The sequence below is a fragment of the Viridibacillus arvi genome, from assembly GCF_001274945.1.
In the GTDB taxonomy this organism is placed as follows: Bacteria; Bacillota; Bacilli; order Bacillales_A; family Planococcaceae; genus Viridibacillus; species Viridibacillus arvi.
In genome coordinates, this window is the sequence record NZ_LILB01000001.1 from 511,648 (window position 1) to 568,738 (window position 57,091).

General features: G+C 33.4%; 62 protein-coding genes, 1 pseudogene and 1 other annotated feature (1 of these 64 cut by a window edge). Of the genes and pseudogenes, 14 read left to right on the forward strand and 49 right to left on the reverse strand.

The window, feature by feature from the left end; translation table 11 throughout:
• Nucleotides 1–1,356 carry the 5' portion of a spore germination protein gene (locus AMD00_RS02420; protein ID WP_245639418.1) on the reverse strand. It extends 99 nt beyond the left edge of the window, so 1,356 of the gene's 1,455 nt are visible here — the first part of the coding sequence; it begins with the start codon at nucleotides 1,354–1,356; the stop codon falls past the left edge of the window.
• Nucleotides 1,357–1,526: 170 nt separating this feature from the next.
• Here AMD00_RS02420 and AMD00_RS02425 point away from each other — a divergent pair, with 170 nt between their 5' ends.
• On the forward strand, nucleotides 1,527–1,751 hold the full coding sequence (locus AMD00_RS02425) for a hypothetical protein (protein ID WP_053415503.1): 225 nt from the start codon (nucleotides 1,527–1,529) through the stop codon (nucleotides 1,749–1,751).
• 140 nt (nucleotides 1,752–1,891) lie between these two features.
• Here AMD00_RS02425 and argH read toward each other — a convergent pair whose 3' ends face one another.
• From argH to AMD00_RS02445, 4 genes are all read right to left on the reverse strand, one after another.
• Complete coding sequence (gene argH, locus AMD00_RS02430) at nucleotides 1,892–3,265, reverse strand: argininosuccinate lyase (protein ID WP_053415504.1); 1,374 nt, start codon at nucleotides 3,263–3,265, stop codon at nucleotides 1,892–1,894.
• Nucleotides 3,262–4,470, reverse strand: a complete 1,209-nt coding sequence (locus AMD00_RS02435) for an argininosuccinate synthase (RefSeq protein ID WP_038182061.1) — start codon at nucleotides 4,468–4,470, stop codon at nucleotides 3,262–3,264. The genes argH and AMD00_RS02435 overlap by 4 nt, the downstream gene beginning before the upstream one ends.
• Before the next feature lie 336 nt (nucleotides 4,471–4,806).
• Nucleotides 4,807–5,559, reverse strand: coding sequence for an SDR family NAD(P)-dependent oxidoreductase (locus tag AMD00_RS02440; protein ID WP_053415505.1), 753 nt, complete (start codon nucleotides 5,557–5,559; stop codon nucleotides 4,807–4,809).
• Nucleotides 5,546–6,490 (reverse strand): MBL fold metallo-hydrolase, encoded by a 945-nt coding sequence (locus AMD00_RS02445; RefSeq protein ID WP_053415506.1) that lies wholly within the window; start codon nucleotides 6,488–6,490, stop codon nucleotides 5,546–5,548. Before AMD00_RS02445 ends, AMD00_RS02440 begins: the two co-directional genes overlap by 14 nt.
• A 119-nt stretch (nucleotides 6,491–6,609) precedes the next feature.
• Nucleotides 6,610–6,825: a binding site (T-box leader), on the forward strand.
• Between the two features lie 51 nt (nucleotides 6,826–6,876).
• Here AMD00_RS02445 and proC point away from each other — a divergent pair.
• From proC to AMD00_RS02465, 4 genes are all read left to right on the forward strand, one after another.
• A complete protein-coding gene (gene proC / locus AMD00_RS02450) occupies nucleotides 6,877–7,686 on the forward strand; it encodes a pyrroline-5-carboxylate reductase (RefSeq protein ID WP_053415507.1) in 810 nt (269 codons plus the stop codon).
• A gap of 225 nt (nucleotides 7,687–7,911) precedes the next feature.
• Complete coding sequence (locus AMD00_RS02455; protein ID WP_053415508.1) at nucleotides 7,912–8,511, forward strand: glycosyltransferase family 2 protein; 600 nt, start codon at nucleotides 7,912–7,914, stop codon at nucleotides 8,509–8,511.
• A gap of 56 nt (nucleotides 8,512–8,567) precedes the next feature.
• Nucleotides 8,568–9,596 carry a polysaccharide biosynthesis protein gene (locus AMD00_RS02460; RefSeq protein WP_053415509.1) on the forward strand — a complete coding sequence of 343 codons (1,029 nt, stop codon included), beginning with the start codon at nucleotides 8,568–8,570 and terminating at the stop codon, nucleotides 9,594–9,596.
• A complete protein-coding gene (locus tag AMD00_RS02465; protein ID WP_053415510.1) occupies nucleotides 9,593–10,447 on the forward strand; it encodes an SDR family oxidoreductase in 855 nt (284 codons plus the stop codon). The genes AMD00_RS02460 and AMD00_RS02465 overlap by 4 nt, the downstream gene beginning before the upstream one ends.
• A gap of 256 nt (nucleotides 10,448–10,703) precedes the next feature.
• Here AMD00_RS02465 and AMD00_RS02470 read toward each other — a convergent pair whose 3' ends face one another.
• The 4 genes from AMD00_RS02470 to AMD00_RS23650 form a co-directional block, all read right to left on the reverse strand.
• Nucleotides 10,704–11,099, reverse strand: a complete 396-nt coding sequence (locus AMD00_RS02470) for a hypothetical protein (RefSeq protein WP_245639419.1) — start codon at nucleotides 11,097–11,099, stop codon at nucleotides 10,704–10,706.
• 110 nt (nucleotides 11,100–11,209) lie between these two features.
• The gene (locus AMD00_RS02475; RefSeq protein ID WP_053415511.1) at nucleotides 11,210–11,695 is read right to left on the reverse strand and encodes a GNAT family N-acetyltransferase; all 486 of its coding nucleotides are present in this window, start codon (nucleotides 11,693–11,695) and stop codon (nucleotides 11,210–11,212) included.
• Between the two features lie 248 nt (nucleotides 11,696–11,943).
• Nucleotides 11,944–12,777, reverse strand: coding sequence for an alpha/beta fold hydrolase (locus AMD00_RS02480; protein WP_053416760.1), 834 nt, complete (start codon nucleotides 12,775–12,777; stop codon nucleotides 11,944–11,946).
• Nucleotides 12,778–13,434: 657 nt separating this feature from the next.
• Entirely contained in the window at nucleotides 13,435–13,602 is a 168-nt protein-coding gene (locus AMD00_RS23650) for a GNAT family N-acetyltransferase (protein WP_211258599.1), read from the reverse strand.
• Between the two features lie 356 nt (nucleotides 13,603–13,958).
• Between AMD00_RS23650 and AMD00_RS02485 the strand changes: the two genes are divergently transcribed.
• Entirely contained in the window at nucleotides 13,959–14,585 is a 627-nt protein-coding gene (locus AMD00_RS02485; protein ID WP_053415512.1) for a hypothetical protein, read from the forward strand.
• Nucleotides 14,586–14,881: 296 nt separating this feature from the next.
• On the opposite strand, the gene AMD00_RS02490 is transcribed toward AMD00_RS02485, so the two are convergent.
• The 5 genes from AMD00_RS02490 to AMD00_RS02510 all read right to left on the reverse strand — a co-directional run bounded on the left by AMD00_RS02490 (nucleotide 14,882) and on the right by AMD00_RS02510 (nucleotide 18,804).
• A complete protein-coding gene (locus tag AMD00_RS02490; RefSeq protein ID WP_083446075.1) occupies nucleotides 14,882–16,015 on the reverse strand; it encodes a M56 family metallopeptidase in 1,134 nt (377 codons plus the stop codon).
• Between the two features lie 11 nt (nucleotides 16,016–16,026).
• On the reverse strand, nucleotides 16,027–16,386 hold the full coding sequence (locus tag AMD00_RS02495) for a BlaI/MecI/CopY family transcriptional regulator (RefSeq protein ID WP_053415514.1): 360 nt from the start codon (nucleotides 16,384–16,386) through the stop codon (nucleotides 16,027–16,029).
• A gap of 397 nt (nucleotides 16,387–16,783) precedes the next feature.
• A complete protein-coding gene (locus AMD00_RS02500; protein ID WP_053415515.1) occupies nucleotides 16,784–17,254 on the reverse strand; it encodes a peptide-methionine (S)-S-oxide reductase in 471 nt (156 codons plus the stop codon).
• A gap of 497 nt (nucleotides 17,255–17,751) precedes the next feature.
• Nucleotides 17,752–18,333, reverse strand: a complete 582-nt coding sequence (locus AMD00_RS02505; RefSeq protein ID WP_053415516.1) for a TetR/AcrR family transcriptional regulator — start codon at nucleotides 18,331–18,333, stop codon at nucleotides 17,752–17,754.
• Between the two features lie 48 nt (nucleotides 18,334–18,381).
• Entirely contained in the window at nucleotides 18,382–18,804 is a 423-nt protein-coding gene (locus tag AMD00_RS02510) for an ester cyclase (protein ID WP_053416761.1), read from the reverse strand.
• A 397-nt stretch (nucleotides 18,805–19,201) separates the two neighbouring features.
• Between AMD00_RS02510 and AMD00_RS02515 the strand changes: the two genes are divergently transcribed.
• Nucleotides 19,202–20,458: an MFS transporter gene (locus AMD00_RS02515; protein WP_245639420.1), complete on the forward strand. Its 1,257-nt coding sequence runs from the start codon at nucleotides 19,202–19,204 to the stop codon at nucleotides 20,456–20,458.
• Nucleotides 20,459–20,756: 298 nt separating this feature from the next.
• Complete coding sequence (locus tag AMD00_RS02520) at nucleotides 20,757–21,185, forward strand: hypothetical protein (protein ID WP_053415517.1); 429 nt, start codon at nucleotides 20,757–20,759, stop codon at nucleotides 21,183–21,185.
• Between the two features lie 188 nt (nucleotides 21,186–21,373).
• Here the strand turns inward: AMD00_RS02520 and AMD00_RS02525 are convergent, their stop codons facing one another.
• The 4 genes from AMD00_RS02525 to AMD00_RS02540 all read right to left on the reverse strand — a co-directional run bounded on the left by AMD00_RS02525 (nucleotide 21,374) and on the right by AMD00_RS02540 (nucleotide 24,460).
• Entirely contained in the window at nucleotides 21,374–21,847 is a 474-nt protein-coding gene (locus tag AMD00_RS02525) for an 8-oxo-dGTP diphosphatase (protein ID WP_053415518.1), read from the reverse strand.
• A 94-nt stretch (nucleotides 21,848–21,941) separates the two neighbouring features.
• Nucleotides 21,942–22,304 (reverse strand): hypothetical protein, encoded by a 363-nt coding sequence (locus tag AMD00_RS02530; protein WP_053415519.1) that lies wholly within the window; start codon nucleotides 22,302–22,304, stop codon nucleotides 21,942–21,944.
• A gap of 558 nt (nucleotides 22,305–22,862) precedes the next feature.
• Nucleotides 22,863–23,327 (reverse strand): GNAT family N-acetyltransferase, encoded by a 465-nt coding sequence (locus AMD00_RS02535; protein WP_053415520.1) that lies wholly within the window; start codon nucleotides 23,325–23,327, stop codon nucleotides 22,863–22,865.
• 515 nt (nucleotides 23,328–23,842) lie between these two features.
• On the reverse strand, nucleotides 23,843–24,460 hold the full coding sequence (locus tag AMD00_RS02540; protein ID WP_053415521.1) for an HAD family hydrolase: 618 nt from the start codon (nucleotides 24,458–24,460) through the stop codon (nucleotides 23,843–23,845).
• A 284-nt stretch (nucleotides 24,461–24,744) separates the two neighbouring features.
• Between AMD00_RS02540 and AMD00_RS22690 the strand changes: the two genes are divergently transcribed.
• From AMD00_RS22690 to AMD00_RS02555, 3 genes are all read left to right on the forward strand, one after another.
• Entirely contained in the window at nucleotides 24,745–25,116 is a 372-nt protein-coding gene (locus AMD00_RS22690) for a hypothetical protein (protein WP_083446078.1), read from the forward strand.
• A gap of 281 nt (nucleotides 25,117–25,397) precedes the next feature.
• Complete coding sequence (locus tag AMD00_RS02550; RefSeq protein ID WP_053415522.1) at nucleotides 25,398–27,212, forward strand: terpene cyclase/mutase family protein; 1,815 nt, start codon at nucleotides 25,398–25,400, stop codon at nucleotides 27,210–27,212.
• Between the two features lie 128 nt (nucleotides 27,213–27,340).
• Nucleotides 27,341–27,628 carry a hypothetical protein gene (locus tag AMD00_RS02555; protein WP_053415523.1) on the forward strand — a complete coding sequence of 96 codons (288 nt, stop codon included), beginning with the start codon at nucleotides 27,341–27,343 and terminating at the stop codon, nucleotides 27,626–27,628.
• A 719-nt stretch (nucleotides 27,629–28,347) separates the two neighbouring features.
• Here the strand turns inward: AMD00_RS02555 and AMD00_RS02560 are convergent.
• On the reverse strand, nucleotides 28,348–28,803 hold the full coding sequence (locus AMD00_RS02560) for a GNAT family N-acetyltransferase (RefSeq protein WP_053415524.1): 456 nt from the start codon (nucleotides 28,801–28,803) through the stop codon (nucleotides 28,348–28,350).
• 307 nt (nucleotides 28,804–29,110) lie between these two features.
• Between AMD00_RS02560 and AMD00_RS02565 the strand changes: the two genes are divergently transcribed.
• Nucleotides 29,111–29,890 (forward strand): hypothetical protein, encoded by a 780-nt coding sequence (locus tag AMD00_RS02565; RefSeq protein WP_245639421.1) that lies wholly within the window; start codon nucleotides 29,111–29,113, stop codon nucleotides 29,888–29,890.
• A gap of 115 nt (nucleotides 29,891–30,005) precedes the next feature.
• Here AMD00_RS02565 and AMD00_RS02570 read toward each other — a convergent pair.
• The 17 genes and pseudogenes from AMD00_RS02570 to AMD00_RS23090 form a co-directional block, all read right to left on the reverse strand.
• A pseudogene (locus tag AMD00_RS02570) lies at nucleotides 30,006–30,259 on the reverse strand (HIT domain-containing protein).
• 209 nt (nucleotides 30,260–30,468) lie between these two features.
• A complete protein-coding gene (locus AMD00_RS02575) occupies nucleotides 30,469–30,801 on the reverse strand; it encodes a hypothetical protein (RefSeq protein WP_053415525.1) in 333 nt (110 codons plus the stop codon).
• Nucleotides 30,802–31,127: 326 nt separating this feature from the next.
• The gene (locus AMD00_RS02580; RefSeq protein ID WP_053415526.1) at nucleotides 31,128–31,751 is read right to left on the reverse strand and encodes a hypothetical protein; all 624 of its coding nucleotides are present in this window, start codon (nucleotides 31,749–31,751) and stop codon (nucleotides 31,128–31,130) included.
• A 267-nt stretch (nucleotides 31,752–32,018) separates the two neighbouring features.
• Nucleotides 32,019–32,561, reverse strand: coding sequence for a metalloprotease family protein (locus AMD00_RS02585; RefSeq protein WP_083446079.1), 543 nt, complete (start codon nucleotides 32,559–32,561; stop codon nucleotides 32,019–32,021).
• 352 nt (nucleotides 32,562–32,913) lie between these two features.
• Nucleotides 32,914–33,435: a GNAT family N-acetyltransferase gene (locus tag AMD00_RS02590; protein WP_053415528.1), complete on the reverse strand. Its 522-nt coding sequence runs from the start codon at nucleotides 33,433–33,435 to the stop codon at nucleotides 32,914–32,916.
• 544 nt (nucleotides 33,436–33,979) lie between these two features.
• Nucleotides 33,980–34,516 (reverse strand): AAA family ATPase, encoded by a 537-nt coding sequence (locus tag AMD00_RS02595; RefSeq protein WP_053415529.1) that lies wholly within the window; start codon nucleotides 34,514–34,516, stop codon nucleotides 33,980–33,982.
• Nucleotides 34,517–34,890: 374 nt separating this feature from the next.
• Complete coding sequence (locus AMD00_RS02600) at nucleotides 34,891–36,789, reverse strand: endonuclease MutS2 (RefSeq protein WP_053415530.1); 1,899 nt, start codon at nucleotides 36,787–36,789, stop codon at nucleotides 34,891–34,893.
• A gap of 733 nt (nucleotides 36,790–37,522) precedes the next feature.
• Entirely contained in the window at nucleotides 37,523–37,873 is a 351-nt protein-coding gene (locus tag AMD00_RS02605) for a hypothetical protein (protein WP_157059156.1), read from the reverse strand.
• Nucleotides 37,874–37,996: 123 nt separating this feature from the next.
• Nucleotides 37,997–39,082 (reverse strand): DUF418 domain-containing protein, encoded by a 1,086-nt coding sequence (locus tag AMD00_RS02610; RefSeq protein ID WP_281173024.1) that lies wholly within the window; start codon nucleotides 39,080–39,082, stop codon nucleotides 37,997–37,999.
• Nucleotides 39,075–39,662: a TetR/AcrR family transcriptional regulator gene (locus AMD00_RS02615; protein ID WP_053415532.1), complete on the reverse strand. Its 588-nt coding sequence runs from the start codon at nucleotides 39,660–39,662 to the stop codon at nucleotides 39,075–39,077. The genes AMD00_RS02610 and AMD00_RS02615 overlap by 8 nt, the downstream gene beginning before the upstream one ends.
• A 407-nt stretch (nucleotides 39,663–40,069) precedes the next feature.
• On the reverse strand, nucleotides 40,070–40,459 hold the full coding sequence (locus AMD00_RS02620) for an NUDIX hydrolase (protein ID WP_053415533.1): 390 nt from the start codon (nucleotides 40,457–40,459) through the stop codon (nucleotides 40,070–40,072).
• Between the two features lie 255 nt (nucleotides 40,460–40,714).
• Complete coding sequence (locus tag AMD00_RS02625) at nucleotides 40,715–40,912, reverse strand: hypothetical protein (RefSeq protein ID WP_053415534.1); 198 nt, start codon at nucleotides 40,910–40,912, stop codon at nucleotides 40,715–40,717.
• 67 nt (nucleotides 40,913–40,979) lie between these two features.
• Entirely contained in the window at nucleotides 40,980–41,288 is a 309-nt protein-coding gene (locus AMD00_RS02630) for a hypothetical protein (RefSeq protein WP_053415535.1), read from the reverse strand.
• A 64-nt stretch (nucleotides 41,289–41,352) separates the two neighbouring features.
• Nucleotides 41,353–42,303, reverse strand: coding sequence for a HEAT repeat domain-containing protein (locus AMD00_RS02635; protein WP_053415536.1), 951 nt, complete (start codon nucleotides 42,301–42,303; stop codon nucleotides 41,353–41,355).
• 439 nt (nucleotides 42,304–42,742) lie between these two features.
• Nucleotides 42,743–43,126: a VOC family protein gene (locus tag AMD00_RS02640; RefSeq protein ID WP_053415537.1), complete on the reverse strand. Its 384-nt coding sequence runs from the start codon at nucleotides 43,124–43,126 to the stop codon at nucleotides 42,743–42,745.
• Nucleotides 43,127–43,258: 132 nt separating this feature from the next.
• Nucleotides 43,259–44,332 (reverse strand): phosphotransferase enzyme family protein, encoded by a 1,074-nt coding sequence (locus AMD00_RS02645; RefSeq protein WP_211258600.1) that lies wholly within the window; start codon nucleotides 44,330–44,332, stop codon nucleotides 43,259–43,261.
• Nucleotides 44,322–44,477, reverse strand: coding sequence for a hypothetical protein (locus AMD00_RS23090; RefSeq protein WP_245639422.1), 156 nt, complete (start codon nucleotides 44,475–44,477; stop codon nucleotides 44,322–44,324). Before AMD00_RS23090 ends, AMD00_RS02645 begins: the two co-directional genes overlap by 11 nt.
• Before the next feature lie 856 nt (nucleotides 44,478–45,333).
• On the opposite strand from AMD00_RS23090, the gene AMD00_RS02650 reads away from it, so the two are divergent.
• The gene (locus AMD00_RS02650; protein WP_245639423.1) at nucleotides 45,334–45,786 is read left to right on the forward strand and encodes a BclA C-terminal domain-containing protein; all 453 of its coding nucleotides are present in this window, start codon (nucleotides 45,334–45,336) and stop codon (nucleotides 45,784–45,786) included.
• A 312-nt stretch (nucleotides 45,787–46,098) separates the two neighbouring features.
• On the opposite strand, the gene AMD00_RS02655 is transcribed toward AMD00_RS02650, so the two are convergent.
• Both AMD00_RS02655 and AMD00_RS02660 read right to left on the reverse strand, forming a co-directional pair.
• Nucleotides 46,099–46,842: a metallophosphoesterase family protein gene (locus AMD00_RS02655; protein WP_053415539.1), complete on the reverse strand. Its 744-nt coding sequence runs from the start codon at nucleotides 46,840–46,842 to the stop codon at nucleotides 46,099–46,101.
• 342 nt (nucleotides 46,843–47,184) lie between these two features.
• Nucleotides 47,185–48,072, reverse strand: a complete 888-nt coding sequence (locus AMD00_RS02660; RefSeq protein ID WP_053415540.1) for a LysR family transcriptional regulator — start codon at nucleotides 48,070–48,072, stop codon at nucleotides 47,185–47,187.
• A gap of 142 nt (nucleotides 48,073–48,214) precedes the next feature.
• On the opposite strand from AMD00_RS02660, the gene AMD00_RS02665 reads away from it, so the two are divergent.
• Nucleotides 48,215–48,973: an NAD-dependent epimerase/dehydratase family protein gene (locus AMD00_RS02665; protein WP_053415541.1), complete on the forward strand. Its 759-nt coding sequence runs from the start codon at nucleotides 48,215–48,217 to the stop codon at nucleotides 48,971–48,973.
• 621 nt (nucleotides 48,974–49,594) lie between these two features.
• Here AMD00_RS02665 and tsaA read toward each other — a convergent pair.
• The 11 genes from tsaA to AMD00_RS23655 all read right to left on the reverse strand — a co-directional run.
• Nucleotides 49,595–50,059: a tRNA (N6-threonylcarbamoyladenosine(37)-N6)-methyltransferase TrmO gene (gene tsaA, locus AMD00_RS02670; RefSeq protein WP_053415542.1), complete on the reverse strand. Its 465-nt coding sequence runs from the start codon at nucleotides 50,057–50,059 to the stop codon at nucleotides 49,595–49,597.
• A 134-nt stretch (nucleotides 50,060–50,193) separates the two neighbouring features.
• Nucleotides 50,194–51,135: a S66 family peptidase gene (locus AMD00_RS02675; protein WP_245639424.1), complete on the reverse strand. Its 942-nt coding sequence runs from the start codon at nucleotides 51,133–51,135 to the stop codon at nucleotides 50,194–50,196.
• Between the two features lie 303 nt (nucleotides 51,136–51,438).
• On the reverse strand, nucleotides 51,439–52,365 hold the full coding sequence (locus AMD00_RS02680) for an alpha/beta hydrolase fold domain-containing protein (RefSeq protein WP_053415543.1): 927 nt from the start codon (nucleotides 52,363–52,365) through the stop codon (nucleotides 51,439–51,441).
• 470 nt (nucleotides 52,366–52,835) lie between these two features.
• Entirely contained in the window at nucleotides 52,836–53,237 is a 402-nt protein-coding gene (locus AMD00_RS02685; RefSeq protein WP_053415544.1) for a group-specific protein, read from the reverse strand.
• Nucleotides 53,238–53,500: 263 nt separating this feature from the next.
• Nucleotides 53,501–53,860, reverse strand: a complete 360-nt coding sequence (locus tag AMD00_RS02690; RefSeq protein ID WP_053415545.1) for a hypothetical protein — start codon at nucleotides 53,858–53,860, stop codon at nucleotides 53,501–53,503.
• A 229-nt stretch (nucleotides 53,861–54,089) separates the two neighbouring features.
• Nucleotides 54,090–54,371 carry a DUF4190 domain-containing protein gene (locus tag AMD00_RS02695; RefSeq protein WP_053415546.1) on the reverse strand — a complete coding sequence of 94 codons (282 nt, stop codon included), beginning with the start codon at nucleotides 54,369–54,371 and terminating at the stop codon, nucleotides 54,090–54,092.
• Nucleotides 54,372–54,623: 252 nt separating this feature from the next.
• Nucleotides 54,624–54,824, reverse strand: coding sequence for a hypothetical protein (locus AMD00_RS02700; protein ID WP_053415547.1), 201 nt, complete (start codon nucleotides 54,822–54,824; stop codon nucleotides 54,624–54,626).
• 446 nt (nucleotides 54,825–55,270) lie between these two features.
• Entirely contained in the window at nucleotides 55,271–55,441 is a 171-nt protein-coding gene (locus AMD00_RS23410) for a hypothetical protein (protein ID WP_169786299.1), read from the reverse strand.
• 359 nt (nucleotides 55,442–55,800) lie between these two features.
• Entirely contained in the window at nucleotides 55,801–56,346 is a 546-nt protein-coding gene (locus AMD00_RS02705) for a GNAT family N-acetyltransferase (protein WP_053415548.1), read from the reverse strand.
• A gap of 174 nt (nucleotides 56,347–56,520) precedes the next feature.
• Nucleotides 56,521–56,763, reverse strand: coding sequence for a hypothetical protein (locus AMD00_RS02710; RefSeq protein WP_053415549.1), 243 nt, complete (start codon nucleotides 56,761–56,763; stop codon nucleotides 56,521–56,523).
• Nucleotides 56,764–56,855: 92 nt separating this feature from the next.
• A partial coding sequence (locus AMD00_RS23655) for a hypothetical protein (protein WP_053415550.1) occupies nucleotides 56,856–57,091 on the reverse strand: 236 nt, incomplete at its 5' end.

The window sequence follows — 57,091 nt, forward strand, 5'->3', positions numbered from 1 at the left end:
AAAGGGTGCCAAATATGGCGTTCCCAAAGATTTTAACCCTTCTAAATGTGTTATTAGCCAAGCAAATGCCAACATTTGTCCAAACAAACCAAACAAACCTGCAGATAAAATAAAAAAGTATCGAATAAATCTACTTGTATTACTCATTAAAAAAATTGGAGGAAGAAATGAAAGTAATGCAGAAGTTGCAACCAATACTACAAGTATATTACTTATTAATCCGGCTTCTACCGCTGCAGTTCCAATTACAATACCTCCTACGATACCGATTGTTTGACCTACTTTTGCAGGCATTCGTGATCCGGCTTCCCTTAAAACTTCTATGATCAATTCAATAAACAATACTTCAAAAAGTGGTGGAAAAGGAACTTTACTTCTTGATTCTTGAAGATTCAGAAGAAGTTCATATGGCAGTATCTCCGGATGAAAAGTTAATGCAGAAATATACATTGGCGTTATCATGATGGTTAAGAAAAACCCAAAAAATCGCAGCATTCGAAGTAAAGACGCCGTTGTCCAACGATTGTAATAATCTTCAACAGAGATAAACATTTCAAAAAATGATGTAGGACAAACGACTGCAGCTTGACTATTATCCATGAAAATAACAATTCTACCATCAATAAGATATCGACTAATACTATCCGGTCGTACACTCATGTAATACTGTGGAAATGGTGATAAAGGATTATCTTCAATTAATTGCTTTAACACGGAAATATCCGTAAATGAAGGATAATCAATTTTATTGATTCGCTTTTTTAAAGTATCTAAACTCTCCTTATTTACAGTATCATCCATGTACATTATTGAAATTCTTATGTTCGCTTCTGTTCCAATGGTTTGATCTTCATTTTTCAACTTCGGATTTTGAATACGTCTTCTAACTAAAGATATATTTGTCTCTAATGATTCTGAAAACGCATCTTGTGGTCCAATAACCGTTGACTCTGTCATCGTACTCGTTATAGCACGTGTTGGCGCACTATATGTATCAATAGTTAATATTGTATTTGTTTGATGAAAATACAGTAGCGTTTGTCCAGAGTCTAGCTTTGCTGTAACGTCTTTAAGATCAGATGGGTCGATTACTTCAGCTACTTGGTGAATTTGATTTATGTGATTAGCTAAAGGAATAAAAACCATCGATTGCAGAGTCATTTTCTCTACAAGTGATGAGGAATAAATGACAGTAACAATGCCTTCATCTGTAGGAATTTTTTTGAATAAAACATCATCTATATTGCGTGTATTTTTCTTTAAAGTCTCAATAGTTTGCTCAGCCTGATTTTTCGTGTTGTTAGGCTTTTTAATAAGCTGATCAACTTTCGTGGTACGTACCAATTTAAATTTCAAAAGTACCACACGCCTTTCTTAAATATTTACTTAGTTTGCCCATTTTTTTGAAAATGTATGCCATAAGTTTTTTAGGAAATGAAGATAGACGACGATACAACCTTAGAAGGAATAAGGACAAATTGATCGTTCTATTAATAAAGACATCTATAAACTAGAAGTTAATTGTTATGCTCATTATCATCATGTATGGCGAAGAAATGTGGCGTCTTTTTTTCGTTTTGGAACATGAAGAAATGGATGATGATGCTTTCACCGAGCTGGAACAAGAATTTTATACCGTAATTAACAAAGCAGATGATGAGTATTTCAACCTCAGTAATCAATTAGAAAAATTATTAGAGTCGTATTTCGTAAAGATACATACGGATCTGCTTGAAGTAGTTGAAAACTAGTAGATATGAATGATAAAACTTTCATCAGCAAATACAAAAAACCAACTTCCCTCTGGAAGTTGGCTTTGCTGGAACATATATGTATGCCCATAACTTATGGAATCGGTTCCCCTCTGTGAACATTCATCCAATCTATTTTTTTATAAACATTCTTTAGCTTTAGCAATTTGAATTTTCACTTGCTCAAAACCAGTACCACCTAATGAGTGACGACGTTGCACAGCTGCTTCTGGTGCTAACACATCGTACACATCTACCTCGATTAATGAGCTTGCTTCTTGCAAGTCCTCGATTGATAAGTCTAACAAGTAGATACCACGTTGGATGCAAAGGAATACAAGTTTCCCTGTAACCTCATGCGCTTCACGGAAAGGCATACCTTTTGTTGCTAAATAATCAGCAAGTTCTGTTGCGTTAGAAAAATCTTGATGAACTGCTTTATGCAAAGTTTCTTTTGCAACGGTCATTGTACGAACCATACCTTCGAAGATTTTCAGTGAGCCGACAATTGTATGCAATGTATCGAACATACCTTCTTTATCTTCTTGCATGTCTTTGTTATAAGCTAATGGAATTCCTTTTAAGACAGTTAGTAAACCCATTAAATTACCGTAAACACGACCTGCTTTACCACGGATTAACTCCGCCATATCGGGATTTTTCTTTTGTGGCATAATACTTGATCCTGTAGAGAACACATCATCTAACTCGATGAATTTGAACTCCTCACTTGACCACAGAATGATTTCTTCAGCAAAGCGTGATAAGTGCGCCATTAAAAGTGAACCATTACTTAAAAACTCAACGATGAAATCACGATCACTTACTGCATCCATACTGTTTTGATAAACAGCGGAGAAACCAAGTAGCTCAGCACTCATTTCACGATCAATCGGGAAAGTCGTACCAGCAAGAGCACCTGCTCCAAGTGGCGAAATATCAGTTCGTTTCAATGAATCTTGGAAACGTTGTTTATCACGTTCCAGCATCCAGAAATAAGTCATCAAATGATGTGCAAATGAGATTGGCTGCGCACGCTGTAAATGCGTGTAACCAGGTGCAAGTGTATCAATGTTATCTTCCGCTTGCGTAACAATCGCTTTTTGGAAAGCTTCTATTAAAGAAATAACCTCTTGCACACGCTTTTTAAGGAACAAGTGCATATCTGTTGCAACTTGGTCATTTCGGCTACGGCCAGTATGTAATTTACCGCCAACTGGACCAATTAAATCGATTAGCATTTTCTCGAGATTTAAGTGAATATCTTCATTAGCAATTGAGAACTCAAGAGAGCCCTCAGTTGCTTTTTGTTGTAGTTGATGGAGACCATCTTTTATCGTGTTGACTTCATCTTGTGATAAAATGCCACAAGCACCAAGCATCGTAACGTGAGCAATACTGCCTTCAAGATCTTCTGTTACAAGCTGTTGGTCAAACCCGATGGATGCCCCGAATTCATCTACCCATTGTTCTGCAGAATTTTGGAATCGTCCGCCCCATAGTTTACCACTCATGCTTGCACCTTCTTTTCTCCTTTGTTTACCATAGAGTTCACTTTTGTTGGAAGACCCCATAGTTCGATGAAACCTACAGCTGAAGCGTGATCGAATTCATCATCTTTTGTATATGTTGCTAGTTTTTCGTCATATAGAGAGTTAGGAGATTTACGTCCTTCAACAATTGCATGCCCTTTGAAGAGTTTCACACGAACTGTACCATTGACAAATTTTTGAGTTTCTTTTAAGAATGCTTCTAATGCAGTTCTTAATGGAGAGAACCATAAACCTTCATAGATAAGTTCAGTTAATTTTTTCTCAATAACTGGTTTATAATGAGCGATTTCTTTTACTAGTGTAATATCTTCTAATTCTTTATGAGCTAATAGTAAAGTGTGAGCACCAGGGATTTCGTATACTTCACGTGATTTAATACCAACTAAACGGTTTTCAACGTGGTCAATACGGCCAACACCATGTTTACCAGCTACTTCGTTTAATTTTAAGATTAAGTCAGCTAATTTATAAGAAACACCGTCAATTGCTACTGGAACACCTTGTTCGAATTCGATTTCGATAATATCAGCAGTATCTGGAGCATTTTCAAGTGATACTGTTAATTCGTACGCTTCTTCTGGTGGTGTAGCCCAAGGATCTTCTAAGATACCACATTCGTTAGCACGGCCCCATAAGTTTTGGTCGATTGAGAATGGTGAATCTAAAGAAATAGGAAGTGGGATATTTTTTGATTTTGCGTATTCAATCTCCTCTTCACGGCTCCAAGCCCATTCACGAACTGGTGCAAGAACTTCTAAATCTGGGTTTAATGCTTTAATAGAAACTTCGAAACGTACTTGGTCATTTCCTTTACCAGTACAGCCATGTGCTACAGCAACTGCGCCTGTTTGTTCAGCAACTTCTACTAATTTTTTTGAAATAAGTGGACGAGATAGAGCTGATACTAAAGGATATTTTTGTTCGTACCAAGTGTGAGCTTGAAGAGAGATTAATGCGTACTCTTCAGCGAACTCGTCTTTAGCGTCGATCATGTAAGATTCAATCGCACCAACTTCTAATGCTTTCTTTTTAACGAAGTCTAAATCTTTACCTTCACCTACGTCTAAGCAACAAGCTACTACTTCGTAACCTTGATCGATTAACCATTGAATCGCAACTGATGTATCTAAACCGCCTGAATATGCAAGAACTACTTTTTTAGCCATTTGACATTCCTCCAAGTTATGTATGTTTATACGTGTTTGATTAATATTTATGCACTTATCATAGCATGGAATAAAAATGAATACAAGTGTATTTTCTTGCATTATTAAAAAATATTTAAAGTTTCTAATAAATTCATATAAACAGAGCATGAACACTCAAGAAACCTTTTGTATATAAGAAAAAGAGCCATCCTCAGTAGAATTCTCTACTAGAACAGCTCTCTTAATGAATAAATTCAACTATGCACACTATGCAGTTTTTTCTGCATAAACTATTATCTGAACACTAATGTCATTAATGATTATTCACACATCAATGTATATTCATAAGTGTTTTTACTTCTTATTAAAAAATCGTTTTCCTAATTTTTCAACTAGGGACGGTGCTACCGCGTATAGTTTACTTGAAATCGCCATATACGACGGTAAATTGACTTCTCTAACATTACGGCCAATTGTTTTGACCGTCGCTTCAGCTACTTGCTCTGGTGTTAATAACACATTTTTCATAGTGTCACGATATGTAGCAGTTTGATCCGCATGGTCTAAGAAAGGCGTATCAATTGGACCAGGATGGATTGTTGTCACCTGAATATTAAATGGGGCAAGCTCCATACGAAGTGCATTTGTAAAGCCTATGATTGCGTGTTTTGTCGCAGCATAGACTGATGCTTTCGGTGTTGCTACCTTCCCTGCTTGAGAGCCAATGAAAACAAATTGACCTTTTTTACGTTCTATCATTTGGGGTGATAACGCCTTTGTTAGAATAATAGGTGCTTGAATATTCACATGAAGCATTTGTTCTATTTCAGCATCCGTTAAGTCTGTTGCATATGCAAACGTTCCAACTCCTGCAGAGAATATGGCAATATCAATTGGAGGCATTTTTTTTACTAGTTCATGAATACCCTCTATAGTAGAAAGATCAGCTTGAATCGTTTGAATATTTGGAGCAGTAAAAGATTGCAAAGCTTCTAATGAGCGCCCAGTTGCAATGATCGTATGCCCCTGAGTCGCAAGAATGTCAACTATACACTTACCGACTCCACTTGTCGCACCTGTTACGAGAATGATTTTAAGCTTGTTCATAAAGATAAACGCCCTTATCATTCATCTTCTCTTTAACAAGTCCTTCATCGATTAAGTAGTCTAACTGACCAATTGTTTCTGATAATGTTAAACCTAATTCTTTCTCATAAGCATATGGGAACAGTTCAACATTCAGTTCAAATGTAGTTTTCGGACCACCTTCTATCATTCCGTATACTTTCATCGCACGCTTATGCTGTTTTTCAAGTCTTTCCTTTACTAGCTCATGTACATTGCGAATCTCTTCCCCATGACCGCTATAGAGGACATCAATTGGTAATGTTAATAACTTTTTCAATGAAGCATTTTGCTGTAATAGCGATTTTGAGCGTTTAGCATTAGGATTAAGTGGTGGCTCAATTAATGGATTAGACGATACATGGCCAATGAGCAAATCTCCTCCAATCATCGCTTTCTTCTCTTTATGCCAAAAAGCTAAATGACTTTGCGCATGACCTAATGTTTCCATCGCTATAAGACCTGGATGTCCTGGTACTTCGTCTCCGTCATGTAAAATGGAGGTTAAAGGGCGAGTGCCTACAAAATCCGTTGATCTTGTCATTTTCTTTACCCAATGAAAATATTCTTCTGGTACGCCTTCTTCCTTTAAACGGTCCATATAAAAATCGAAATGGGAAGCAAGAAATACTGGGTCTCTTCGTAGCCAAGCATCATTATATACATGACCTAGTACTTTGGCGTTAGGAAATGCATCGACTAGCCCCATATGATCTGGATGATGATGCGTTAAAATGACTTGTTCTATATCTTCAAAGCGATAGCCCGCTTCTTTTAAACCCAATTCTAATGCTTCATATGCTTCGGGCGTTTTCGTACCCACATCAAAAATTGATAATGCGTCCCCTTTTAATAAATAGGAATTTACAGTCCCTACTGCAAATGGCGTTGGTGTAATAATCTTATGAAACATTTCAAAAACCCCCTACAAAAATGAATAGCTATTCACCTTATTGTACAAGATAAGCTAGAAATCGTCACCTAATAATGTTGACAAAAAATTATTAAGACACTATACTTGCAATCACATACAAAAAAGCGTAGATGAAGAATAGTACAAATATTGATGGTGTAAAGAGAGTGTGATCACCGGCTGCAAGTCACATGACCCGCTTAATATTTAGAACCTACTTCTGAGCTGCTATGAAAACATAGCCGTCCCTTAGCGATAATAAGGAGCGAGAGTTGTGCTAAAGTCTTTTAGCAAAACAAGGTGGTACCGCGGAAACATGCGTTTTCGTCCTTTTATATAAGGATGGGAAGGCTTTTTTTATTGAAAAAAAACAGGAGGCGACAATTATGCAAACAATTGTATTTGCTGGCGCAGGTTCAATGGCTGAAGCTATGATTCAAGGTTGGGTAAAAGAAGGTGTCGTATCACCCAAAAGCATTCATATTATGAATAAGTCCGATCGTCAAAAACTGAATCGTATCGCTAATGCACATGGCGTACAAATTGTTTCTGACAGTCGCGATGTTGTAAAAGTTGCAGATTGCATTATTTTAGCTATGAAACCGAAAGACGTTATAAAAGGAATGGAAGCTTTAGCTCCCCTCCTTCAAGAACATACAGCTGTCTTATCCGTCGTTGCAGGTATTTCGATTGCAACGATTGAAAATAGTTTAGGAAAACGACCTATTGCTCGCGTTATGCCAAACACTTCAGCTACAATTGGCATGTCAGCAAGTGGCGTATCATTTAATGAACAAATCGATGCAAGTTTAAAACAAGAATTTATGACAATGTTAGAAGCAATAGGAACTGTAATAGAAGTCGAAGAAGATAAACTACATGCGGTAACAGCTGTCTCCGGCAGTGGTCCAGCATATTTATACTATCTAGTCGAAGCATTCGAACAAGCTGGCGTTAAGTACGGTTTATCACGAGAAGTTGTACGCTCACTTGCCATTCAAACGATTGCAGGTGCAGCTGAAATGTTGAAACAGTCTACAGAAGAACCAATAGAGCTACGTAGAAAAGTAACAAGTCCTGGTGGCACTACTGAAGCTGGCATTAAAGCATTAGAAGAAAACCACTTCAAAGACGCGATCATGGCATGCATTCATGACGCTGAAGCGAAATCACGCGAATTAGCACAAAGTGAATAAAGGCTCAAAAGAAACCCTGTAAAAGCTTGGATTTATCATGCTTTTACAGGGTTTTTTTATCAAAATCAAATTGACATACCTATTTAAAATTACAAGTTCCTCCACCCAATAACCTACCGAACATTTAAGCAATGCTAAGCATATAATGATTAATGTAGGTTTATTAAAATGTAAATTAATTACAATTTTTATTTAGAAATAGATTAAATGAATTGAGGTACATGAATGAAAATTAGTTTTTTAACTCCAGCTTATAATAGTTCGGAATGGATTTTAACTATGTTAAATAGTATTCCGAAAGAATATGCTTATGAAATTATCGTATGCAATGATGCCTCTACAGATAATACACTAGAAATTTTAGAGGAATATAAAAAAACTTGCCCACAATTAAAGATATTAATAAATGAAACTAATATTGGTGCAAGTGAAAGCTACAATCGATGTATTGCTGAAGCAACTGGTGATTACGTAGCTATTATAGATAGTGATGATTGTTACGTGCCCACAATTAGTGATGTCTTAGCACAAGTCGATGGAGAATATGATATTTATTATTACAATATGATCACTAGAAACGGCAAAATAGTTGAAAAAGCACATACTGACGGTTATCAATGGCCAGGACAATTTAAAATAATTAGAAGAACTTTTATAGGTGATGCAAAATTCACAACTCAAAGTGAGTTTGCTGGTGATTGGGATTTCAATGTAGCTTTAGTGAATAAAATACCAAAATGTAAATATACCGGTCTAGTAGCCTACTGGTATAACTTCCCTAGGGAAAATTCAGAATCTGATCTACATCTAAGAGGACTAAAATAGTGTTGTAAAATTTCTAAACCTTCACACACAAATGAGAGGTGTGGTGATTTCATTTTATGTTTAAAGATAAAACGTTGCTCATAACTGGCGGTACTGGATCATTTGGAAATGCAGTTTTAGAACGTTTTCTTAATACAGATATAAAAGAAATTAGAATATTTTCAAGAGATGAGAAAAAACAAGATGATATGCGTACTTTATATAAGAATAATAAAATCAAATTTTTCATTGGAGACGTCCGTGATATAAGTAGTTTAAAAAACGCTATGCATGATGTAGACTATATTTTTCATGCGGCAGCACTTAAGCAAGTTCCCTCTTGCGAATTTTACCCTATAGAAGCCGTAAAAACGAATATACTCGGCACTGACAATGTATTAACAGCTGCTATATTAGCAGGTGTTAAAAAGGTCATATGTCTGTCTACAGATAAAGCAGTTTATCCTGTAAATGCAATGGGGATTTCAAAAGCGATGATGGAAAAAACGTTCATTGCTAAATCTAGAACAGCCTCCTCTGGCAAAACATTGATTTGTGGCACTAGATACGGCAATGTTATGGCTTCCCGCGGATCAGTTATCCCCTTGTTTCTAGAACAAATTAAAACTGGCAAACCAATAACAATAACTGATCCTAAAATGACCCGCTTCATGATGAGCCTAGAAGAAGCAGTGGAATTGGTTTTATATGCATTTCAAAATGCAGACAAAGGTGACATTATGGTCCAAAAATCGCCTGCTTCTTATATAGAAGATTTAGCACAAGCTCTTATAGAATTATTTGACACCAATAGTGAAATTAAGACTATCGGAACTCGGCACGGTGAAAAGATCTACGAGGTTCTACTTACGAAAGAGGAAGCTTCAAAAGCTATTGATTTAGGAAGTTTTTATAAAATCCCAGCAGATAACCGAGATTTGAATTATGGCAAATATCTTGATGAAGGATCTCCTAAAATTACGTTATCAGATGAATATAACTCAAATAATACAAAGATACTTTCAGTAAAAGAAATACAAGAGAAATTATTAGAACTGCAATATATTCAAGATGAGCTACGCAACTGGAATGGAGGAAAAAATTGAAGTTTTTAGTTCTTGGTGCAACTGGAATGGCCGGTCACACAATCGCTTTGTATTTAAGTGAAAATGGCCATGAAGTCACTGCCTTCACGAGAACAGCATTCCCCTATTGCAAGAACATCCTTGGAGATATTAGCGAAAGTCCTTTGTTAAAAGCAATCTTATTAAAAAATAACTATGATGTAATCATTAATTGTGTTGGTGTTTTAAACCATTTTTGCGATGAAGCTCCAGCAAAAGCTGTCTACTTGAATAGTTACTTACCTCACTCTATCGTAGATATCATAAAAGACAGCCAAACTAGACTAATTCATATGAGTACTGATTGTGTTTTTTCTGGAAAAGCGGCACCATATACTGAAACTAGTATTCATGATGGTGAAACTTTTTATGATAGAACGAAGGCTTTAGGTGAAATCAATGATCATAAGAATTTGACCTTTAGGAATTCTATAATAGGACCCGACATGAAAGAAGACGGTATAGGTTTATTTAATTGGTTTATGAAGCAACAAGATACGATAAATGGATATACTGGTGCAATATGGACCGGTGTTACTACGCTTACTTTAGCAAAAGCTATGGAAAGAGCAGCTATCGAAAACGTAACTGGTCTATATAATTTAGTTAACAATACAAGTATTAGTAAGTTTGAATTATTGAAGCTATTCAATGAAAACTTGAAAGAAAATGAACTCAATATTTTACCGTATGAGTCTCTTAAAGTGAATAAAACATTAATTAATAACCGAAACGATTTTTCATTCGCAGTACCAAGTTACGAAAAAATGGTTTTAGAGATGAAAGAATGGATTATAACCCACAGAGATTTATATCCTCATTATTTTAGATAAGTTGATTTTGTACTACATATCAAGACTTATTGAATAAAACATACTTACTTAGCAACTACATTATACCCTCTCATAATTACATCTCATAAATAGAGACTCTTACTATCCTAAGTCAATGTGCTAACTTTTGTCAGCATATCGTCTTAGGATATTTTTTTGTATTCTTAATTATTGAACTTGTCATTGAATTTATGGCACATCATGATAATAGTAAAGGTATTTTATTTCCAATATTAGTAGTTTAGTTCTTATCAATTTATTCTTTAGAAAGAATACCCGTTCTTTCTATCCGCTTTTTGTTCAGACTTTTAGCAAAATTAATTGCCACCAATTGAGGGATTAAATTAATTACACTCACTACTACTAAAAAACGAATTGAGCCAATTGGCTTAAAATAACCATCCCACGAGTCAATATTTATCATCTTACTGTTAAAATAATACGAAATAATGAATGATACAGTATTCCCTATGAGTACGGCTATTGAGTTATTAGTTAAGCTTCCAAAAAAAGCTAATATTATTGATATAACAAGTAACAATAAATAACCCTTCATTGAGCTATTGTTAAAGTCTTGAAACAAAGAAAAATATGCATAGGGAAAACTAAATAAACAAATAATCAAACTAAAAACTGCCACTTTTTTCATCATTAATATCCTTCTAGAGATTGCGTTCAAACCATTAAACAAATAATAAACACCCTTATAGTGTAATAATACACTATAAGGGTGTTTTATGTAAATGACTATTGGAATTAAGTTTACAGTATTTTACTCATGTTATACCAAACTTCACCGCCATGCACTGAGTTAGAAACGCCATCATTGTTGTAGCCTTGCTTTTCGTAATAGCCGATTAATTCTTCTTTACACGTTAAAGTAATTGTCTCACGTTTGCTAGTTGCTGCTACTTTCTCTAGATGCTCGAGTAGTGCTGAAGCAATTCCTTGTTTTTGGTATTCTGGGGAAACTGCTAAGCCTAATATACTTTGATGTCCACCAGTTGTTGGGTTTTGCTTTATTGATTTGAATAAGTCATCGGTTATTTCAGGTCGCTCAATTACAGGACCATTTATCAAACCAACAATTGTTCCGTCTATTTCTGCTACATAAAAGCTGTCAGTGATCAATTGAATTCGTTTTTCGAACGCTGCTTCTGTTGCTGCTTCTTCTTGTGTAAAGCACTTATTTTCAATCGACACAAGTTCAGGTAAATCTTCTAATTTCACATTGCGTATTTTCAACATATTAATTACCCCTCTATAGTTCCTTGAATATTTATCAAATAGATTTAATCCACTTATATTAACAACACTTTCCTTTTTCCTCCTCCAGTTCTCATCTACACTCCTTTTATCCCTAATCATGTTCAGCAGCTAATTAAAAGCATCTTAATGCAACCCCTAACTAACACAAAATTTTAATAAACCTTGTTCAACAATTGCGAGAGAAACTTCATATCACTCTTATAGACGTTCTTAATTATTGTCACTCATTATAAAGTTGTCTTTACAAACTCTCTAAACCTCTCTTCTTCCTCAATAAATGGATTATGATTTGATTCTTCAAAAATGATTAATTGTGATTGAGGAATAAGATCTGCTATTTCAATTCCAAATTCAACAGGACATTGAACATCATATCTACCTGCAAATATGTAATTAGGTATATTTATATTCTTTAATTGGTTTCGAAGATCAAAATTTTTCACTTCTATTTTTCTAAAGTAATCAAGATTTTCTCCAACTGTACGGCCACTATTCGGGCGTTTAATTGCTTCTTTTAATCTATCCTCAGAATAATAGGACATTAATGCCCACTCATATCCTAATTTTTGACGATCTTCTTGTACTGTATTTGGATTGTTCAACAACTCCATAATCTCAATAATTCGTGGAAAACACTTATTTCCTGAATAATAGATGCTATTCTTGTGTCCAGCGTATTCTTTACTTGCTGCCGTACAACCTGCAATTAATTTTGTTAAAGATTGCGGTGAATCTATTGCATATTGCAATGCCAACATACCACCTGTTGAATGACCAGCAAATGCCCATTTTTCAATCCTTAGCGCTGTTCGAATTGCTTCTAAATCTTTTATAGCTTCTTTCATACTAAGTTGACTTTCATTTTCAGCTTTTACCGAATGACCGGCACCTCGTGTATTAATTAAATAAACTTTATAGTGATCGGTAAAAGGGGTTGCAAATAAATTTCCACGTTCATCAAATGCCATATATAAATGTGTAATGGCTAATGGATCGCCTTGACCAGCAGTAAAATACTCGAAGATACCTCTTTCTGTTTCTATTAATCCTTGTTTCCACATAAAATTCATTCCCCTTTTCTTATCTAAAACTAAAATAAATAACACATCTAGATTTACAATATATGTCCTAATAACTTCTAAATGCATGTTTCCTGCTTCCGACAACCTTTTCATATACAGTAAATGGACCGATTTATCTCCCTCTGTAAAGGGTCCTCTAGTATCTTCAATAATGACATTAGCCAGCATTTTATTATCTTTAAAGAAACGAAAAACTTCTAAATCTCGTAATCTTAGTTTTCTATCGGTAGAAATCACCTATCAAAATATGAATTTATGACCTGCAGTAATATATATATTCTTTAGTCTAAACAAATTACCCTTCTAAAAACAGACATTTTCTTCTTCAACTTACTTACCCGGTTACTTTAAGTACAATATTTCATGATCTTTGTTTTGGAATAAGAAAAAGGCAAGCTTCATCTTGAAAATTTCACCTATAGGCTAAACAATTAAATAAATTCTTTAAATACGCTTTTTTTAATTTCGTTCCATTCTGTCTAAATAATACTAAAGTAAGCATCATCTCTACTTACCCCTGATGAATCAATAATTTGCTCTAAATATACCTTCTTGAGTAGCACCTAACTTTTTAATTACATTTTGTGAATGTGAACGAGTGTTTTCTATATCTGCACTAAACTGTACTCTTCTAAATTACATAACTTCAAACGCATATTTCAATAGTTCATATTTACAAGCCATATTTAATCCGGTTCCTCTAAAATGTTTGCCATACCAAGTCCACCCAATTTCTAAACGCTTATTGTCAAATTGGATATGACCATATCTTGTTGAACCAGCAATTTCATTTGTAATTCCCATCCTAATGAAAAATTATTGAAACATATTTCTCCATTAGGATGAGAACACATTAATGGTCCTACTCCTTATTGTAGTAATGAACCCGTTAGTGCAATAAGAGTTATTAGTTTTGGAAGCAAGTCTCATAGTCGTCTTTCACTAATAAACTTATACAAGCCAAACCATTTTCGTGATAAATCTCTTTACCAACTTCTAATTCGATACTTCTATTTGAATTTGGATAAAAGTTAGTTGAATAAAAAAAGAACTATCTGAACAGCTTAAAAATCTTCTACTAAAGCAGCCGTTAGTTGAACAATTATGTCCAATCCTCCTTGTTCCTTTTTCATATACTAAGAAAAAAAGTAGGTGAGAAAATGAGTCGTGATGGATATAACGTTTCACGCAGAGATAAAGAAAATATAGATCCAGCACATCAGCAATGCATTGACCGCGCTTATCGTATTCCCATATTTTTAAGTACGACAACGCATTTAAATGACTACCAACAACGGTTTCTAAACCGTCTAATTTTGGAGATTGAGAACGCTTTGCTTTTTCCGCGTACATTGCCTCTAAGCGAAAGTTATCCCGAATCAATTTTAACGGATATTCGTCGGTTAGTTTCATCAAGTTATGGAATGTTAGCAGTCAACCTTCGTCGGTTTAAAGTTGAAACAGTCGATGTCAATACCGGACCCCTCCCGCCACCCACTCCGGTCTGGGAAGGTTCCGTTTATTCACAAGTAGAACCCTCAATGGCATTTCAATTTGGACTACCCTTATTATTAGTCAGGGAAGAGGATACCGATGCAAATAACGGAATTTGGGCAGGAGGAATTGCCCCACTCAATCTATTTATCGTGTGGCATTCTGAAACACAAACTGTTGAACAATTCTTTGAAACGCCCGAATGGAGATCCGCCTTTGCCAATTGGTGTGCGCAAGTAAGAAATGCCTTTTACATTCAGACAGAACCTAAATTTAAATATAGATGTGATTAATCCTTCAGCTTGGCCAGTACTGTTAGTTTTCGACTTCTGAAGAAACGTTAACTTTATACTTCTTTTGAATCGGAGCCTCATGTTTCATGAGGCTATTTTTTATTTTTAAAACTTGTCCACTTCCCAGATTACTTCACTATATAGAGGGTAAAGGGGGTTCTTTTCGTTTGTCTTGGTGGCCGCGCTATTGGTAAAACCAACAAAGTGGAAGGCATTTGAGTTTTATTATGAAAAAATGATGGAGTAAATGAAAAAACTAGTCCCGTAATTCAGAACTAGTCTTTGGAGTAATTTATTTATTCTTCATTTGTTACGATTACACGTGGTTCCGTCGTACTATTTGATGCATCAGTAACAATAGCTGCATTTCGTTCTTTGCCTTTATTTGTTGTGATTACACGTGGTTCCGTCGTGCTATTTGATGTATCAGTAACAATAACTGCATTTCGTTTTTTGTCTTCTTTCAACGTTGGTGACTCTTGACCAGTTGCCGCAAAAACGGTCATTCCTCCAATGACTAATGTACATGCGAATGCTGTTCCTAAAACCGACTTTTTCTTTAAGGTCATAATGGACACTATCCTTTCTTCAATCCCGTTTTTACTAAAATGATTACAAAACGACGTAACCGTATAGGTTTCATCTGCCATATTGATGAGAGATAATGCATATGCTGACTTTGCCTTATCTCCAAATTGTCTAATAACTCTCTCGTCGCAAGACAATTCAATGTCTCTGTTCACTAAAAAATACATAAGCCAAACTAATGGATTAAACCAATGCAAAGCTACCATAATTGTTAAAATTACTTTCCACAAAACGTCAAAGCGTTTAATATGGATTAATTCATGCGTGAGAATAAACTGAATACTTGCAGCGTCTTCCCAATTTGTTGATTTCGGCAATAAGATGACTGGTTTAAAGATTCCATATGTTAACGGGGTTGAAATTCTATCTGATACTGCAATTTGAATCGTTCTTGTTAACTTATGATCTTTTAGCCATTGATCGAGATACTCATTATTCTTCACTGGGATGGCTGTTTTAAATTCTTTATAAAATCTAACATAGGCCAATATAAAGAATAGCAAAACCCCTATCCCCCCACATATCCAAAGGTATTGAACGAAATCGCTTGTCATCACAAGCAAAAGCTGATGATAGAACGTGCTTGATGTTTGTGCGATTTCGATTGTATTGAGCAAATTTTCTGAACCATTTGAGTGAGTGGGTGTAACAAATAAGTTTTTCAGCATAGGTTGTATGCTCAACTTTGAATAAAAAGAGTAGGGGATGAGTAGTTTAAATGCAACGATTCCCCAAAGAATTAAAAATGTTTGCTTTGGCACTTTATTTCTTACTAACATCCTCATCAATAGCACAATAATGAGGATGAGAGATGCGTCTACACTCATGTTGAGAATACTCATATCATAATCCCTCACTCAAGATCTTTAACAATTTGCTTTAATTTATCGATCTCACTCGCAGACATTTTATTCTTGTCTAGTAAGGATGCGAATAGTAAAGATTTAGAACCATTAAATACTTTATCAATCAATTCCGTCGTTTCTTGTTCTTGTATCTGTTCTCTTCTTATGATTGGATGACAGATAAAGTTAGGTTCAATTCTTTCAATGGCCCCTTTTTTTATACATTTTTTTATAACTGTATAGGTGGTATTTTTATTCCAACCTATTCGTTCGTTTAAAATTTGTGTGAGCTGTTTAGCTGTCAAATCGCCCTCTTCCCATAAAATATTCATGACTTGTAATTCCGAATCAAACAATTTAACTTGCATACACGCATGCTCCTTTTTTTAATCAGACTATTGCAATAGTCTGTCACACACTAATACTACTGCGATAGTCTGTAGTTGTCAAGACTATTGAGATAGTCTGATGGAGAGTTTCATTTTTAAGGGCATAATTCTACTGATAAATTAACCTTTTAATACTGTGTTTAAACCCTTTTAAAGTTCACTAAAAGCTAGCTCCAACAATCATTTTCTCAAATTAATTAGTTGTTGCTTATATTCACTGATTTTCGCAAAACAAAAAGGAGCTCAAATGAACTCCTTTATTTGTACTAAGCTTCCCTGATTGTTGAAAATGATTAAATAGTTCTGTTCCCCTTTTTATATGGTAAAGCATTTCTGAAAACTTTAGATCCCATAAACCATCTTTTAATATTCTCCCTTACTTATACCTACTTAATATTTCTTCTGGAATATGACAATAATCATTTGGACATCTAGCTAACCTATCTTGATGTTCTTCTGCACTTCTCATATAGTTTGTAAGAGGTAATACTTCAACAACTATATGGTCATAATCATTTCTCTCACCAATAAACGCCCTCGCCTCTTTTAAGTGTTCAGGCTTTTCACTATATACTCCTGTTCTGTATTTCTCGCCAACATCCTGTCCTTGTTTATTCAAACTGTATGGATCAATAATTTCAAATAAATACCCCATTAAATCCCTTATTGTTACAACTGTCGGATCAAATCCTGTTTTTACACATTCGGCGTACCCATCATAATTACCCTCAAGTGTATGACTTGTTCCATTAGCTCTTCCTGCTTCTGTAAACTTAACTCCAGGTAAAGTTTTAATAAAAGCTTGTACTCCCCATAAACATCCACCTGCAAAATATACTACTTCCATATTGACTCTCCTCTTTGTTTAAAAAATCAAAAAAATTCATTCCTAGTAAATAGGAGGAAAAAGCTGTAGTTACTAAGTCTACTACACATTAAGATAATGACAAATTTTATTATTCCACATCATGGCCCGATTGTTGAATACAAGTTAAACAACACTCTTAAACTAAAATGCCCCGTTAGTTCAATAAGAAAAAGGCTCTACTCCTTATTGAAGTAAAGCACCTCGTTAGCTTAACAAGAGATTTAGAAGCCAGCATTTTCAATAAATAAAAAGAATTCACTTAGAAAAGAGATCAATCAAAATGGATTCTTTTTCAGCAGATTTAAGTTTGGTCTTCATAAAAAAGTTTGATCATATTTTACCTGTGTTGCTCCACAAACTGGCCCGATTGTGGAATTTATTATTTAGGTTTTTTGGTTCCAATTTTCTTTTTTTTAATCTTTTTTGGAAAAATGCTTATTAAAGACATAGCTCCATTAATCCGAACTTTACTCCATTTATTTTATTAACGATAATATTAAAGTTACAGATTTATCTACGAATGACCTCTCCGGATGGGATTTCAATAAAACAGTAATTCCAATTAATGCAACAACTAATGTCTGAGCTAAGGCTTTAACATCTAGATTGCTTTCTAACTCACCTGATTTAATACCTTTTAAAAGTGTTTCTTGAAATATGACAGAAAGATACATTTCATGTTCCCTTGTAAGGATTTCAAATTTTTCATCGTGTGGGGCAAGCTCTACAATTGTATTAATACAAAAACAGCCCTTACTTACTTTGTTCTTGTACTCCTTTTCAATCAATTCTTCAAATAGATTACGAAATGCTTCTTTCACAGATATAGTGTTTTGTAGTTTTGTTCTAATGAGGGAGGCATGCAAATTTGTATATTTACGCAAAGCAGCTTCAAACAATTTCTCTTTATCTCCAAACGTTGCGTATAAACTGGGCCGCTGTATTCCCATAATGGCTGTTAAATCGCTAATCGATGTGGCAGCGTATCCCTTCTCCCAAAAAAGTTCCATAGCAATATCCAATGCTTTTTCCTTATCAAATCCACGTTGTCGAACCATGATAAATTCTCCTTCACAAAAAACTGTATTTCTCTACTGATACCAATATTATTTTTGGTTTCGTTTTATTTGTTCAATGACCCCAAGTCTATCCACTTGAATCCAATATTCCACTATTTTTTGATTTTCTAGTCGGTATATGGCACTACCTATTTCAATAACTTCTTTATTTGTAGGTGGGTAGCCCTCATATTCTGCAATATGCATTCCAATCTGTTTCCATCTAACATAAACCTTCTGATTGTGAGAAAGAAGTTCTTGAATTTCAATTTTAAAATTACCCCATACTTCCAACATTTCTTTTATATGATCTGCATAATTCTTGGGTGATCTTATTATTGTCACCATACTTTCTGAATTCATTTGATGAGCTTTTACCTCTTTCGTCATGAAGGTTTCAGCTAGTTCAGGTTTGTTACCCGATCTTACAACTTCAAAAAAACTTTTTAAAATCTGTTCGTTAGTCTGTATTGTTGAAGGCGATCTTTTTAAAGAAGTTTCATCTCTCAACTCATTTATATCTATTGTTTGATTCAATTCATCAATTGCTAGGCCCCTATCAAGTTTTCCTTTTCCAATCATATTAAAGCCTCCTTTAATTATACCAATCGGTATATTTTAATTTTATTTATTTATATCCTTTTTGTCAATATTGGGTTGTTTTTTCATTTAAACTCTCCAATTGAAATAATTTAGTATATGCACATAACCTCAAGTGTCATTGACCAAATTCTTTGATGAACAGTAGATAATGTTCAAAACTATCTTGACACCTAAATAAGTTATGATTATGCTTAAAAAGCATCATTTTATACCGATTGGTATATTATACTTATCGGTAAGATTAATGAAAAGGAGATGTACTAAATTGGAAAGTAACGATAAAAATATAAAATTTACTGAAGAGTTTGCTACAGAAACGGATGAGTTACAATTAGTATCCAGTTCAACAATGTCTCGATATACAGAACTATTATTAGCAATAGCTTGTGGTATGGCTGTTGCTAATATCTATTTCGCCCATCCATTACTCGATTCAATAGCTACTGAATTCATTATTACCCCCTCGACTATTGGAATCGTAATTACAATTACTCAGATTTGTTATGCATTAGGACTGCTGTTATTGGTCCCTCTGGGTGATTTATTGAATCAACGACATGTGATTATTGGTCAAATGTTAATGTTAGTTGTTGCTTTAGTTGTTGTTGGTATAGCTCCTACCAGTATAGTGTTTTTCATTGGTATTGCAGTGGTAGGTTTGCTTGCCACTGTTACACAAACTCTCGTCGCATACGCATCAACGTTGGCTGTTCCTGCTGAGCGTGGACGAGTAGTTGGTTTCGTTATAAGTGGAATTGTCATTGGAATCTTACTGGCAAGGACGTTTGCTGGCATAATGGCTGATCTTGGAGGCTGGCGTTCTGTCTACCTTTCTTCAGCCGTTTTAATTCTGATTTTGATTGGCTTATTACACAAAGAACTTCCGAGAACGGTTTACAAGCGTCCATCTCTATCCTACCCAAAGTTGTTACATTCTGTTCTAATGTTATTTGTACAAGAAAGGATTCTGCTTATTCGAGGGATATTGGCACTTTTGATTTTTACTGTTTTTAGTACTTTTTGGACTTCATTGGTGTTACCGTTAAGTTCTCCACCTTACTCATTTTCACATACTGCTATTGGAGCATTTGGTCTGGCTGGAGTTTCTGGAGCATTAGCTGCAGCACGGGCTGGGCGATTATCTGACCGAGGATTAGGGCAACTTACAACGGTTGTAGCATTAGTGTTACTAATAACATCATGGTTCTTTATTTACTTTATTAACTATTCCATTCTCGTATTAGTTATTGGCATTATCCTTCTTGACCTTGCTATACAAGCAGTTCATGTCACCAATCAGAGTTTGATTTTTACAGTCCGTCCTGATGCAAGAAGTCGGCTTACTGCTGCATACATGGTTTTTTATTCCGTTGGCAGTGCCGCGGGTTCCATAATTTCAACCAACATATACGCAAATTATGGTTGGAATGGGGTGTGTTTATTTGCTGTCTCTGTCAGTACTTTGGCTCTTGTATTTTGGATAGCTACCTACCGTCTCACTAAGGAGATTATACAGAAGTAATTTCGTCTCAAGCTTATTCAACTAACCTGCCCCGTTAGTTGAATAAGAAATGTAAATTTTACTTAAGAATTTTACTTATGATATAATTCTCCATCCTTGTTTTAAGTACATTTTTCTATAATTTGATCATAAGAATTATCTATATAGGGGTCCCGTCAAAACGCCAAAATAAACCCATCTCATTATGGTATAATTGTTATAAGTTTACATATGATTTTCTATTTTCTACGTAAACGAGTTGGGTATGACAATTCATTCCCTTGCTGACGAAAATTAATTTTTTTGGGAGGATGCTCTTATGAAAAAGATAATTGGATTAAATTTTATTCTATTTGCTGGAATCACATTATCCGGATGTTCAGATATAATAGAAGATTCTTTAGATTCCAGTGATAGAGCCGCTATTGAAATTGCTACTAAACAATCAACTGGAAACGGAAGTATTGAATTATTAACATCAACGATTACAACAAAAGATAATCAATTAGAATTTATGACTGAGGGAATTGATGAAAATAAAGTGACCTTTATTTTTGTTGCCAATAAAAAAGTATTTGAACAAAAAATAAAAAATAATGAATCTTACAAACTTGACATTAATGGTATCAAAGATGCTCATAGGACGGACTACAAGCCAAAAGTTCAACTTTTTCAAACTATAGATGATACTGAAGATGGAGACACAGTAACCTTTAAACAGGTTAGATATACAGTAAAAAAAGATTAGTTTTATAGTTATTTAATTCCCACCCTAATGAAAAATTATTGAAATATATTTCTCCATTAGGCTGGGAACACATTAATGGTCCTACACCTTAGTGTAGTAAAGCACCTGTTAGTTGAATATGAAAAAAAGAGCTGTTCAGACAGCTCTTAGATTTTCTACTAAAGTCTTCGTTAGATGAAAAAGAAGTTTTATGTATTTCGTATAGTAACTTTCCCTTCTTTATTTTCTTCGTGATTCCATTCAACTTGAATTTCAAATGTCCCATCTTTAAAAAATAAAGGAAATCTTCTCCGTATTGATGTCTGCATAGGCAGTTTAAATGCTTTCTCTATATCTACCCAAACTGCTTTCCCCTCTGGAGCATCTTCCAAGAGTTCACCCTCAAATTCCTTTGTTATGTAATTAAATATCATATATCTATCTTTAGCGACTGGATTAACATATTCATAAAGTCCTTTATAAATAAGGTTTCTAACTTCTAACCCAGTTTCTTCTTTTACCTCTCTGATAGCACTCTCTACAATACTTTCAGGAAACTCAACTTTACCACCTGGTGGAATAAATCCTTTGAAATTGTCGTGTTGTCTATCCAGAAGTAAAACCTTTTCTTCACTTTGAATCATACAAACAGTCCACATTTTATAATTAATGGAATTACTCATAATTCCCTCCCTAACTTTTTATATAAACACCACCATATATATACTTTTTTAAAACTAACCATCATTGAGTTGAATATGGGCACAGGTTAAGCCTTTAATCTAATTGGCCATATGTACGTATGAATTTCCCGTTATAAGCATCTAAAACAATTGTTGGGCTGCTCCCTTTATAATCAACAGTAATATGCCATTGTTGTTGATTTGTTAAACGATTAAAAAACCCCTCTTTTTTAGTTAAGAACATATCTATATCTTTTGGTGAGAGATCTTTTATTTTAATATCTAAAAAATTTTTTCCTCCAATTTCTTGATTTTTAATGTGTTCTTCGACTTTTGCTAACACAAGACCTGTTTCTAAAATTGGCTTTTGATATTGATAAGCAAATATGATAACTAGAGCCAATAGAAGTCCGTAAATTAACTTTTTAAGTATATTTGGATTTTTTTTCCTAATCATAATACATCACCTTTTTGATAACTACTCCTCCGTTTACACTAAAATATAAACCTAATCTAGAAAATAATACCACTCCATATACAGCTTGGTAAATGTATTATGGCAAATTCCTAAGATGCTTGTTTTTCATACTAGTTTTTATCACTGCTTCCACTTATGTTGTTTTTGATAAAATTGATGAATTTATCAAATATCTTATCAATTAATTTATATACAATCATTTTTAACACGCAACAAACAGCGAAAACGATAAAATATGGAAGTATTATACAGGGGAGATAACAAGAAGTAACAAGAAGTAACAAGGAAATGTATTTTAAATTTAAGTTAACTTCAGAAAAAGAAGTCGCGATGCCCCGTTAGTTCAATAAGAAAAAGGCTTTACTCCTTATTGAAGTAAAGCCCCGATTAACTTAATATGAACTTCTTAAAATTAATAATAACAACTTTTACTCATAAAAATCCAAAATATTTAATCATTTTTCTTTGAAAGCCCCTGATATAATTAATGTTTTCATACCCATTTTTAAGAATATGTTTTAATTGAATTTAACAAGATTAAATTATCTTATGCATTGAAATCGAGGAGGTCGTATAACCCAACTTTTTATAAAGATTCACTGCAGCATCGTTGCTGCCGAATACACTTAAAGCAAGAGAGTTCATACCAAGTTCTTTTACTCTAATTTGCAGTTCCTCTAAAACTCTAGTTCCGTAGCCTTTTCTTCTAAACGCTTCTTCAATATAAATATGATATAGGTATGCCCGATCAATTTCCGTATTTACACTATACCAGAGAATTCCTATTTTTGTTTTCACGTCAGTGTCCCAGATATTGTATAAAAATTGACCCTCTGTAGATAACCCATTAGAAAATATACCCTTCATCATCATTTCAGATTCTTCTATTGCTTTATCTAGAGAAAGAGTGTAATTACTCGAAATTTCTTTAGCATAATTCGGAATCATAAAGTCTAAATACTTTTCAAATTCTTGATTATTAAATTTTTCTAACTTAATCATTTTATCTCCCCTTAATTAACAATACCGCTAATTTATTTGATTTAATTCTTTAAAATAAGTAAGTAAAGTAAACTTAGCAGTTATTTAGATAGTAAAAGACAAATGATTATCTAATAATTCCCGGTTTTACTTTACAAAGTAATCCATGGAACACTGAAATTAAAGTTATTCACACTCTATTCCTCCTTTTGGCAGTAAAAAATAAAAAAAATTATCACTATGTTTGTAAATGGATTTAAGTTCATTTATACAGATAAGTTTATCTTATTTCAATTCTCTTTGTCACCAAAATAAACCTATTTTGTTAGATTTATATTTTTAAATTAGCTACATCCTTTCCTTCTTGAACTAACCTGCACCGTTAGTTCAAGAAAGAAAAAAAGAGCTACATATGCAACTCAATGATCTTCAAGTAAAGCACCCCGTTAGTTTAATAAGAACAGGAACGCTTTTTAAACAATCGCGCCTGTTTGTTGAAGCTATTTATCTTCAATTTTACACACCACTTTTTTCAGCTATATTATATTCAAAATATCTATAGGCGCATTTAACACATAATCTGCCGATTCAAAACCTTTAGTTGTTTTAGAACCCCATAAAGCAAGGGCAAACTTCACCCCAGCACTATTCGCACATTGCATATCATATATGGAATCTCCAATGTATATTGCTTCATTTTTAGTTGCATTCAACCCCTCTAAACAAACTAATAGAGGTTCAGGATGTGGTTTGTGATTTTCGGTATCATCTGCACAAATAGTGTGTTCAAAAAAGGAACTCAATCCAAATGGTTCAAATTCATCAATTAATTCTTGCCTTGTTTTAGATGTTACAATACCAGTTCTGATGGGACTTTCTGATAAAGCTTTAATAATTTCTTTTATATCTTTAAACATTTGTACTTCTTGGGAAAATTCTAATACAATCTGTGCCCACTTTGGATGTACACGTTCTACGTCAATCACATTCAGTCTTCGTAGTGTTTCTTTTCCCGGTATTCCCAAAGCGAATCTTAAATCCTCTAATTGATAATCTTTGCCTTCTTCCCTCAGGACTTTTTGTAGAGATTTTAATATAGCTTTTTCTGTATCTAAAATGGTTCCATCCAAGTCAAAAATCACACATTTAAACAATTTTATTCCTCCTTAAAATGGTCTAATTCGATTGTTGAACACAAGTTAAACAACACTACCTGACCCGTTTGTTAAAAAAAAAGTGCTACCTGAACAGCTCAGATCCTTACTAAAGCCCTCATGAGTTGAAGAACTTCTAAACGAATATCATCTCATAACTATCATTATCAGCAGAGTTATTTAAGCTTAGTTAAAACTTATTATTAATTATTTCATTAAAGTCTAATTCCAAACAGCATACTGCCATATATTATAGATAGGTTACTCTGTTAGGAGGTGAGTATATGCCGCTTTTTTCACCAGTTCCAGGAAGATCCTTTCCTCCAAGAAATAGACAAGTATTTGGCCCTCCTTATCAAGGACAACAGTTTGGCTCTCCTTATCAAAGACAACAATTTAGAGCCCCCTACCAAGGACAACAGTTTGGCTCTCCTTATCAAGGACAACAATTTGGACCCCCTTACCAAGGACAACAGTTTGGCCAAAATTACGACAATAGAAGGAACCCATCTTTCATGTCCCCTAACAATTCATCTCCAGGTATTTTAGGAAACCTGCCGAACCACATCAACACAATTATGGGTCACGCCGGTACCATAAAGAATGGATATAATATGATGAGACAATTAGGATCTTTTATGGGTTTATTTAGATAGTGAAAAGCCGATGTTCTCTTATAAATGGGACATCGGCTTTTTCTAATAATGCTCCTAACAATACAGTGACCATCAAATCAACTCCCGTTATGGATAAGATAGATTATTAGTTTATACGGGCTAATTCCATTAAAAATAGAATTTTGGGTAATTTATGTAATTTTAACTCTCCCGCTCACCAATTCTCCGCACTTGTCTATTAATCTTTATAACTCTCATCATAAGATACCTTAATTGCATTTCAATTTAACAAATACAAGTGGAGAGGTTGTAAAACTTAAATGAATCTAAAAAATGAGATTAACCAAAAAATACAACAAATTATTAAAAATCTGAAGCAAGACCAATATAATGATGGTTCGTGGAGATTTTGTTTTGAAAGTGGACCAATGACCGATGCAAATATGATTATCATGTTAAGAGTATTAGATTATGATGATGAGAATCTTATAAAGAAACTTGTTGCACGTCTACTTCAACAACAACAAAATAACGGTGCTTGGAAGCTTTATGATGATGAAAAAGGCAATTTATCTGCAACAATTGAAGCATATACAGCTCTTTTATTTTCTGGACATTTGAATAAAGATGATCCGTCGATGAAATTAAGTGAACAATTTATTGTGAACAATGGAGGACTTGAAAAAAGTCATATTTCTACGAAGTGTTTACTAGCTATTACCAACTTATACCCTTGGCCAAGACTATTTCCTATCCCACTTAGTATCTTGAATATGCCAAAGTTTCTAACATTTAATTTTTATAATTTTAGCTCATACGTACAAGCACACTTTCTTCCTATCTTAATATTAGGACACGATAAATTTGTAATTACTAATAAATGGACGCCTGATTTACAGCATTTATTTTTATCTAAAAAGAAATCTAAAGCACTTATAAAGGAAAAAAGATGGTTTAATTTATTTAAAAAGAAATTACCTACTTATAAAGAATCTACGAGGCTAAAAGCTGAACAACATATATATAATTGCATTGAAAAGGATGGGACATTATATAGTTACTCAAGTTCTACATTTTTTATGATTTATGCACTACTTTCTCTAGGTTATAAAAAATCTTCTCCTATTATTAAAAATGCTATTAGAGGAATTAGATCTTTTTTATACGAAAAAGGAGATGTTTTTCATATTCAAAACTCTCCTTCGACTGTTTGGGACACTGCCCTAATTTCTTATTCCTTACAAGAATCGGGTCTTACCATTAAGGATCCATCTATCCAATTAGCTTCGAACTTCTTAATGGAATTACAACACAAACACTCTAATAAAGGATGGGGTTTTTCAGAAAGCAACTCCATTAATCCTGATGTTGATGATACACAAGCGGTATTAAGGGCACTATCTAATTTCACATGTAGTCATTCTGAATTTCGTATGGCCTGGAATTCGGGAGTTAATTGGTTATTAACCATGCAAAACAATGACGGAGGCTGGGGAGCATTTAAAAAAAATAGTCCCGCATACATTAAATGGTTTTTCCCCATACAGAATTTTGAAGACACTGCTATAGATCCTTCTGCTGCTGACATCACCGGCAGGACATTGGAATTTCTAGGGAATCATTTAAATTTGACTAAGCAGCATCCTCGTGTAATGAACAGTGTAAAATGGCTAATAAAGAATCAAAGTAAAGATGGTTCATGGTACGGACGTTGGGGGATATCTTACATTTATGGTACATGGGCAGCTGTCACAGGCTTAAAAGCAGTAGGAGTTTCATCTGATCATCAAACAATCCAGAAAGCAAAAGATTGGTTGTTAAATATAAGACAATCTGACGGAGGCTGGGGTGAATCATGCCAGAGTGATTTTCATAGAGAATATATTCCTTTACCCTATTCTACACTAGTACAAACTTGTTGGGCGGTTGATGCATTAATTTCTAGCTCTGAGTTTCCTACAAAAGAAATCATAGAAGGAGTTAAAAGAATTTTAGAATGGCAAAATACAGAAACTAGTCGGATCACATATCCTACAGGTGCAGGTTTACCAGGACACTTTTATATACACTATCACAGCTATCAATACGTATGGCCTTTGGTTACATTGAGCCATTACTTAAAAAAATACAATTAGTTCATTATTGGATTTTTTTTGAAAAATATAGTTAATCTATCTACCCCCTTCCTTTTTCATCTCATATACTATATTGTTCCAATCTTTATTTCTGGAATTTACTTTTATTTGAAAGGAGGTTTTTGTCAATGGCCAATATTGACCCTAATTTAATGGGTGTTTTCCGACAAAGAATTAAAAACCCCCATTGTTTCCGTCGTGTATGTGGACATCTTAGATCATGCAACTATCGTCAGTTAAGATGTCCCGCAGGTGCATACGGTCTTGTTGATCGTCTATCTGACTGCTGTGGAGTACCTATAACAAAAGCTCAGAGAGATAATGCAGCACAATGGCTTATGAATTGTGGAGTTGATCCTCTAAACAGAGCACATCGAAGAAGGATGTGGGGTATTGTTAGGGGCGGTTTGCGGTAAACTGAAACACATTTAAAACTATTAATCAAAATATTCTTGCAAAAGAATATTTTGATTAATAATCTTTTTTTCCAGAAGATAATCCTTTTTTTATTTACCTCAAAATTTATTTTTAATTCATTCCTCCATAATATGCACACTCTCAATAATTTAACCTAGCATATTCTTTAATTGACTGAGGACACTTGCAAATTGTTGTGAATTCTCTGTACGAATAACGCAATAAAATGGATTACCATGCTTTAAATCAATTAAAGAACCCTAAAGAAAATTATCCTATAAAAAAATTAAGAGTGCGAAACCTTATAAAACTATATATCTTAACAAAAAAAAGTCAGGTTCTGGATATGTCGGAGGAGTTACAAGATTTTTCAAACCGCAGAAAGACCTTAAAAACATAGTATACAGAACTACGATAAATATTTTCATTCTGAGCATACCTTGTGAGGACTATTAGTAGTTTATTTCCCTTAAATACATCTCCTGAGTTATAAGCCCATTTTTATCGATAACTACTACAATTAAATAAATCAAAATTAAGCCAGCACTTACTAATCGCTGGCTTTTCTTATTGAACTATCCTGCCCCGTTAGTGCAATAAGAAAAAAGAGCTGCCTAAGCAACTCTTCCCCGCAATCTGAACTTCAACACAAGAACAAGCATAGAACTCAATCCCATCGCTATAATATCATCTAAGCCTAAGATAGTTTAGTAACACTTTAGCTTTTAAACTCCATAAAGTGACTTGAATTTGGATAAAGAGTTTTCTTTGAAAAACCTATAGAAGAATAAAATTTATCAGCTTGTTCCGTATCTGTATGAAGCACAATAATTTTATAATATTTTTTTGCTTCTTCAATTATCCTTTTTACCAAAAGGCTTCCTATACCGTTTCTCCTATATGCTTTGCTTACATAAAACCTTCTCAGCCTACCAATAGACTGTTCATTTGAAAATGAATCTTTATTTAATCCACCAATAGCAACAAGGACACCTTCTTCATTAAACACGCCAAATAAACCTTCTCCAATATGGTTAAAGGTGTTACTGCCATTTTTATAGTCATTTACTAATCTTTCTACAAAACGAAAACCATCTGCTTTGCTTTGCTTTACTAAACCATCAATATCAAAATTCAACAGATTATTTATTTGTTTTATCTCATATTTCTCCATGTGTATCCTCCAAAAATTACGTAATTTTTTTTAAACTATTCTGCCTCGTTAGTTGAAGATAATTTAACTCTCTTCAACGGTTATAATTTGTTTCCCAAATAATATCTCATTATAATATATTTCTAATTTCCATAATCTAAGAAATACATAGATGTTCTTTTGACCACATTTTAGCGCTGGCGATTTAAATCCATTAGTTATTGATAAGATCCACAGTCTTGTTCAACTAAAGACCCTGTTAGTTTAATAAGAAATCTTGCGCATAGCTTCCTCGTAAAAGCAGATAATAGGCTGAGGTGATTAGAATATGTTAAAAACAAGGATTGTTTATATTATTTGTTTTTCAATTATTTTAAGCTTGTTTGTTTACAGCCAGTCCTTAAATACAAAATTGATAGAGTCATCCATCTCGCAATCGAATAGTGATAAAAGTGAATACAAACGGATTCAGGAATTGAAACAACGTTTAGATAGCCTCGAACCACCTGAACCTACCACCATTCTTGATTCACCTTTCCCTTTTGAAAAAGGAACAGAGGTGCATTTCCCTACCGATGTCATCCCTATTTCAGAAGTGTTAAAAGAAGGAACAAAAATCCCTTTCAAAATAATAAAAAGCGAACCGAACTATATTAGACCAATATATGAAGAAGACTGGCATAGCACGACTGGAAGATGGAGCTATATTCCTTCTCGAATACACTATTCTCTTCACCGCATATTCCCTTTTTATGCCATTGAGATTTCAGAAGAATTAAATTTTACACAGAATGTAGGTATTTCTTTTCCTACTGATATAAATGAAACAGACCTTGACCTGTATATAGTTATGTTTCAAACAAATATCACAGATGTTTATACAAAAGGAAATCAAGTTGTTGTTGTTGGAACACCTAAACGAACAGGAGTAGAAGTTATAAACATTAAAATTGCAGATATACACCCAAGTAATAAGGAGAAATTTTTGTTAGTTCAGTTAGCAACTAATGGAGATGAACTTGATTATTCTTTAATTCGTTATGAATCACCCAATTATTGGTTAAAGCAAAAACAAAGAAATGAACGTGAAAAATCTAAAAAGGAGTGAACCTTTGCCTTATCAACTTACTTGTGAAGGCTGTTATTTTATACAATCATTCTTATTTAACTAACCTGCCCGGTTAATTAAAATACTATCTCAATGGTTTTCCAGAGACTATATGTCAATGGAGATGTTTTGAATCCTGATATTCACCTAAGTTTGTAATAACTCAGCTTCGTTTTCATCTGTCACCATAGTAGCAACTTTTTTTATTACTCTCAGTATCTCGAGTAATAATTCACTATCACTTTCTTCTAATGTTATTAACGAAGGGATGTGCTTTTTAGGTATAGCAACAATATGTACTGGATAAAAAGGTTTTGTATGATAATAGGCTAATACATTTTCTATCTCCATCACTTTATTTACTTGCATTTTTCCGCTTAATACTTCATCACAATAAAAATCTTCAGTCACAATATATAACCCCCATAGATTATAATTTTCACTTTAACTTATTCTACTTTCTTCTTACAAAAGCCTGCTCCGTAATAATTGAATAAAAAAAGAGCTGAATAAGCAGCTCAATGATCTTCAACTAAAGCTCCTCGTTAGTTGAATAAGATTTATCCCTTTATGAAGCCTTATTTAATAGGCTCTCCTTTATCATAATCTCTTTCACCAGTATCCTCATTTATTACGTGAGCAAACTCAATTCCATCTGCTGTTCTCATATATGAATAAGTGTAATTTCTTTCCTCGTAGAAAATGATTTCTATGGTATCTACTTTAAGTCCTTTCATAACTTCATATTTAACATATTTAGGTGTAGAGTATTCTTCAGGAGTAAATCCTTTCTTATTTAAATATTCTACAACTTCATTTTTAAAATCTTCTACTTTTTTATATTCTGAATACCAGAAAATCCCGATAAATACTAATAAAAAAACAAAAATAATAAAAATATATTTTTTCATAAGTACACCTCTTATTTTCTATAATGATAAACAAAAAATATAGATAGAGCTAATACGATTCCATTCCAATCTCAACAGCTCAACCATTATTCCTCTTAAAGCAATCTGCCCCGTTAGTTCAATAAGGAAAAGGCTCTACTCCTTATTGAAGTATAGCCACCCGTTAGCCATCCATGAAGCGCAACAATCAGTACTTCATCACAGAAAATGAAAGAGAATTAAGTTCTTTCATGGGAGTTGAATAACAACAATCTTTCAAAAACAACCTTTTGTATACTTTCTTATCTTTAAAAAAAGACGACGAAAAGTTTTCGTCGTCTTAGCTATTACATCCCATTGATAAATTTTTCAACTTCGGCAACTTTTTCGCCGTTCAATAGATACGAAACACCATATATTTCGCCTTCTCCGTTATGGTTGACCGCAACGTCAATATCATTCACAATTTGCTTCATATATTCGAATGCTTGACGCATGTATTCATCGGTCGGTTTCCATTGGTCAGCAAGTTCTGTTGATTCCTTCGCTTTACCATTAGGGCCTATATGTGCCGAGCGAACGAATTGAATATGTGAGATGTAACTTGATAGAAGGAACAAATTCGAATGTTCCTTTTCGATTTCATTGCTTTCTTTAATCAATTGTTTCGGAAATTCCCTAATGACTTCTTGTGCCTTCAAGTAATATTCGAAACCTTCATCGCTGTTCGCTTCCTTCAATTTTGGGTCGTCCATCGGTTCGGAAAGCATTGCGTTCATTTTCGAAGCCCATTCTCCCAATTCTGCGTCATAAAATTCGGGTTCGCTTGCTTCCACAACGACTTCAGTAACGTTATCGTTTATTGATTTATCGCCGTCGCTTACATGTGTGAAATCAACGAATTCACGAACCCCGAAAATTGCAATGATGATAACAACAATAGTGGAGACAAGTAAAAATTTCATTTTCATTTACACCCCTCCGATTCTCATCGTTTAAACGTACCTCAACCATCTTTTTCCCTTCTTTAATTGCCCTGAAACAGTCTCCATATAACCCTATTTTATACATTATTTTATTCACACCTATATTTGTATTTCGACACCTTCAATTAAATTTCCTTGTTCAACTAACCTGCATTGTTAGTTCAATAAGAAAAAAGAGCTGCCTATGCAACTCTGATTCCAAACTATTACACCAGTTAAATAAATAAGATGATTTTCGTTCTCTTTATACTTTTAGTTCATTTGTACATTTTTCCAATATGTATTTGGTCCATTACTTTTTAAAATTGCATTTTTCGGGACTTGTTTAATTATAAGGAGAAGATTAAGTATATCAACTGACAATGCCATTGAGTTTAGTATTATCAAGAACTTTAATGTCGTTGTTAATAGCCCAAATGCACTTAATATAAGTGGCAAAATTATTGAAATAATAATAAAAGGACCAATTGTAATGAAGATATATCTTGATTTTAAAATCTCTTCTTCTGTTATCACAAAACCCCCGAACAGCGTAAATCCTATATATGTTTTTTCTGATTTAGTGAAATTCGGAATGAAAATCAAATGAAGTAATTCGTGAAGTATCAAAAGTAAATTTAACCCAAAAATACTACTCAAGTTAATTGTTATTGATATTTCATCCGGTGTTAGTCCAAAATCGCTCAAGGAAATACTGGAAAAAATATTTATTATCCCAATAGAGATGATTGCTGCTACAATCATTAAAGGGGTAGATAACAAAATAGCACTTGTTAAAATTTTAGGTTCTTTCATTGGAATCCAGCTATTTTTAATTAATTCCAAATGTAAAAGTGGGTTACTTTTTTTGGTTTGGAATTAAGTTGATCTAAAATATCCCCAAAATCCATATTTTAAGTTAAATGATAAGAACTCGTTTTGAAAAATGATTGATCAAAACGGGTTAATTCTTTGTGAAATACTATACGATTTTTATAATAAAGTTTGATCATTTTCTACCTAGTAATTCTAAAAAAATCGCGCCCGATTACGGTATAAATATTATATTTTTCCTAAGACAGCGTTAACAAAATCGGTTTTTTCTTCTGGATATTTGTGTTTATTATGGGTCAAGACATTGATAGCTTACATTTCTTTCCGAGAGATCCTATTCTACTAAAGATTCTGTTATTTTCCAATCTAGATTTTTAATCGCCAACATCGAATTATCCTGAATGATTCCTGTATCTACGAAACCAAATGAAGCGTATAATGTTTTAGCTATGACATTACTTGTTCGATAAAAGAGGGTTAAATATTCTGCTTCTCCATCTGGCATAGTTTCAATATCCATCATCATTTTTTCAAAAGCAAGTTTGCCATATCCTTTACCTTGGTAACTCATTCCAATCATAATATGCCAAATAAAATAGCTCTTCTTCCCGTAAAAAACTTCATTTTCAAATGTTTCATGATCCAACGTATCATAAATATACATCAAAAATCCAACCGCAACTTCATCGGCATAAATGGCAAGGGGAGTCGCTGGTATACCGTCTGCGTTCAACATATGAGCGTCTGCAAAGCTTCTGAGGTTAGTAGTTTCTAAAAAGTCTTCCTGGTTTTCTTCAACTTCAAGTGCAATTACTTCATCTATGTTATCCCCGGTTATCTTTCGTAATTCAATCATTTTTTTATCTCCTCTCCTAAGACAAGCCACTTCCACACATGGCCTAAAACATTCCAAATATCATTTCTATAATTCCCGAAATATGGTACACAAAATATTCACCAATGCTAGCTCTTTTTCCCCTGTGATTTCTAATCCTTGTCCCGTAAAATGGCCAGTTTGTTGAATTGTCATAATCCATCTTGTCAATGCGATTGTATCAAACCTTTTTACAAATTATCGGACTTTATTACAAATTATCGGACTTTATTACAAATGATCAATCTATATTTTAAATCTATAACTTTTGGGTAATTTGCTTAGTATTTTCATTAAATTCACTCTATTAATACCTTAATTTAAGAAAAATTCATAACTAACCAAATAATACCATTTCAACATTTTAAATGTATATCCTTCTTCAACTAACCTGTCTCTTTAGTTCAATAAAAAAAGAGCTGTCTGACCTGCTCAACAATTTCTCTAAAGCACCCGTTAATTGATTAAGAAAGTTTTTGTTTTGATTTTTGATTCATTAAGATATGCCTTAAGCTAATATTACAAATTAATTCACGGTAAACCTACCTTCGTTCAAAACGATATTTACAAGGTCCCCTAAATCAGCATCATTATTTTCAAGTATCAATCTTTCTGGAAATTTATTCGAATTAAAATCTTTAACAATTTGTCTAATTCTATCTTCTCCTACGTACGCAACTCCACTTCTTTCTTTATCCCTATTAATTAGGATATTTATATCACTTTTAATTACTATTATCTTAATGTTAATATCTAAATTCTTTATTCTATCTATAACAGAAAATATCTGCTCTATAGAAAAAACATAATCAGTAACTACATTCATATTATTGTTTGTAAAGTTTTCAACCAGAGCAACTATATTGTCCCATAAGACATTCAGAAAAAAATTATCGAGATCATCACAAGGATGTACCCATCCTTTCTTTACCAAATTGTATAACAGATCCCCCTCTATATGTACACATAACCCGTCCATACTTTTACATATCTTATCAGCCAATGTACTCTTTCCAGCCCCAGGGGGACCACTTATCAAAAAGACTGTTCTTTTTGTATTCAAAAAATCACTTCCTTTGAAATGAATTATTTATTTTAACTATGATATGTTACTAAACTTAATATTTTGCGTTAATAGGGTCTTTATTAATTATTTTAAGGTGATTTTAAAATAGTAATAAACCCTGCCCCGTTAGTTTAATAAAGAAAAAAGAGCTGCATATGCAACTCAATGATCTTCAAGTAAAGCACCCCGTTAGTTTAACAAGGCTATTGTAATATTTTGTTTATTATAGCCATAACAAAATTCCTTCATTACAACATAGGATAAATTTTATTAGGTTACTAAACGTTACTTAAATACGCAACAACAATTTCTAAGTTTCCAAAATAGGAAACATCCCTGCTTTTCGTTCAAAAAGCAAGGATTTTTTCTATTTACTTATTTTCCCGAATTTCTTTATAGATTTTACGAAGTGCTTTTTTCGAACCTCGTTCAATATCATGATTTAGTTTTTTGGTTTTATAATCAATGAATAAAGTGTCTAAGTCATAGCCTTCTGGATATAACTCTACAGCTTTTAACTCTAGAGCCAATCGTTTTTCGTTTACCTCAATAAATTGATTTTGATAATACACAGTAATGTTATAATATTTGTCTTTTTCTTTGTACACTATTCCAAAGTCGTCGTGGTCAAACAGTTTTACACGGTCTCCTTTTTGATAGTCGATATTATTTTTTGCTTTTTCAACAACTGCTTTTGGTCTCGGGATTTTGCTTTCATTTAATCGTTCCATTCGATACTCTTTATTTTTCATATAATCTTCTGCTCTTTTTAGAACATTTTCTGGTATATTCATTTTTCTAGAGATCCATAATGCATTACTGTCTCCAGACTGCCCTATGAGAAGTTTAAATAATGGTTCTAATGTTTCATGATTAAATTGCATGGCAGCGTTCATAAAGTCACTATGCATTTCGGAAAAACGTTTTATTTCTCCATAATGCGTTGTTGCAACAGTAATACATCCTTTAAGATAAAACTCTTCTAAGAGGGAGATTGCTAACGCTGCTCCTTCATTTGGTTCTGTCCCACTGCCAATCTCATCAAATAGTAACAAAGTATTATTGTTTACTGATCGAAGAATCTCTGATAAGTTCTTCATGTGAGAAGAGAACGTGCTAAGTGCATTTTCTAAACTCTGATTGTCGCCAATATCTACAAAAATGCGCTCAAATACTGCAATTTCGGTTTCTTTCGAAGCTGTGATATGAAACCCGGACATAGTAGCCAAAGTAACAAGACCAATTGTCTTAAGCACAATTGTTTTTCCACCTGCATTAGGTCCGGTTATTATTAAGCTACGAAAACTGCTTCCAATCTCAAATTGAAGTGGTATAACATGACCCGATAATAATGGATGCTTGCAATTTATTAATTTCATATTCCCATGATCATTTATATTTGGCTCAATCCCATCCACATGTCTGCTATATTTAGCTTTAGCAAAAATAAAATCGTACTGGGATACAAGCTCAATATTAATATTAATAGGGTGAAGATTTTCTGCCACTAGCCCAGTTAAAGTAGCTAGTATTTGATATTCTAACATTGCCTCTTCTGATTTTAATGTTGCTAATTCAACACTTAATTTTCCTACCACACTAGGTTCCATAAAGACTGTCGAACCTCTAGAAGATATCTCAATTATGGTTCCCTGTACTTGATTTTTGTATGATGCTTTTATTGGTATTGTATAGTGATCATCTTTGACACTAATTAAAAATTCCTGGATATAATTTCTATTAGCGCTACTGTTCAAGAATCTATTTAATCTCTCCTTTATTTTTTGTTCAGTTGTTTGGATATGGTAACGAACACGTTTGAGTTCCTTGCTTGCGGACGAGTCGACCTGATTATTTTTGATAGAAAAATTAATTTCCTCTTCTACCTCCATGAATTCTGTCATGGAATAAGCATAGGACGCTAATGTCGGAGCAAAAAGTTCTTTACTGGTCATGAAAATTTTTATTTTTCGGCAGCCTCTTAAAAAATCGGAAATACTTAAAAGCTCTGATGGGTCTAAAATTATGCCTTTTTCTAATTTATCAATACTATGTCCAGTGTTGGAAACACCTATGAAAGGCACGTTTCCTCCTGCATCAAGAATGGCACGTGCTTCAGATGTTTCGGTTAATCGATGTTTGACTACTTTTAAGTTAGAACTGGGAATTAATTTATCAAATAGTTGTTTGCCTAGTCCGCTAACGCAATAAGATTTTATGATCTCTTTTAGTTCATTGTACTGTAATTTTTCAAAAGTACCTTCATTCATGTTTTCATTCTCCTCAATGTGATTAATAGATGAGCAATGAAGAAACCTAACGGCAAAATTCCAATGAGTTGGTTATAAATATAAAAAAGCCGCGGTGGATACCGCAGCTTACGTTACAATGCAAAAGTAAAATACATAAATAAAACCATCAATAATGATAGTTCTAATCATGAAGTGATGCGCTTGTTTGTAAAGTATGGTAGGTATCTTCATAAGTGGAAATAAGTCCAAAACGAAACAAGGGGTGTAAAACTAACTTAAATCCCCTGTTGTTAAAACTTCCTTATTTCCTATAAAGTTTACTTATTTAGAAACAAACTACCGCACTCATCAAATGCACCTCTTATAAAATAATTGATATGCTCATTGAAATCGACTTTACAGGATTTATTATACTAATTGATACAGGAACTGTAAAGATATCAAACATTTTGTTAATCCTAAATTAACTTTGGATAAGCCAGTTAAACTTTTTCAGTAAAGTCGTTGAAGCTTATAATAATTAGGATAACTTGAATACATCGGCCTCGATTAATTTTCCTGTTTAGAATCATTTTTAAAAGATTCTGTTGTTTATAGTGGGCGTAATAACTCTTTTTACGTAATTTTATTGAACTAAACTGCCCCTTTAGTTCAATATGAAAAAAGCTCTACTCCTTATTGAAGTAAAGCACCCGTTAGTTTAAGTGAGATGTTTCACAATACTTTTTTCATGGATATACACTTCAAATTTTTATCGTTTCTGCGGAATCGTCATTTCTTCCCACGAATAATTTGGTATAGTTGCAATCCATAAAGTATCTCCCGTGATATCCACATCCTGAACGATGAAATCAACCGCATCAAACACTTTTTCAGGTTTTTTTTTATCTTTCGTGTTGATGGAGTAAATAGCTTTACCTCTATGTGTATATCCGAATAATTCCTCTCCTTTTTTAATAAATTTAACTACCTCTTCCTCAACTTTAATGTTTCTCCAAATTCCCCCTTGAAGATCTCGGGTCCAAATTCCACTTTGCGTGGTAATGAATAGCCTATTCTTAATCACTTTCATATCCCAAGGTTCATCATTACTTTTCGGCATGGTTATCTCGCTCCACCCATCAGTTGTTTTTTGCAAAATCTTCCTTTCTTCTGTGAGTCCTATCAAGTCACCATTATCCGATATTTGAACCGCACGACTAAAACTCCATTTTGAAAAGTCCTCTTAGGAAAGCTTTCGTACCAGCCATTCAATCGGTCCTCGATCAAATTTTAATTTCCATAAAACACTAAATATCACAGAACCAATATAGAAACCAGCACTAAAAATATAAATAAACGGGAGTTGTTGATTTTCGATTCGACCTAGAATATATATAATTGATAACCCAATTACTATATGTCCAATGTAGTGTGTTAAAGTCATTTGTCCAGATGGTATGATAACCTTCCATAACCAAAAACTTTGCGCTTTTTCAGTAACCTTTAGAATTATTACTAAAATAATAAATGAAGAACCTATTGCAGAAAGCATATACAACACACTCGGTAAAATTGGTCCCGTTTTAAATAGAAACTGTGCAACTTCACTCGTGAGTACAGGTGTTAATTGTTTTATTAATACAACAGAAGCGCTCTCCGCAATGACTAGCGATGTAAAACCAATGGCAAGAAGATTTCTTTGAATACGCCCATCTTTCAAAGAATAGCAACCAATGACAAACCCAATAAGAATAAAAGCAAACCATGGGAAGATTGGGTGATATCCGTTGATAAAGAGGTTACGGGTAAAGCCACTTATCGACCAAAAATCTACGTATTCCATAAACAGAGCATTTGGTTGCCATCCTGTAAACATGTCATAGGTTAGCTGGATGGCTTGAGCAACCAAAATAAGAACGCCTGCAATAATTATATTTGTTCGTTTTTTGAAACCGATAAAGAAAGTTAGAAAGAAAAGGTAAAATCCATAATAATGTAAAATGTCACCGGTCCACCCAATTACATATAGCCCCATACCAAGAACAAAGAGTAATAACGCACGCTTCCAAATGAATATGCGTGCTTTTTGAAGTTGTTCTTTATTGCTACTTTCTCTTGTTCGTTTTGTCATCAAAGCTATCCCAATACCAGCTAATAAAACAAATAGAGCAGAAGCACGACCTTCAATTAGGGAAGTCAACTTAATTAGCCAAGATGGCCCTTTCCCTTCTACCCCAGTAATAACTGAATAATTTATAAGTAGCATTCCAAACATTGCAAGTGACCTAGCAACATCAATACCAATTATTCGTTCTGCAACTTTACTCACTTAAATCACCCTTCGAAAAAACTAGCTTAACCGCTGTTATCCAAATACCTTTGTAATTGATTGTTTCATTCTCCATTATTAGATTCCCGATATTATCTAGAACTAAAGCTAAAATATGAGCTTTCTCTTCAACAGCGTCCCCTGTAATTATTGAAAGAGTTGAGGCCTTTTTGAGCAATTCCTCAAATCCCTTTAAATAGAATGACTGAATTTCTAGTAAATGATCATGATAATATTTATCTCGTGCAGCGAGGGACAAAAACTCTTTCATTACATTATCGTAGTAAGGATCTTGTTTTTGGTCCTGAATCATTTGAACACCAATGTTGACTAATTTATCTTCAAAGTTTTCAGCTGTAAAATCCTCTACACGAAAGTAATTGTTGAAATGAATTTCTGTACAGAAGTAATCAAATAATTGTTTGATTAGATCATCTTTTGACTCGAAATAATAGTAAATTGATGGCTTTGAGATACCCACCGATTTTGCAATCTGTGCAAAACTTGCTTTTTGAATTCCCTGCTCTGCAATTAAAATATAAGTAGCATTTAAAATATCTTCTTTTGTATTATTGGACATAAAAGTACCCCCCCATTTTTTACCTATCGTTAGGTAGATTATAAAGCGGTAAAATTAAAAATTCAAGTAAAAAAGAGATTTCCCTAAATAAAAATAATAACAACTTCCATATAAATCATTAGATCTACGTCAAGATTTCAGACACACTCAAGTTGATTTTTTTGTGTTGCGCAACGTGGCTGGTGTACCCGAGCGATAAAGCTTGACTACTGTTTGTTTAAATTCTTTATTGTACTTTTAATACATACAGGGAGTTTTATATTATTATACGTACCCTAACATAAATTCCCCTTATTGAACTAACCTGCCCCGTTAGTTCAATAAAGAAAAAAGAGCTGCATATGCAACTCAATGATCTTCAAGTAAAGCCCCCGTTAGTAAAAATATTACATACAAAATAATAATCTCTATTTCAAAAATTTCTCTAAAATTTCCAAGTCCTCGAGATATGCGTGTTGTATATTTTGTATATCTCTAAGTGACTTCCAACCAGCATCTACAATAATGTTATCGGGGTCGTTAATCCCTGCACTTTCTCCAGTTTTTTTCACTTTGAAGTAATAAGTTTTTACTTTATAACCTTTAATTTCAGTTTCTTTAATAAACAGGCTATCCTCAATGACAATATCATATCCAGTTTCTTCTTTAACTTCTCTAATACAACATTCTTCTGGTGTTTCTCCTTGTTCAATACCACCCGAAGGAATAGCCCAAGATTCAGAGTTACTACCTTTTACCATCAAAACTTCTTTGTTCTCATTAATACAAATTGCTGCAGAACCAAACCATTCTTTCATCTTATCCCTCCCGCTTCTTGTTCAACAAACCTTTTCGTTAGTTCATTATAAAAGTGCCAGTCCCACCTGAAAGTAAAGCACCCAATATAACGCCTTTTCTTTTGTTCAAAAGTTTACATACTATAACTTATTCAACACCATTCAAAAAAACCTTCTTGTTCAACTAACCTGCTCCTTTAGTTGAATAAGAAAAAGAGCTGTCTGAACAGCTCAAAGATCTTGTACTAAAGCTCCCTTTAGCACAATAAAGATTTATTATTTTTTCAATTCTTTACTCTCTGGAATTTCGAAATAAAAATCATATAAATCTCTTGCTGTTTGTTGGATAAATTCATATCCGCCACTTCCATTTATAGCAGTATCCAATCTAGCATATATAATTAGTAAAAGAGTTTTAGCTTCTGATTCACTTAATTGTTGAATCCTTTTCTTCACTTTCTCAATCTCTAACATTAAAAGCACCTCCCAATAATCAATTATTATCTTGTACCAAACTGCCCCGTTTGTTAGATAATTTCTTTCAATTCTTAGGAAAAATACCTGATGTAACTCTATTTAATATTTTTTTTAATGGCCATTGGCATAAAGATATTGTGATGATGATTATCAAAATGAAAACAACTAATTGTAGAAAACGACTCGAAAATTGTACAGCAAACCAATTACCTCCATAATAAATACAAATAAACCCCAAAAACACCATAGAAAGATAGGCAAAAGAAGCGAGAATTAATTGTTTAGCCGTTAATTGTCTTATTGATTCTCTATTTTTGTGTATAAGATTAATTGCCACAAATATACAATAAGCTATAATAATAAATGTAAACAAACAAATACACCTCCCTTTATCGAATGTAACTCCCAATATAATCCATATTATAATATTTATTCAACTAACCTGCCCCGTTAGTTGAATAAGGTTCCAGCTGAAATTTGGTAATATTTGCAGTTATCCATTTCTTTTCTGACTCAAAAAGGAAGTCCCATTTTTTAGTTTTTATCCAATCAAATAACTTATGAATTTCCTCATTACCTTCTTCAAATCGAATAAGAAATCCTAGTGCTAAAATTATGTCATCACTTACGACATTTCTTTTTCTTTTTAACATATTCTTAATACGCTCGATAACAGGTTTAATGGCAGTTTCATTTCCATGTCTATTGATACCTAACATGGCATATCCTTTAACTGCACCAGAACGGTCTTGTAAAGCCTCTAAAAAAGTCGGGAGTAAGGAAGCATCCCCTATTTCATTTAATGCCGATAAAGCCGAACATTTAACATCTCCTTTAGGATGATCCAGCAAATTTAAAAGGTGAGGAATAGCTTTATATGTACCAATCTCAAATAATACAGAATTTGCATAGATTAAGTCGTACTCATCTGTTGTCTCAGATATAATTTTAATGAGTGCTTCCTCTGCAATAGAACTCTTACATACCTTTAATGCTCGGATAGCATCCTGCCTGACAAGCCAACGCTCATCTTTAATAAATTTCAATATGGTTGAACATTCTTTTACAATTTTTTGTTCTGAAATTCTTTCAAGGACACTTGAAAGTGTATATTTGTCCGTTTCTTTTTCAAGCCATTTTAAAAGAATTTCAACTACCCGTTCATCTCCGGTATTTTCGCCAATTTTACCAAGTATAAAATAAATACCATCCCTGATTTCTCTATCCTTACTTTTTTCTAATAAATTATTAAGAGAAGGAATCACACTAGTACCTGTTATTTCTCTTGCTTTTCTGTAAGCATTCCAAGAAGGTGAATCTTCACTACTAGTATAAGAACTTCTGTCTGCCATTTTTTCGATTAATTTTAACAGTTCTTTTTCATCCATTGTTATAAACTCCTATGAAGTTATTTATCTTAATATATCATCTCTTATGTAACTAAACTGCCTCGTTAATTCAATAAGAAAAAAAGAGCTGCATATGCAACTCAATGATCTTCAAGTAAAGCCCCCCATTATTTTTGAATTACTTATTTTTTCAGGATAAATTTTATTAAGAATAAAGTAAATTATCCAAAACGGTATAGGTAAAGCTACTATGAAAGCCCTGTGGTCGGCAAGTAATGCATAAAGTAAAACAAACATTAAAATTACGAAAGGTATGATGAGTGGCAGTAAATCTTTTTATTTACATTAAATTTTAGACCTTATAAGTGTATAACCCCATCCTAAAAATAGGACAGGATTATACATAAATTTGTTTAATTTTTAATGAAAAACACTTAACCGAACTTAGAAATGGCCAATAAAGTAGTTTAGTATTAGTTTACTGCTGTATTATCTGAATAAGGTTGCCGCATGTATCGTCGAAGACAGCTATTGTGACTTTGCCCATTTCTGTCGGCTCCATAGTAAACTTCACGCCTTTTCCCTTTAACCGTGTGTACTCTTTTCGAACATCTGCAACGCCAAACATTGTTGCTGGAATGCCTTGGGTAATTAAACCCTTTTGATACTCTTTGGCGATCTGATTGTCATTCGGTTCTAGTATAAGCTCGGTACCGTCCTGATCATCAGAAGAAACAAGCGTTATCCACCTAAATTCTCCGGCGGGAACATCGTGTTTTTTTACAAATCCGAGCGTTTCTGAATAAAACTCCAGTGCCTTGTCTTGATCTTCTACGAATAAACTGGTAACTATGATTTTCATACTTTTTTTGCCTCCTTTGATTAATTTACCACTTCCCGAAAGTCGTTAATAATTTTATATGTGGAAGCAGCCAAACAAGAATAGAAACTTGAAGATGACGATACTCCGTCGTCATCTTCGGAAGCTGGTGGATTAAATATTTCGTTCCTCACACTCGAAAGGTTCTTCGCACGAGAAAACTTCATGGAAAAATCCCTTATACGGAATATCGTCCTCCAAGCATTTTATGAGATACGACAACTCCTCATCACACTCCGGTTCTTCACCATTATTCCGCATTACCTCGAATGCATCTACAATACCTTCCATGACGGTTACTTGGATAAATAAGGGCAACTTATCCAATATTGAATTTTCGATTCTGGTCTCGGATTTATATCCCTCGAGAACTGTTTCAAAATAATTATCCATGAACTTTTTCCGTTTACCGGCGTCTGGTTCAAATTGTATCCAGCCAACTCCGTGTGTCCAAAGACCTGCCAAATCAAACATATACCAACAGTAACATGAATTATCGAAATCATATACGGTAATTTGCCCGGTATCAAAATCTATTGAATAATTCCCATCATTGTAATCAAAATGGACCATACCGAAAGACTCACGGTTCCTGTCCAATCCTTCTAAAGTTTTAAGAAGCTCTACCATCTTCTCCTTAACCAGTGGTAACGTACCCGGTATCAGATTATCAATATACTCGACATTGTATTTATCAAAGAAACTATACCGGCGATGAACAGCAGCATAGCCTTTCGACAATTGGTGCAGCTTCCCGAGAACTTTACCGCAGTTATAATAGTATTCCGTAATAGGAACTCCTTCGCGATACTGATAATGATTTTCTACAAGCATTTTTCCCCTAGCCTTTTCGAACAGGCAGACAAAAAAAGTGTGATTATTATGAGTGATCTCTTCCAGTAGATTCCCCTTCCGAGAGCTGATCACATTCGAGACACTACCGCCATGCTCGAATAAATATTGGATATATTCAACTTCGCCCAACAGATCGTCTCGGCTCCTGTCATTTAAAAAGGCGATTCTGAGTATTTTTGCACTAGCGCCCTCTTTCTCACAGTTATAAACGACATTCCGCCCTCCGGCATGAGCATTAATTAAATTTGTTTCATAGCCTTCCAACTCATACAACTCTGATACTAGTGGACTTAAATAAGCTTCGTATATTTCAGCAACTTCATTATGATTCATTATATCCCTCCAATTTCTTGTTCAATAATTTTGAACTTGTGCGCCACAACTCCAAAGTTCCCTCGTCATATTCCCAGAATTGAACGAGACTCTGAGCGACTGCATCTGAAGCTACTCCTCTTACCATGTTTCCTAAATTCATCATCTTATATTTTTCCTCCCATTACCTTTGAGAGGATTAAACCTTAGTTAAGAAGTAATCCCTCTCATTAGCATGCTATTTTGAAATTCTATCATTTTCAATATGTCACCTCTTCCTTAAGTTTAGGCTATAAAAATTAAATAGCCCTATATATATACTAATTATACATAAAATTACAAATACCTCTTTTGTAATTTCTGCCCTGATAGGTCAATAAGACTTACTACAATAAGAAAATGAGCTGCCGTATCATGTTTGTTCAGCAACTCTTGCACCGGTTGATTGAAAATTATTAATTATAAACCCTACATCGTTTTAATGTATATTTTATGCGTCACAACGTAGCTTACAAAAAATAACCCCTTTGTTTGACTAACCTACCCCTTTAGTTCAATAAAAAAAGGCTCTACTCCTTATTGAAGTAAAGCTCCCCGATAGTTGAATAAGATAACAGTTATTATTTAACAACAATCGCTTAATTGTTCTTATCTGTCCACGGTGGATATTCAAGTAAAGCCCCTGTTAGTTAAAGTATAATTCTTCACAAATTCTTGGTTATTCGTAATAAGTAGTGGATTACCTTATTTATTAATTTCCTCAAAGTGTGCAGTAACTTTACATTTATTTAAATGTTTAATCATGTAACCAATTATCTTTAAAAATATATCATCAAAAATGAACGATTTAATAAATAATAAGATTGTTAGCCAATTGCCCTTCACTTTATTTTTTGAATGAATAATATATTACATATGGAGGTGGAAAAATGGATAACTGTAGTAACTGTAATAAACAATCCTGCTTATGTGGAAGACAAATAGGCCCTTTCAGAGCTGTTGAACTCTGTGGAATTACTGGCGTGTCTCCTATACCAATAACAACAACATGTAGTGGTTTATGTGAATACGGATATATATATAATCTAGGTGCTGAGGTTGTAGCTATAGATGCTGATATTATTTTTGATTCAACAGGCATAGTTACACTTGGAATTACCCATGTTCCAGGAACCTCTCAAATTATTGTTACCACACCGGGAATCTACGAGATTAATTTCGTCGTATCAGGTGTTGAGCCTAACCAATTCACACTATTTTTAAATGGTGCACCGGTTACGGGAACAACCTATGGTTCAGGGGCTGGCACTCAACAAAACACTGGTCAGGCAATAATTTCTTTAGCATCCGGCAGTAGTCTTACACTTAGAAATCATTCTTCTGCTGCAGCAGTTACTCTGCAGACTTTGGCAGGAGGCACACAAATAAACGTAAATGCTTCTATTGTACTTAAATTGTTAAGTCCCATTGTCTAGAGATAAAATACTCGGTATGATTTTCTTCATTTCAAAACTTCAAAAGAATAGATTCTCCATTAGTTAGGAGTGATAAACCTTTAGCGCAGGAATTACTCCTCTCCTCTTTTCTTTTCAGATTTATTCACCCTTCCTGAACAATACCTTACCTTTCAGATATTCATTCAATATAGTGATGAAATTTAAAATTCAACTTTGGTATACCTGTTTAAAATAACCTTCCACTTCTTCAACTAAACTGCCCCGTTAGTTTAATAAGATCAGCGACGCTTATTAAACTATTGCGCACGATTCTAGAATAAGTTATACAATTTATTCATTAATAATATTTTTATCTTGATTGCCATGAAAAATACGCAATAAAGTATTTTTAGCAGGCACATCATATCGAAAATAATTAACCAAAAATTCCCTATTATTATAACTAACTTCTTTAACATTACAATTAACACAACCATCATTTTTAATACTGATGGTTGCATAAGTGGCTATCGGTCGAGAATTACAACCTAATGCCCCTGGATTAAGATAAATTCTATTGTTCCCCTTGAAATAATGTAAAACATGATGGTGTCCAAAACAGATTATGTCAGCGTCTTCATTTTTATATAAGTCATCAAGTTTTGTTACAGACGGATTAGTATCAATACTTAGGAACCGATTACATTCATTCAAATGGTAATGCAAAAACAAAATCTTTTTTCCATTGATCATGCCCTCAAGTCTTTTTGGCATTTCACTTAAAAAAGTAATGAATTCTCTATTCATATTTTCTGCTATCCAATAATGATGGTCTCTTTCTTCACCTTGGCTCCCCGGTTCCTCACCATTTAGAATATTGAGTATGGCCTCGTCATGATTCCCTAAAACGTATGATACATCTTTTCTCGAACTGAGTTCTTCAAGGACTTGATTTGTTTCATGTCCAATAGCGATCAAATCTCCTAAGCAATAGATATGTTCTACTTTGCCTTCCCTTTCAATATCAGAAAGTACAGCTTTAAGAGCAGAATAGTTTCCATGTATATCTGTAATAACTGCAATATTCTTCACCATGACACTCTCCTTTTGTTGACAATATGTTTTTCAGCAATATGGCCAGATTTTACACACAAGTTAAATAATACTTCTCAACTAACCCGCCCTTTAGTTGAATAAAAAAAGAGCTGCCTAAACAGCTCTACGATCTTCTACTAAAGCACCCGTTAGTGTTAGTTTAAGTACATTTATTCACAAACTTTGTTGATATTACATAATTAATTTTATTCATTATAGGAATGCTGCCCTTTTAGTTGAACAAGAAAAAAGTACTGCCTAAGTAACTCAATGATCTTAAACTAATCCTCCGTTAGTTCAAGAAGAACCAAATCAATTTAAATAGCTCAGATTTTGGAAAAATTAAATTGATTCAAATGATACCCATCTTTTAGTAATCTCAGAAAATTTCTGAGTCGCGAGTGAGGTTGGTTTTCTTATAGCTAACCCAATAGTTCGATAGCTATCACTTTCAAGTGGAATGGCTGTAAAAGAAATTTTTGATTTCGGTATAATCATTTCTGGCAATATACTAATTCCTAGATTATTCTCCACCATGGAGATCACCGAGTATTCATTCATATTTTCGAATCGAATATTGGGGCTAACTTTATTCTCCCTAAATATTTTTTGAATATCATCATAACACTGATATGTTGGCATAATAAAAGGTACATTTTCTATTTGTTGCATTGATACTTGGTTTTCCTTACATAATGGGGATTGGTTAGATACAACACATAAAAGTCGATCCCTCTTCAATTGTACGAATTCAAAGGATTTTTCAAATGATTCAAAGTAAGTATCATTATTAATAAATCCACAATCTAATCTCCCGTTTTGTAACCAATTCTCAACCTCAGTATAGTTTCCTTCCAGTAATTCGATTTCAATATTTGGAAACTTTTCCTCCATTTTTTTAAGAATACCAGGAATCCAGTTTTTAGAAATACTCGAAAAAACACCCACTCTTACTATTCCTTTTTGGAACCCATTGATAGCGGCTACTTCCTGCTTCAGCATGTTGTTATAGTATAAAATTTTCCGAACGGTAATTAAAAGCTCCTCTGCATTTTTGGTCAATGTTAAAGTAGAGTGATTGCGAATAAATAAAGGAAAGGAAAACTCTTTTTCCAAACTGCTAATTGCATGACTTACAGCAGATTGGGTGAAACCTAACACTTCTGCAGCTTTTGTAAAACTATTGAGTTCTGCCACTTTGTTAAATATTTCATATTTTATTAAAGTCACTATGGTCCTCCTTATGAATTTTATTCATGTTTCCATTATATTTCTTCGTTTTATTTAATGCCATAACCAACTTATAATAAGTGCATGCTCTATTATATGACCCTTGACAAGGGATGTATTTTTCATGGAAGGATGAAGTGAAATGCAAAAAATTTTAGTTACAGGTGCTGCAGGTAAGATTGGCCAAGATGTTACAAGGTTCCTAGATACGCAAGGGAATTACCAGTTACGGCTAGCAGATATTAACTTATCTGCTTTAGAAACTTTTAAAGATACAAATCATGAAATCATATATTTAGATGTTTCTGATTTAGCTGCTTGTCAAGAATTTACGAAAGGTATAGATATAGTTATACATTTGGCAGGTAATCCTTCACCAAATGCTGATTTTTATGGCTCCTTATTAGAAAATCATATAAAGGGAACCTATAATATTTTTAGATCTGCTAGTGATAATAATGTATCCAAAGTGATAGTTGCTTCGAGTGCTCAAACAATTGAAGGCTATCCTTTGGATTTTCAACCACATGCTTATTCACCCACGAGACCAAAAAATATGTACGGGGTAAGTAAGTGTTTTGCAGAGGCTGTTGCTTCTTATTTTGCTTATGAAGAAGGGTTACAAAGTATTGCTATTCGTATAGGTGCATATGATGATTATAATCCAAATGGTAAACCACTAACAGCTAGAGATATGAGTGCATACTTAAGCCCAGAAGATTTTATGGACCTTCTCTTAAAGTCGATGACGGCAAAGAACTTACCTCCATTTTCAATTTTACATGGTGTATCTAACAACAGGTTTAAACGAATTGATATTGAAGGAACAAGAAAGTTAGTTGGTTATAGCCCAAGTTCCGATGCTTTTGTACTAAGTGGTATTAAGTTCTTTGATTCTTGATAGAGTCATATCTAGAAAAGAGATTATATTATTGTTATTTAGTTTTTATTTGTTCCATTTTCAATAGCTACAGTTTCTATAATCGAAAAATATTCCAATTTCAACAGATGCTCTTTTCTTTTTCAACATAATAAACACCCCTTTAGACAATCATATCTAAAGGGGTAAAACGAAGCCCTGTTCTGCTAAAGCACCCCGTTAGTTGAATAAGCACCTTTTCTTCTACTGCACATTTTGTTCGTACTGTGTAATAAGCATCTTGTTTAGTCAAGATACTTGCTATAAAGTTAAAAAAGTTAAATTAACAAATATTAAGTGGTGTAGTAATGGAAGGTTATCTTGTTTATGTTGCTTTTGGTTTTACTGTAGCCACATTTGGATCTGCTGTTGGCAGTGAATATAGAATAAAGAAATTAAAGAAACGCTTAGATGAACTTGAAAAGTAATTGTTATTTATCCTTGCTTAACAGAGTAAGGTTTTTCTATTTCACATTTTTCTTCAAATGAGACATAAAAAGAATGGAATTTTCATTTCTCTTGTTCAACTAAACTGCGCCGATAGCAGCATAAGAAAAAGCCGTCTAAATGACAGCCCTGATCTTCAGCTCTTGCCCCCATTAGTTAGGAGTTCCAATATCTATCCATTAAAGATGTTGACCAATTAGGTTGCTTTACTTCTCCTTTTGGTAGAAACTCTTTCATTACTGGTTTAATATCAATAATAGGAGTTCCGTCTATTGCATCTAATCCCTTAACAATCAATTTTTTATTATTTATTTCCAAAAGTTCTACAATAGTAACCCCTAACTTATTAGGTCTATTTTTACCCCTTTGTGCAAAAATACCAACTTTAGGATATTCTTTATTGTTCCTTGGATATCTTGCTTCAAATTGAATATTATCATCAGCAACCTTATCAAAGTAAAAAACGATTTCTAAGTGTGAGAATTCATTAATACCTTTCAAAGAAGATTCATTTATATTTTCTGCAAGTTCAATGGTTGATATAATTGAACCCCAATTATCATCTTCAATAGCTTTACGATTATTATTTACTATTGCTATTGGATAAATAGAAATTTGCAAAGTTATCCCTCCTCCAACTTATTAATATTCATTCTACAAAAATCTTTAATTCCATTTAATTGGTAGATTCCTTATTGAACTAACCTGCCCTGTTAGTTCAATAAGCAATAAACCATCCATTTCCCTCTCTGTATCTAAATATATTTCATTATGATAGAACCCTTACCATTACTATATTTTACTGTCGTAAATGCACCATTCACCAAAATATTTTGTGGAGGTGTATGCCCCACATCAGCATCTAGAATAACAGGGATATTAAAGCTTTCAAAAACATCCTTCAAGGCATCGTTTAGTGTGAAGTCACCTATATCTTTATATTCACTCGTCCGTCCGAAAAGCACGCCTTTAATATTTGTAAACCAATTATTTTGTTCCATTTGCCATAAAGCCCTATATATTTTTGCTGCATCCATTCCGACAGTTTCAAGATACCAAATGACACCTTCATCATGACAGTATTGATTAACAAAATTATTAACATTATCGAACGGAGTCCCCACCAAGACTTGTAAAGTACTTACACATCCTCCAATCAATCTACCCGAAAATGTCACTTCATCTTCATTGTTTATTGTTTTCCATTTTGTTTGTGAATCGAGGTAAAATCCATTGACCGGATTTGAGTACATTTTATCCCAACTAGATTGATATTTTTCAGATGAATATTGTGTAATTTCTTCATTTTCATTACAACTAAGTACATCTATCCATTTACTAGATAGTCCATCCCAATCAGGAGCTGATAGTTCAGTGAAATTTACTCCATGAGCAGATGCATGACCTGTTATTGTAGTGTATACAAAATTTAATGTACTAATATCTGAATAGCCTAATATCCATTTCGGGTTCGATTCTTTTAGTTTATTCCAATCTATAATTGGAAGGATTTCCATTGCAAAGCTACCTCCCCAAGGAGGCATTATGACGCTAATACTATCATCTTGAAAAAAAGCTATTAGTTCCTCTGCTCTTTTTTCTTTAGAGGCACTTCTCCCTTTATGTTGTGTTAGTACAGTTTCGCCGATTAATACTTTAAAACCTTTTTTCTCTACTTGTAGCTTTGCTTCATCCACAAGAATATGTAATGACTCTTCGACGCCAGGGCGCAGTTACACCTATTAAACTGTCTGGCTTTAGTGATGCCGGATATTTAATTTTCATAAAATTCATCCTTTGAATAGTTATTTTAATATTTATATTTAATAGGTTCTACATTACTGAGAATTATTCCTTCTTCCACTAACCTGCCCCGCTAGGTCAATAAATAAAAAAGAGCTGCATATGCAACTCAATGATTTTCAAGTAAAGCACCCTTTAGTTTAAGTACAATTCTTCACAATCCTGCTAACCTTCCCTATTAAAATATATAACAGCACTTAGTTACTAATTATATTAATAATTTTCTGTTGAGCATCTTTGGCTTCAGGGATAGGCATAACAACAAATACATGATTCATTTTAGGATAAACAAAGGTATTGATTTCAATTCCTTGTTCTATTAGTTTTTCATCAAATTTTATTGCATCTGGATATAAACTTTCGTGTGTTCCAATAAAATGGGTAATTTTCCCAAGTCCTTTAAAGTCACCGTAAATTGGACTAATCAATGGGTCATTTAAATTTTTATCAGCTGCCCATATCTTTGTAATTACCTCCATTCCTTCACTAGCTAACATCGGGTCCTTTTCTTCATATTCAGGTATAAGCGGATTTTCAAAACCCATATCAACACATGCAGATAATAAAATAATATCTTTCGGTTGAGGCAAATGGTTCATCTTCAAAAGGTGGGCCAGACCAAGTGTTATATTTCCCCCTGCTGAATCTCCCATGATGGTCAATTGATTAGAATTTTCAATGGTTCCAAGAATTTCTTTATATAAGTTGAGGATTTTTGGGTAGGTATCTTTATAGTTAAAATGAGGTACTTTAGGATAAATGGGAGCAATAATTTTCGCATTTAAAGATTGTGCTATTTTATCCATGAACAACCAGTGTAAATTTAAAGGTTGATTCGTCCAAGCACCACCATGTATATAGAAAATAACTTTTTGTTTCAAAGACTTTTGGTCATTTAAAGAGAAAACCTGTATTCCTTCGAATGCCACCTCCTTCACATCACTTGAAAATTTAATATCATCCCCAATAACATAGCGCTGAATATTTTCAGTTCCCCTTTGCTTAACGAACCGTTTGGTATTTTCAATACTAGAAAAACTTTTTTTATTACTTTGGGAAATTAACCATTTTTCAAATTGAACACTTTCTTCAGAACGTTCTCCGTTAAAAATTTCAACACTCATTTTTTTCTCTCCTTTAAACATTTCTAATGTTCATCCTGTTTCATAACACGGAATGATTTATTATAGCCGTGTGTCTCTTTATCAGAAGTTTGTAACAAGTTAGATAGAAGGTCTTGAATTGAACGGAGGCTTTAAGTTTTCCTTTCAATTTTATTATTATATTTACAATACCATTTAAATTATTACTTAGCATTTTCATGATTTCTCCAATTTCCTTTAAAGAGTAACTTAATGATTAGGCATCTTTTTATAAATTTATGTTTTACAAGGTAATCTTCTGTATATAATCCATACCGATAGAACGGTATTCGGAGTATACTGCAACGCGTTACGATAAAAGTTGAACTATACTTCAAGGTCAAGATAAAAAATTTCAATTTTTTATTTCTCCTTCTTCAACTAAACTGCCCCGTGAATTCAAAAAAAAAAAGCTGCATATGTTACTCAATGATCTTCAAGTAAAGCACCCTTTAGCTTAAAAAACTTTTTAGTTTTAAATCTATAATATCTACTAACTCATCTATTGTTCCAAAGCACTTTTCGATTTCAGGTAAATGATAAAATGTACTGGTTGTTTCAATGTTATCTACTTCTTTGTTCGGTGAGTAAAGATAAATTTTTTTGTCATTTCCCATAGCAATACCTAATTCAATATGGCTTCCTTTTCCTGCTGGTAATAAAACAACAACAAAATCCGCTTCTATTACAGCATTTTTCTCCTTTTGACCTATTACCTTTAGTTCTTCCAATGTTGTTACGTTCTCATTTACAGTCCAGTCATATGTATGGATAAATCCTTTGTTTTTTAACCTTTTACTAACATATCTAACCTGATCTATATTTTTTAAGCTTGATGCAATATAAAATTTCATAATTTCTCTCCTTTTTATTATCATATATCTTACTAACCTTTATTCAACTAAACTGCCCCGTTAGTTCCATAAGGATTTACTGTTAGGAAACAAATAATCAAACATTATCTTTATTCTAATTTCAATTTTTTTAATTTGGAAATTTGCTTATCATAGTTGGTTCTTTTGGTTAAGTGATACAATGTAGGCTGACATAAGAACTGAAAAAGGCAATAACGATAAAGGATAAACCCTTTTCATTACTGCCTCAGTTACCATATATATTACTTATTGCTTGCCTCTGTTAATTCAGCGGCTTTTGTCAGCGTTCCTTCTTTTTCAAGCTTAGCAATCAGTTCATCTAACGTGATCCCTTTTTCTTTAGCCATTTCTTCTAAGTTGACAGGTTCACTAGATTCGATACTCGAAGTTGGTTCAGTACCTTCTGTTAGCTTTGCTTCTTTTTCAAGCTGAACAATTAGTTCATCTTTCGTAATCCCTTTTTCTTTAGCCATTACTTCAAAGCTAACAGGTTCACTGGATTTAGCACCTCCCCACATGTCGTCATTGCTCGCAGCATATGCAGATACTGCAACAGCAGATACCCCTAGCGTTAATGTAGCAATTGTTAATATTTTTTTCATATTAAATTCCTCCTTTCTATTTGATGTTCCCAGTATATAACTATTTACGTTAAATCCATGTTAAGACAATTCACAAGAGTGTGATTTATCCACGCTGTAAAATGGGGAAACCATAAAACCTCTCAGGTTCCTTATTAAACTAACTTGCCCCGTTAGTTCTATAAGAAAAAGGCTCAACTCCATATTGAAGTCAAGCCTCATTAACTTGAAGAGAAAACATTTTAGTTTCTTAATTATTCCCTGAATTCATTAATAGTGAAACTGATGCAATTGATAAAACTATAAGTAAAATTAAAAGAATTTGAACACAGATTCCTATGATACTACAAACCTTACCTGAAATAGCCAAACCTTTTCCTTTTTCGTTTGTAAGGTCAATCTCCTTCATACTTTTAGATGACAAAATAATCCCGATAATACCTAGGAGTAATCCAATAAAATGTAAAGGTAAAAATATGGATAATATACCTAACACGAGCGATACAATAGATTTACTATTTGTTTCTCCCATTTTATCCTCCTATAAATAAAAGTGTTCTATTATTTAATTTATTACAAAAATCATAAACCTATTCCAAACACACGAACTGTTCCGTTACATAACTCTACTTATTTCTAGCTACGTCGTCGTGGATCCCAAAATCCCTGCATATTCAACTAAACTACCCCGTTAGTTCAATAAGAAAAAGGCTTTACTCCTTATTGAAGTAAAGCACCTGTTAGTTTAAGTACCATTTCACAAATCAATAATCTTAACAATCCTTTATAGTCCTTTTTCGCTAATCCGTTTAATGAATAATAACACCACCAAAATTGCAATACATCCCCACCAAATGCTTAATAATGATTCATTTAATGAACCTGGATGTTCACCCTCCAATTTATAAGAGGAAAATAAGCCTCGGGTTATAAGGATGAATCCGAAAAGTATCGCACTAAACAACCAATACCACCAACGTTTCATTGCTACACCTCCACCAAAATCCTTATTTTATTATTTTTCAATAATCTGCTTCGTTAGCACAAGATGCGACTGCTCTTATTGAACAATCCCCCCGTTAGTTCATTAAGAATTCGATTAGAATAGATTCAGTTATCTTTTCTACGAAGCATCTTTATAATAAGTGCGAAAATTACTATACCAGTTAAAGAACCCACAGCGTATGACCAAGAAAAGTAATCAAAGATAAAGTAAATTATTAACATACAAGCAAAATATCCTGCTGAATAACCTATTAAATATTTTATCAATTCATTTCCCTCATCTCTCAAAATATTACATATACTTTATCACAAAACATATGTTCCTTATTCAACAATCCTGCCCTGTTAGTTCAATAACTCCACCAAAAAAGAACGATCCTTCTTAGATCAACGCCTTGGTTAGTTTAGCAACTTGCTTTGCGCATCCTAATTTTTTAATTGTTTGGCATTTATAAAAAAGGTTGTTCCCAATAAAAATATTCCTAAACAAATGAACATAGCAATCCCTGAATATTCATCTTCAAATACTGTTGTGTTAACTAAAATAACTAACATCATTAGTGCAAGTGATACATATAAGCCTTTAATGTATTTCATAAGTTATTCCTCCTCATTAAAACCTTAAAAGCAGTCCTGTTCTTTGACTATTTGAATTATTGATGATACTTCATTTTAACGTTAACAATAATTTACTTTGTTTTCAATTTAATACAAAAATACCCACTCTATTCAACTAACCTACCCCATTAGTTAAATAAGATATTAAATGGCAGGCTCCGCTGCCGCTTACCTCTCTTTCTTCAGCAAAGTAAGAAAACTGCTGAAAAGGAGTAGATAAATCAGAAGCTACTAAGTATCTTCCAAAATTCAAATAGTATCACTGTGAAATTTTTACCTGAGGTATAAAAAAACAGCCGTTTCTTTAAGAAACGGCCTTATTCATATTCAATTAAAGCTTACCTGTTGTATTGATAATTCTGTCGTAACAAACCGTAATAAACCATATCTTCATAATTTCCAGATTTCATAATATCTTGTTTAAAAACCCCTTCTTTTTCAAAATCTAATTTCGTAAGAATTTTCATTGAAGCAGGGTTTTTAGTCATTACTGAAGCCCTTATTTTATTCAATTTCAACTCGTTGAAACCAAACTCTATAATTCTTCGAGCTGCTTCAGTACAATAACCATTTCCCCAATATGGCACTCCAAACCAATAACCTAATTCAGCTTTATTATCATCGATGTCCACGCGAAAGGTTAGTGTTCCTAAAAGTTCGCTAGTCGATTTTAATACTACGGCAAAGGTATAGCTCCCTATCTCAATAGCCTTTTTCTCATGCTTGCTTATCCAAGAGGCGGCTAACCCTTTTGGATATGGATGTGGTATAGCGACTGTTGTTTCAGCGACTTTTGGGTTCCCTGCTAACAGTTCTACTTTATCGGCATCAGTTTTAACATAAGGTCGTATGACTAATCTTTTTGTTTCGAATGTTGGTATCATCTTATTTCAACCATCCTCTTCTAATTAAAACCTAATATTTGTAATCCTGTTTACAAATATCTTATTATAAGTGGATGATATTGTAAATTATCATATTTAAAAGCAGTAATTATTACGAAAAGAGCCAAGATAAAAATAACACCCCATGTAGCTCAATAAACTATCATCTAAATATTAATGCGTTCTGTTATAGTTCGATTCCTTATTAATTTCCTCTAAATTTAACTTAGCAATATTAATGTCATCTAAGTCACCAATGACTGCAACTAATCTTAAATCCTTTCCTGGTGTACCTAAAATAATTGACCGTGAATAAAAAGTATCAAATCCATTTTCTTCTGAAAGATACTCAGATAGAATTTCTAAAATATCATCTTCATTGTATTTAAATATTTTCCTCTTATTTTCTATGTTCAAAAAATTTCACTCCTTTTTTTCATATTAGCTTCTTAAATTATCCTGCCCCGTTAGTTTAATTACATTTTTTCACAATCTTTATCGTGATTTACTTACATATCTAATTTCGCCAAGAGCAACCCCTGTAAATGTGATTGTAGTTTCGTTAATAACACGTTCAGTGTCATTACAAATAAACAAAAAGCATCTAAACCCTTGATATAAATGAGTTTAGGCGCATTATCTTCAATTAAAAATATCAAGTTAATATCCTTCTTCGTGACCAACTTGGTCATAATGATATTAAAACGACTTCTCTTTATACAAATATGGCCAATACAGACAGTCA

What these genes read in the sequence shown, in the direction of transcription:
- AMD00_RS02425 (WP_053415503.1), top strand. Translation starts at nt 1,527, where the DNA reads ATGCTCATTATCATCATGTATGGCGAAGAAATGTGGCGTCTTTTTTTC.
- argH (WP_053415504.1), bottom strand. Translation starts at nt 3,265, where the DNA reads ATGAGTGGTAAACTATGGGGCGGACGATTCCAAAATTCTGCAGAACAA.
- AMD00_RS02435 (WP_038182061.1), bottom strand. Translation starts at nt 4,470, where the DNA reads ATGGCTAAAAAAGTAGTTCTTGCATATTCAGGCGGTTTAGATACATCA.
- AMD00_RS02440 (WP_053415505.1), bottom strand. Translation starts at nt 5,559, where the DNA reads ATGAACAAGCTTAAAATCATTCTCGTAACAGGTGCGACAAGTGGAGTC.
- AMD00_RS02445 (WP_053415506.1), bottom strand. Translation starts at nt 6,490, where the DNA reads ATGTTTCATAAGATTATTACACCAACGCCATTTGCAGTAGGGACTGTA.
- proC (WP_053415507.1), top strand. Translation starts at nt 6,877, where the DNA reads ATGCAAACAATTGTATTTGCTGGCGCAGGTTCAATGGCTGAAGCTATG.
- AMD00_RS02455 (WP_053415508.1), top strand. Translation starts at nt 7,912, where the DNA reads ATGAAAATTAGTTTTTTAACTCCAGCTTATAATAGTTCGGAATGGATT.
- AMD00_RS02460 (WP_053415509.1), top strand. Translation starts at nt 8,568, where the DNA reads ATGTTTAAAGATAAAACGTTGCTCATAACTGGCGGTACTGGATCATTT.
- AMD00_RS02470 (WP_245639419.1), bottom strand. Translation starts at nt 11,099, where the DNA reads ATGATGAAAAAAGTGGCAGTTTTTAGTTTGATTATTTGTTTATTTAGT.
- AMD00_RS02475 (WP_053415511.1), bottom strand. Translation starts at nt 11,695, where the DNA reads ATGTTGAAAATACGCAATGTGAAATTAGAAGATTTACCTGAACTTGTG.
- AMD00_RS02480 (WP_053416760.1), bottom strand. Translation starts at nt 12,777, where the DNA reads ATGTGGAAACAAGGATTAATAGAAACAGAAAGAGGTATCTTCGAGTAT.
- AMD00_RS23650 (WP_211258599.1), bottom strand. Translation starts at nt 13,602, where the DNA reads ATGGGAATTACAAATGAAATTGCTGGTTCAACAAGATATGGTCATATC.
- AMD00_RS02485 (WP_053415512.1), top strand. Translation starts at nt 13,959, where the DNA reads ATGAGTCGTGATGGATATAACGTTTCACGCAGAGATAAAGAAAATATA.
- AMD00_RS02490 (WP_083446075.1), bottom strand. Translation starts at nt 16,015, where the DNA reads ATGAGTATTCTCAACATGAGTGTAGACGCATCTCTCATCCTCATTATT.
- AMD00_RS02495 (WP_053415514.1), bottom strand. Translation starts at nt 16,386, where the DNA reads ATGCAAGTTAAATTGTTTGATTCGGAATTACAAGTCATGAATATTTTA.
- AMD00_RS02500 (WP_053415515.1), bottom strand. Translation starts at nt 17,254, where the DNA reads ATGGAAGTAGTATATTTTGCAGGTGGATGTTTATGGGGAGTACAAGCT.
- AMD00_RS02505 (WP_053415516.1), bottom strand. Translation starts at nt 18,333, where the DNA reads ATGGTTCGACAACGTGGATTTGATAAGGAAAAAGCATTGGATATTGCT.
- AMD00_RS02520 (WP_053415517.1), top strand. Translation starts at nt 20,757, where the DNA reads ATGAAAAAGATAATTGGATTAAATTTTATTCTATTTGCTGGAATCACA.
- AMD00_RS02525 (WP_053415518.1), bottom strand. Translation starts at nt 21,847, where the DNA reads ATGAGTAATTCCATTAATTATAAAATGTGGACTGTTTGTATGATTCAA.
- AMD00_RS02530 (WP_053415519.1), bottom strand. Translation starts at nt 22,304, where the DNA reads ATGATTAGGAAAAAAAATCCAAATATACTTAAAAAGTTAATTTACGGA.
- AMD00_RS02535 (WP_053415520.1), bottom strand. Translation starts at nt 23,327, where the DNA reads ATGATTAAGTTAGAAAAATTTAATAATCAAGAATTTGAAAAGTATTTA.
- AMD00_RS22690 (WP_083446078.1), top strand. Translation starts at nt 24,745, where the DNA reads ATGCCGCTTTTTTCACCAGTTCCAGGAAGATCCTTTCCTCCAAGAAAT.
- AMD00_RS02550 (WP_053415522.1), top strand. Translation starts at nt 25,398, where the DNA reads ATGAATCTAAAAAATGAGATTAACCAAAAAATACAACAAATTATTAAA.
- AMD00_RS02555 (WP_053415523.1), top strand. Translation starts at nt 27,341, where the DNA reads ATGGCCAATATTGACCCTAATTTAATGGGTGTTTTCCGACAAAGAATT.
- AMD00_RS02560 (WP_053415524.1), bottom strand. Translation starts at nt 28,803, where the DNA reads ATGGAGAAATATGAGATAAAACAAATAAATAATCTGTTGAATTTTGAT.
- AMD00_RS02565 (WP_245639421.1), top strand. Translation starts at nt 29,111, where the DNA reads ATGTTAAAAACAAGGATTGTTTATATTATTTGTTTTTCAATTATTTTA.
- AMD00_RS02575 (WP_053415525.1), bottom strand. Translation starts at nt 30,801, where the DNA reads ATGAAAAAATATATTTTTATTATTTTTGTTTTTTTATTAGTATTTATC.
- AMD00_RS02580 (WP_053415526.1), bottom strand. Translation starts at nt 31,751, where the DNA reads ATGAAAATGAAATTTTTACTTGTCTCCACTATTGTTGTTATCATCATT.
- AMD00_RS02585 (WP_083446079.1), bottom strand. Translation starts at nt 32,561, where the DNA reads ATGAAAGAACCTAAAATTTTAACAAGTGCTATTTTGTTATCTACCCCT.
- AMD00_RS02590 (WP_053415528.1), bottom strand. Translation starts at nt 33,435, where the DNA reads ATGATTGAATTACGAAAGATAACCGGGGATAACATAGATGAAGTAATT.
- AMD00_RS02600 (WP_053415530.1), bottom strand. Translation starts at nt 36,789, where the DNA reads ATGAATGAAGGTACTTTTGAAAAATTACAGTACAATGAACTAAAAGAG.
- AMD00_RS02605 (WP_157059156.1), bottom strand. Translation starts at nt 37,873, where the DNA reads ATGCCGAAAAGTAATGATGAACCTTGGGATATGAAAGTGATTAAGAAT.
- AMD00_RS02615 (WP_053415532.1), bottom strand. Translation starts at nt 39,662, where the DNA reads ATGTCCAATAATACAAAAGAAGATATTTTAAATGCTACTTATATTTTA.
- AMD00_RS02620 (WP_053415533.1), bottom strand. Translation starts at nt 40,459, where the DNA reads ATGAAAGAATGGTTTGGTTCTGCAGCAATTTGTATTAATGAGAACAAA.
- AMD00_RS02625 (WP_053415534.1), bottom strand. Translation starts at nt 40,912, where the DNA reads ATGTTAGAGATTGAGAAAGTGAAGAAAAGGATTCAACAATTAAGTGAA.
- AMD00_RS02635 (WP_053415536.1), bottom strand. Translation starts at nt 42,303, where the DNA reads ATGGATGAAAAAGAACTGTTAAAATTAATCGAAAAAATGGCAGACAGA.
- AMD00_RS02640 (WP_053415537.1), bottom strand. Translation starts at nt 43,126, where the DNA reads ATGAAAATCATAGTTACCAGTTTATTCGTAGAAGATCAAGACAAGGCA.
- AMD00_RS02645 (WP_211258600.1), bottom strand. Translation starts at nt 44,332, where the DNA reads ATGAATCATAATGAAGTTGCTGAAATATACGAAGCTTATTTAAGTCCA.
- AMD00_RS23090 (WP_245639422.1), bottom strand. Translation starts at nt 44,477, where the DNA reads ATGATGAATTTAGGAAACATGGTAAGAGGAGTAGCTTCAGATGCAGTC.
- AMD00_RS02655 (WP_053415539.1), bottom strand. Translation starts at nt 46,842, where the DNA reads ATGGTGAAGAATATTGCAGTTATTACAGATATACATGGAAACTATTCT.
- AMD00_RS02665 (WP_053415541.1), top strand. Translation starts at nt 48,215, where the DNA reads ATGCAAAAAATTTTAGTTACAGGTGCTGCAGGTAAGATTGGCCAAGAT.
- AMD00_RS02680 (WP_053415543.1), bottom strand. Translation starts at nt 52,365, where the DNA reads ATGAGTGTTGAAATTTTTAACGGAGAACGTTCTGAAGAAAGTGTTCAA.
- AMD00_RS02685 (WP_053415544.1), bottom strand. Translation starts at nt 53,237, where the DNA reads ATGAAATTTTATATTGCATCAAGCTTAAAAAATATAGATCAGGTTAGA.
- AMD00_RS02690 (WP_053415545.1), bottom strand. Translation starts at nt 53,860, where the DNA reads ATGAAAAAAATATTAACAATTGCTACATTAACGCTAGGGGTATCTGCT.
- AMD00_RS02695 (WP_053415546.1), bottom strand. Translation starts at nt 54,371, where the DNA reads ATGGGAGAAACAAATAGTAAATCTATTGTATCGCTCGTGTTAGGTATA.
- AMD00_RS02700 (WP_053415547.1), bottom strand. Translation starts at nt 54,824, where the DNA reads ATGAAACGTTGGTGGTATTGGTTGTTTAGTGCGATACTTTTCGGATTC.
- AMD00_RS23410 (WP_169786299.1), bottom strand. Translation starts at nt 55,441, where the DNA reads ATGAAATACATTAAAGGCTTATATGTATCACTTGCACTAATGATGTTA.
- AMD00_RS02705 (WP_053415548.1), bottom strand. Translation starts at nt 56,346, where the DNA reads ATGATACCAACATTCGAAACAAAAAGATTAGTCATACGACCTTATGTT.